General features: G+C 57.5%; 42 protein-coding genes and 1 pseudogene (1 of these 43 running past the window's edge). 22 read left to right on the top strand and 21 right to left on the bottom strand.

Going from position 1 to position 57,671, the window contains the following annotated elements:
- Nucleotides 1-582: the 5' portion of a hypothetical protein gene (locus tag DWW03_RS11895; RefSeq protein ID WP_229096027.1), read on the bottom strand. Its footprint begins 303 nt before the window's first position; the window shows 582 of its 885 coding nt (coding positions 1-582); its start codon is at nt 580-582; its stop codon lies beyond the left edge, outside the window.
- Nucleotides 583-938: 356 nt separating this feature from the next.
- On the opposite strand from DWW03_RS11895, the gene ftsY reads away from it, so the two are divergent.
- The 6 genes from ftsY (at nt 939) to DWW03_RS11865 (ending at nt 6,670) form a co-directional block, all read left to right on the top strand.
- Nucleotides 939-1,937 carry a signal recognition particle-docking protein FtsY gene (gene ftsY / locus DWW03_RS11890; protein ID WP_015547268.1) on the top strand — a complete coding sequence of 333 codons (999 nt, stop codon included), beginning with the start codon at nt 939-941 and terminating at the stop codon, nt 1,935-1,937.
- Nucleotides 1,924-3,222 (top strand): 30S ribosomal protein S12 methylthiotransferase RimO, encoded by a 1,299-nt coding sequence (gene rimO / locus DWW03_RS11885; protein ID WP_015547269.1) that lies wholly within the window; start codon nt 1,924-1,926, stop codon nt 3,220-3,222. The genes ftsY and rimO overlap by 14 nt, the downstream gene beginning before the upstream one ends.
- 64 nt (nt 3,223-3,286) lie before the next feature.
- Complete coding sequence (locus DWW03_RS11880) at nt 3,287-3,607, top strand: hypothetical protein (RefSeq protein WP_015547270.1); 321 nt, start codon at nt 3,287-3,289, stop codon at nt 3,605-3,607.
- A gap of 64 nt (nt 3,608-3,671) precedes the next feature.
- Nucleotides 3,672-3,971 carry a cell division protein ZapA gene (locus tag DWW03_RS11875; protein WP_015547271.1) on the top strand — a complete coding sequence of 100 codons (300 nt, stop codon included), beginning with the start codon at nt 3,672-3,674 and terminating at the stop codon, nt 3,969-3,971.
- A 365-nt stretch (nt 3,972-4,336) separates the two neighbouring features.
- The gene (rny, locus tag DWW03_RS11870) at nt 4,337-5,884 is read left to right on the top strand and encodes a ribonuclease Y (RefSeq protein WP_022062503.1); all 1,548 of its coding nucleotides are present in this window, start codon (nt 4,337-4,339) and stop codon (nt 5,882-5,884) included.
- 162 nt (nt 5,885-6,046) lie between these two features.
- A complete protein-coding gene (locus DWW03_RS11865; RefSeq protein ID WP_015547272.1) occupies nt 6,047-6,670 on the top strand; it encodes an HD domain-containing protein in 624 nt (207 codons plus the stop codon).
- A 173-nt stretch (nt 6,671-6,843) separates the two neighbouring features.
- On the opposite strand, the gene DWW03_RS11860 is transcribed toward DWW03_RS11865, so the two are convergent.
- From DWW03_RS11860 to DWW03_RS11850, 3 genes are all read right to left on the bottom strand, one after another.
- Nucleotides 6,844-7,812 carry a dihydroorotate dehydrogenase-like protein gene (locus DWW03_RS11860; RefSeq protein WP_118406793.1) on the bottom strand — a complete coding sequence of 323 codons (969 nt, stop codon included), beginning with the start codon at nt 7,810-7,812 and terminating at the stop codon, nt 6,844-6,846.
- A gap of 89 nt (nt 7,813-7,901) precedes the next feature.
- The gene (gene gcvT, locus DWW03_RS11855) at nt 7,902-9,002 is read right to left on the bottom strand and encodes a glycine cleavage system aminomethyltransferase GcvT (RefSeq protein WP_118406792.1); all 1,101 of its coding nucleotides are present in this window, start codon (nt 9,000-9,002) and stop codon (nt 7,902-7,904) included.
- An 86-nt stretch (nt 9,003-9,088) separates the two neighbouring features.
- Nucleotides 9,089-10,297 carry a hypothetical protein gene (locus tag DWW03_RS11850; RefSeq protein ID WP_015547274.1) on the bottom strand — a complete coding sequence of 403 codons (1,209 nt, stop codon included), beginning with the start codon at nt 10,295-10,297 and terminating at the stop codon, nt 9,089-9,091.
- Nucleotides 10,298-10,385: 88 nt separating this feature from the next.
- Here DWW03_RS11850 and DWW03_RS11845 point away from each other — a divergent pair, with 88 nt between their 5' ends.
- The 4 genes from DWW03_RS11845 to DWW03_RS11835 all read left to right on the top strand — a co-directional run bounded on the left by DWW03_RS11845 (nt 10,386) and on the right by DWW03_RS11835 (nt 16,382).
- On the top strand, nt 10,386-13,367 hold the full coding sequence (locus DWW03_RS11845; RefSeq protein ID WP_118406791.1) for a PEP/pyruvate-binding domain-containing protein: 2,982 nt from the start codon (nt 10,386-10,388) through the stop codon (nt 13,365-13,367).
- A 112-nt stretch (nt 13,368-13,479) separates the two neighbouring features.
- Nucleotides 13,480-14,817, top strand: coding sequence for an NADP-specific glutamate dehydrogenase (gdhA, locus tag DWW03_RS11840; RefSeq protein ID WP_022061784.1), 1,338 nt, complete (start codon nt 13,480-13,482; stop codon nt 14,815-14,817).
- A gap of 138 nt (nt 14,818-14,955) precedes the next feature.
- On the top strand, nt 14,956-15,528 hold the full coding sequence (locus DWW03_RS16475; RefSeq protein ID WP_022061785.1) for a hypothetical protein: 573 nt from the start codon (nt 14,956-14,958) through the stop codon (nt 15,526-15,528).
- Between the two features lie 20 nt (nt 15,529-15,548).
- A complete protein-coding gene (locus DWW03_RS11835) occupies nt 15,549-16,382 on the top strand; it encodes a WG repeat-containing protein (protein WP_118406790.1) in 834 nt (277 codons plus the stop codon).
- A 134-nt stretch (nt 16,383-16,516) separates the two neighbouring features.
- Here the strand turns inward: DWW03_RS11835 and DWW03_RS11830 are convergent, their stop codons facing one another.
- Nucleotides 16,517-17,848, bottom strand: a complete 1,332-nt coding sequence (locus tag DWW03_RS11830; RefSeq protein ID WP_118406798.1) for a glucose-6-phosphate isomerase — start codon at nt 17,846-17,848, stop codon at nt 16,517-16,519.
- An 11-nt stretch (nt 17,849-17,859) separates the two neighbouring features.
- Entirely contained in the window at nt 17,860-18,867 is a 1,008-nt protein-coding gene (locus tag DWW03_RS11825) for an NAD(P)H-dependent glycerol-3-phosphate dehydrogenase (RefSeq protein ID WP_022061247.1), read from the bottom strand.
- A 185-nt stretch (nt 18,868-19,052) separates the two neighbouring features.
- Between DWW03_RS11825 and DWW03_RS11820 the strand changes: the two genes are divergently transcribed.
- The 7 genes from DWW03_RS11820 to DWW03_RS11790 all read left to right on the top strand — a co-directional run bounded on the left by DWW03_RS11820 (nt 19,053) and on the right by DWW03_RS11790 (nt 28,714).
- Nucleotides 19,053-20,072, top strand: coding sequence for a rod shape-determining protein (locus tag DWW03_RS11820; protein WP_010266755.1), 1,020 nt, complete (start codon nt 19,053-19,055; stop codon nt 20,070-20,072).
- Between the two features lie 182 nt (nt 20,073-20,254).
- A complete protein-coding gene (gene mreC / locus DWW03_RS11815) occupies nt 20,255-21,109 on the top strand; it encodes a rod shape-determining protein MreC (protein WP_022061246.1) in 855 nt (284 codons plus the stop codon).
- Nucleotides 21,110-21,628, top strand: a complete 519-nt coding sequence (locus tag DWW03_RS11810) for a hypothetical protein (RefSeq protein WP_022061245.1) — start codon at nt 21,110-21,112, stop codon at nt 21,626-21,628.
- The gene (locus tag DWW03_RS11805; protein ID WP_015547280.1) at nt 21,625-23,451 is read left to right on the top strand and encodes a peptidoglycan D,D-transpeptidase FtsI family protein; all 1,827 of its coding nucleotides are present in this window, start codon (nt 21,625-21,627) and stop codon (nt 23,449-23,451) included. Before DWW03_RS11810 ends, DWW03_RS11805 begins: the two co-directional genes overlap by 4 nt.
- On the top strand, nt 23,441-24,883 hold the full coding sequence (gene rodA, locus DWW03_RS11800; protein WP_022061244.1) for a rod shape-determining protein RodA: 1,443 nt from the start codon (nt 23,441-23,443) through the stop codon (nt 24,881-24,883). The genes DWW03_RS11805 and rodA overlap by 11 nt, the downstream gene beginning before the upstream one ends.
- Before the next feature lie 6 nt (nt 24,884-24,889).
- On the top strand, nt 24,890-27,475 hold the full coding sequence (locus DWW03_RS11795) for a calcium-translocating P-type ATPase, PMCA-type (protein WP_118406789.1): 2,586 nt from the start codon (nt 24,890-24,892) through the stop codon (nt 27,473-27,475).
- A gap of 6 nt (nt 27,476-27,481) precedes the next feature.
- Entirely contained in the window at nt 27,482-28,714 is a 1,233-nt protein-coding gene (locus tag DWW03_RS11790; protein ID WP_118406788.1) for a phosphatase PAP2 family protein, read from the top strand.
- A gap of 52 nt (nt 28,715-28,766) precedes the next feature.
- Here the strand turns inward: DWW03_RS11790 and DWW03_RS11785 are convergent, their stop codons facing one another.
- Nucleotides 28,767-29,237, bottom strand: coding sequence for a hypothetical protein (locus tag DWW03_RS11785; RefSeq protein ID WP_022061238.1), 471 nt, complete (start codon nt 29,235-29,237; stop codon nt 28,767-28,769).
- 169 nt (nt 29,238-29,406) lie between these two features.
- Here DWW03_RS11785 and DWW03_RS11780 point away from each other — a divergent pair, with 169 nt between their 5' ends.
- Nucleotides 29,407-30,060, top strand: a complete 654-nt coding sequence (locus DWW03_RS11780) for a rubrerythrin family protein (protein ID WP_022061237.1) — start codon at nt 29,407-29,409, stop codon at nt 30,058-30,060.
- A gap of 102 nt (nt 30,061-30,162) precedes the next feature.
- On the opposite strand, the gene DWW03_RS11775 is transcribed toward DWW03_RS11780, so the two are convergent.
- Nucleotides 30,163-30,888, bottom strand: a complete 726-nt coding sequence (locus DWW03_RS11775) for a YebC/PmpR family DNA-binding transcriptional regulator (RefSeq protein ID WP_022061236.1) — start codon at nt 30,886-30,888, stop codon at nt 30,163-30,165.
- A gap of 120 nt (nt 30,889-31,008) precedes the next feature.
- On the opposite strand from DWW03_RS11775, the gene DWW03_RS11770 reads away from it, so the two are divergent.
- The 3 genes from DWW03_RS11770 to DWW03_RS11760 are packed head-to-tail and all read left to right on the top strand — an operon-like array spanning nt 31,009 to nt 32,373.
- Nucleotides 31,009-31,389 (top strand): VOC family protein, encoded by a 381-nt coding sequence (locus DWW03_RS11770; RefSeq protein ID WP_022061235.1) that lies wholly within the window; start codon nt 31,009-31,011, stop codon nt 31,387-31,389.
- 5 nt (nt 31,390-31,394) lie between these two features.
- Nucleotides 31,395-31,976, top strand: coding sequence for an L-threonylcarbamoyladenylate synthase (locus DWW03_RS11765; RefSeq protein ID WP_015547288.1), 582 nt, complete (start codon nt 31,395-31,397; stop codon nt 31,974-31,976).
- A gap of 1 nt (nt 31,977) precedes the next feature.
- Nucleotides 31,978-32,373, top strand: a complete 396-nt coding sequence (locus tag DWW03_RS11760) for an acyl-CoA thioesterase (RefSeq protein WP_022061234.1) — start codon at nt 31,978-31,980, stop codon at nt 32,371-32,373.
- On the opposite strand, the gene DWW03_RS11755 is transcribed toward DWW03_RS11760, so the two are convergent.
- Nucleotides 32,370-33,278, bottom strand: a complete 909-nt coding sequence (locus tag DWW03_RS11755; RefSeq protein WP_118406797.1) for a DMT family transporter — start codon at nt 33,276-33,278, stop codon at nt 32,370-32,372. The genes DWW03_RS11760 and DWW03_RS11755 overlap by 4 nt on opposite strands.
- 181 nt (nt 33,279-33,459) lie before the next feature.
- Between DWW03_RS11755 and DWW03_RS11750 the strand changes: the two genes are divergently transcribed.
- Complete coding sequence (locus tag DWW03_RS11750) at nt 33,460-34,398, top strand: DMT family transporter (protein ID WP_015547290.1); 939 nt, start codon at nt 33,460-33,462, stop codon at nt 34,396-34,398.
- A 1,374-nt stretch (nt 34,399-35,772) separates the two neighbouring features.
- Here DWW03_RS11750 and DWW03_RS11740 read toward each other — a convergent pair.
- The 12 genes and pseudogenes from DWW03_RS11740 to DWW03_RS16780 form a co-directional block, all read right to left on the bottom strand.
- The gene (locus tag DWW03_RS11740) at nt 35,773-37,524 is read right to left on the bottom strand and encodes a right-handed parallel beta-helix repeat-containing protein (RefSeq protein ID WP_009598410.1); all 1,752 of its coding nucleotides are present in this window, start codon (nt 37,522-37,524) and stop codon (nt 35,773-35,775) included.
- A 14-nt stretch (nt 37,525-37,538) separates the two neighbouring features.
- Nucleotides 37,539-39,587 carry a hypothetical protein gene (locus DWW03_RS11735; RefSeq protein WP_022061232.1) on the bottom strand — a complete coding sequence of 683 codons (2,049 nt, stop codon included), beginning with the start codon at nt 39,585-39,587 and terminating at the stop codon, nt 37,539-37,541.
- Between the two features lie 7 nt (nt 39,588-39,594).
- A complete protein-coding gene (locus tag DWW03_RS11730) occupies nt 39,595-40,560 on the bottom strand; it encodes an alpha/beta hydrolase (RefSeq protein WP_009598405.1) in 966 nt (321 codons plus the stop codon).
- Nucleotides 40,544-42,367: a hypothetical protein gene (locus DWW03_RS11725; RefSeq protein WP_014774952.1), complete on the bottom strand. Its 1,824-nt coding sequence runs from the start codon at nt 42,365-42,367 to the stop codon at nt 40,544-40,546. Before DWW03_RS11725 ends, DWW03_RS11730 begins: the two co-directional genes overlap by 17 nt.
- Nucleotides 42,357-44,246: a hypothetical protein gene (locus DWW03_RS11720; protein ID WP_138266175.1), complete on the bottom strand. Its 1,890-nt coding sequence runs from the start codon at nt 44,244-44,246 to the stop codon at nt 42,357-42,359. Before DWW03_RS11720 ends, DWW03_RS11725 begins: the two co-directional genes overlap by 11 nt.
- On the bottom strand, nt 44,222-45,367 hold the full coding sequence (locus tag DWW03_RS11715; protein ID WP_014774950.1) for a hypothetical protein: 1,146 nt from the start codon (nt 45,365-45,367) through the stop codon (nt 44,222-44,224). The genes DWW03_RS11720 and DWW03_RS11715 overlap by 25 nt, the downstream gene beginning before the upstream one ends.
- A 30-nt stretch (nt 45,368-45,397) precedes the next feature.
- Entirely contained in the window at nt 45,398-46,981 is a 1,584-nt protein-coding gene (locus DWW03_RS11710; RefSeq protein ID WP_022061230.1) for a RagB/SusD family nutrient uptake outer membrane protein, read from the bottom strand.
- A 13-nt stretch (nt 46,982-46,994) separates the two neighbouring features.
- Nucleotides 46,995-50,126 carry a SusC/RagA family TonB-linked outer membrane protein gene (locus DWW03_RS11705; protein ID WP_009598391.1) on the bottom strand — a complete coding sequence of 1,044 codons (3,132 nt, stop codon included), beginning with the start codon at nt 50,124-50,126 and terminating at the stop codon, nt 46,995-46,997.
- Between the two features lie 19 nt (nt 50,127-50,145).
- Nucleotides 50,146-51,420, bottom strand: coding sequence for a PKD domain-containing protein (locus tag DWW03_RS11700; protein WP_014774949.1), 1,275 nt, complete (start codon nt 51,418-51,420; stop codon nt 50,146-50,148).
- Between the two features lie 378 nt (nt 51,421-51,798).
- Entirely contained in the window at nt 51,799-56,088 is a 4,290-nt protein-coding gene (locus tag DWW03_RS11695; protein WP_022061229.1) for a two-component regulator propeller domain-containing protein, read from the bottom strand.
- A gap of 159 nt (nt 56,089-56,247) precedes the next feature.
- Nucleotides 56,248-56,946 carry an IS110 family transposase gene (locus DWW03_RS11690; protein WP_259301992.1) on the bottom strand — a complete coding sequence of 233 codons (699 nt, stop codon included), beginning with the start codon at nt 56,944-56,946 and terminating at the stop codon, nt 56,248-56,250.
- Between the two features lie 256 nt (nt 56,947-57,202).
- Nucleotides 57,203-57,397, bottom strand: a pseudogene (locus DWW03_RS16780) (hypothetical protein); the annotation flags it as partial.
- Nucleotides 57,398-57,671 lie beyond the last annotated feature (274 nt).

The following is a 57,671-nucleotide window of genomic DNA, read 5'->3' as shown; positions in this document are numbered from 1 at the left end:
AGCCGGGAAATCGTCCCACGAAAGGTTGTTCGCAGCGATGTACTGCGCCACCTTCTCCATGTTCGCCACCCCGTCGGTGCGGTTGTCGGCGCCCGCAAGGCGCAGGTCCGGCTTGCGGAACTCGCTCCAGTGAAGGTAGATTTCATCGAGCGATACGACCAGTCCGTGCTGGCGGTCGTCCGAAAGCTGGCAGATCACTCCCCGGATGCCGTTCTGGTCGTAGAGTTCGCCGATTTCGTACTGTTTAAGCACGTACCGGCCTCCGGAAACAGGCTGCACGGCCGGCGCTTCCGGGACAGCCGGAGTGGCCGGGGTGGCCGGAGTCAGCGGCGTCGCGGGAATGGTTTTGGTGTAATACTCCTTTTCGCCGTTGGCATACTGGATGTAATGGATCTGCGCAACGGGGAGCACGTAGGTCGGACCGTCGGGATTCGAAAAACGCTTGTAACGCACCGCTTCGGGCGTGATTTCGATCACTTTGGCTTCGATTTTCGCGGCGTCGGTCTTGACGATCAGGTCCTGCGCGGCGGCCGTCAGGGCGCAGCACAACGCTGCGAGCGACAACAGAATGGTTCGTTTCATCATTATCAATACAGGTATATACGACAAATATAACGCTTTTTTTCAAACTTTCTTGTTATCTTCGGCGTCGCGACGACACTTTTAGGAGTCGGAACCTTTTTTCGCGCCGGAGGCGGTTCGGTTTTGGCCCCATCCGACTTGTTCGTATCTTCGGCGCCGCAACGGCGCTTTCAGGAGGTCGGAACGTTTTGCCAGATTGCCCGCGATCCGGTTTTGAAACCATCCTGCATTTTTCGTATCTTTGGTGCCGTAACGGCACTTTCAGGAGGTCGGAACGTTTTGTCAGATTGCCCGCAATCCGGTTTTGGAACCGTCCTGCATTTTTCGTATCTTTGCAAAGGATTAATCCTTACGACATGGCATTTTTCGATATTTTCAAAAAGAAACAGGATACGCCGCCCACCGGGGAGCAGGCGCAGAAACAGCAGGAGGAGCTCTCCGCCGGGCTGGAAAAAACCAAAACAGGGCTTTTCTCGAAACTGGCGCGCGCCGTGGCGGGCCGGTCGACGATCGACGCCGGGGTACTCGACGACCTCGAAGAGGTGCTCATCTCGTCGGACGTGGGCGTGGAGACGACCGTGAAGATCATCCGCCGCATCGAGGAGCGCGTGGCCCGGGACAAGTACATGAACGCCTCGGAGCTGCAATCTATCCTGCGCGGGGAGATCGCGACGCTGATGGAGGATGCGCACGGCTCGTCGGAGAATTTCGGGCTCGACGCCACCGAAGGTCAGCCCTACGTGGTGATGGTCGTGGGCGTCAACGGCGCCGGCAAGACCACGACCATCGGCAAACTGGCTGCGCAGCTCGGCAAGGCGGGCCGGAAGGTCTGGATCGGCGCGGCGGACACGTTCCGCGCGGCGGCCATCGACCAGTTGCAGGTGTGGGCCGACCGCGCCGGGGCGACGATGATCCGTCAGCAGATGGGTTCCGACCCCGCATCGGTGGCTTTCGACACGCTCACCTCGGCCAAGGCCAACGGAGCCGACGTGGTGCTGATCGACACCGCCGGACGCCTGCACAACAAGGTGGGCCTGATGAACGAGCTGACGAAAATCCGCAACGTCATGGGCAAAGTGATTCCCGGCGCGCCGCACGAGGTGATGCTCGTGCTCGACGGATCGACGGGACAGAACGCCTTCGAGCAGGCGAAGCAGTTCACGCAGGCCACGCAGGTCACCTCGCTCACGATCACCAAGCTCGACGGCACGGCCAAGGGCGGCGTGGTGATCGGCATCAGCGACCAGTTCCACATCCCGGTGCGCTATATCGGCATCGGCGAAGGCATCGACCAGCTGCGCATCTTCGACCGGAAGGAGTTCGTCAACGCATTGTTCGGCCATGAAAAAAATTAACGTCATAACGCTCGGCTGTTCGAAGAACACCGTCGACAGCGAGCATCTGATGGCACGGCTCGCCGCCGCCGGATACGAGGTCCTCTTCGACAGCGACCGCACCGACGCCAAGGTCGTGGTGATCAACACCTGCGGATTCATCGGCGACGCCAAGCAGGAGTCGATAGACATGATTCTGCGCGCCGCGGCGGCCAAGCAGGCCGGAAAGATCGAACGGCTGTTCGTCGTGGGATGCCTCTCGGAACGCTACGCCGACGAACTGCGGGCCGAGATTCCCGAGGTGGACGACTATTTCGGCGCACGCACGTGGGACGGCATCGTCCGTGCACTGGGAGCCTCGGAGGACCCGGCGCTGGCCACCGAACGCCGTCTGACGACCCCGAAACACTACGCCTACCTGAAAATTTCGGAAGGCTGCAACTGGAAATGCGGCTACTGCGCCATTCCGCTCATCCGCGGCGCACACGTCTCCGTCCCGATGGAGGAGCTGGAGGAGGAGGCCCGCAAGCTGGCCGGGCAGGGCGTCCGGGAGCTGATGGTCATCGCGCAGGACACGACCTACTACGGCATCGACCTCTACGGCCGGCGGATGCTCGCCGAGCTGCTGCGCCGCCTGTGCCGCATCGACGGCATCGAATGGATCCGGCTCCACTACGCCTACCCCGCCGGGTTCCCCGACGAGGTGATCGAGGCGATGGCCTCGGAGCCGAAAATCTGCAAGTACCTCGACATTCCGTTCCAGCACATTTCCGATGCACAGCTCGCGTCGATGCACCGCCGCCACACTAAGGCCGAGGCCATGGAACTGATCGGCCGCCTGCGCGGGGCGATCCCCGACCTGGCGCTGCGCACGACGCTGCTGGTGGGTTATCCGGGCGAGACGGAGGCCGATTTCGAAGAACTGCTGGCGTTCGTGCGCGAGGTGCGTTTCGAACGGCTGGGCGTCTTCCCCTACTCGGAGGAGGAGGGAACCTGGTCAGCCGAAAACCTCCGCGACGACATTCCCGAAACGATCAAGCAGCAACGCGCGGAGCGCGTAATGGCCTTACAGAACGAGATTTCGCTCGAAAACAACCGCCGCCGCGTGGGGCGCACCGAACGGGTGATCATAGATTCGCGTCAGGGCGACTGGTATGTCGGCCGCACGCAGTACGATTCGCCCGAAGTGGACCAGGAGATCCTGATTCCCGCCTCGGAACGCCGCCTGCTGCGCGGGCACTTCTACGACGTGACGGTCACCTCGGCCGCCGACTACGACCTCTACGGGGAGATTGCCGCAAAATAATTTTTTGCTTTTTTGCGTTTTTTTCGTACCTTTGAAAAGTAAACCGGAACTTTACCCGAAAGTCATGGCCGACAAGAGCGTGATAACGAACATCGAAGCCCGCGTGCGGCAGCTGATCGACGACCACAAAAGGCTGTCGGACCTTTGTGCGGAACTGACCGCACAGCGCGACACGCTCCGCTCCGAGAAACGCACGCTCGAAGAGCGCGTCCGGGAGCTGGATGCCGAACTGGCGCGCATGCAGCTGACCGAAGGGCTTGCGGGCGGAGGCCGTAACCGGGAAAAAGCGCGGGCGCGCGTCAACCGTCTTATGCGGGAGGTGGACAAGTGCATCGCGCTGCTGGGCCAGCCGCTGGCGGCCCCGACGACGCAGGAGGCCGAATAAACGGCCCCGGGAAAAACGGCCGGAAGGCCGGAGAAGAGGACGACGGAATAAACGAAACGAAAAAATGGCAAAACAGGCAATAACCCTCAAAATAGCAGGCAAAAGCTATCCGTTCAACATCGAGAGCGGGAAGGAGGAGATGTACCGGCTTGCCGAACGGGAGGTGAACAGCTACCTCGCGCTGATAAAACAACAGAATATCAAGAACTGGAACGACCAGGACTACCTGTCGATGACCGCGCTGAAATTCGCCATCGCGAACGTCGGAATGCGGCAGAGCCGGGAGGTGGACGACGAAGACCTCCGACAGCTCGAAAAAATCGGCACGGAAATAGATGCGTATCTGAACGACCCGAAAAAGTAACCGGCCGAAGGCCTCCGCAGACGGAAGGCCGCGAGGGGGGGGGAAAGGGCGGAAACCGCCCGGAACGACACGCACCGTTCGAAAAACGTTCTTTTACATACAAGAATCTACCCGCATAGATTCCTTATAGCTTTGCGAAACTGAACATTTACTAAATTGGGGCAACTCAAGGCGTTTCAAAATCAGGCCTTACCACCCTCACGGGGAGTACGTTACGGCGTACCGTTGGAAGATTGCGATTGTCGGAGCCCCCACACATGACTGATCGGCAGATTCGTCAAACAAGATTAAGGAATCCTATGCGGTTTTTTTATGGCTACAATTAAAACCCTAATTAATAACTAAAAACAAACAAGCAAAGACCCATGTATAGTATCATTTTGGCTGCCTCAATCTCTGCCGTGGTCGCCGTCGCAATCTACGCGGTCGTAACGAACCTCGTGATCAAGACGTCGATCCGCAAGCGCCGCGAAGCCGCCGTCAAGGAGGCTGAAGCCGAGGGAGAGATGATCAAGAAGGAGCGCATCCTTCAGGCAAAGGAAAAGTTCATACAGCTCAAGAGCGAATACGACCGTCAGGTCAACGAGCGCAACCAGAAAATCGCCCAGAGCGAGCAGCGCGCCAAGCAGATCGAGCAGAACCTGCAAAACCAGCAGCGCGAACTGGAAAACAAACTCCGCGAGAACGACCGTCTGAAAGAGCAGATGCAGAACCAGCTGCAAATCCTCGAACACAAGAAGGAGGAGGTCGACCAGATGCAGCGCGAACAGAACGCACGCCTGGAGCAGATCTCGGGCATGAGTTCCGAAGACGCCAAGAACATCCTGATCGAGAACATGAAGGCCGAGGCCAAGACCGAAGCCGCCGCCTACATCAACGAAACGGTCGAAGAGGCCAAACTGACCGCCACGAAAGAGGCCAAACGCATCATCGTGGCGTCGATTCAGCGCGTGGCGACCGAGACGGCCATCGAAAACGCCGTGACGGTGTTCAACATCGAGAGCGACGAGGTCAAGGGCCGCATCATCGGCCGCGAGGGCCGCAACATCCGCGCCCTGGAGGCCGCAACGGGCATCGAGATCATCGTCGACGACACCCCCGAGGCCATCATCCTCTCGGGCTTCGATCCCGTACGCCGCGAAATCGCGCGTCTGGCCCTGCACCAGCTCGTCACCGACGGCCGCATCCACCCCGCACGCATCGAGGAGGTGGTCGCCAAGGTTCAGAAGCAGATCGAGGAGGAGATCGTCGAGGTCGGCAAGCGCACGACGATCGACCTGGGAATCCACGGACTGCACCCCGAACTGATCCGCATGATCGGCAAGATGAAATACCGTTCGTCCTACGGACAGAACCTGTTGCAGCATGCCCGTGAAACGGCGAACCTCGCAGGCATCATGGCCTCGGAGCTGGGTCTCAACCCCAAGATCGCCCGCCGGGCAGGCCTGCTGCACGACATCGGCAAGGTGCCCGACGACGAACCGGAACTGCCGCATGCAATCATCGGCATGAAACTCGCCGAGAAGTTCAAGGAGAAGCCCGAGGTCTGCAACGCCATCGGCGCCCACCACGACGAGGTGGAGATGACCTCGCTCATCGCCCCGATCATCCAGGTCTGCGACGCCATTTCGGGCGCACGCCCCGGAGCGCGCCGCGAAGTGGTGGAGAGCTACATCAAGCGTCTGAAGGAGATGGAGGACATCGCCCTGTCATACCCCGGCGTCGTCAAGACCTATGCCATTCAGGCCGGCCGCGAACTGCGCGTGATCGTCGGCGCCGACAAGCTTTCGGATCAGGAATCGGAAGGACTTTCGCACGATATCGCCAAGAAGATTCAGGACGAAATGACCTATCCCGGTCAGGTGAAGATCACCGTCATCCGCGAGACACGGGCCGTTTCCTACGCAAAATAACCGTCACGACCCGGGTACGCCATCCGGCAGCGTCCGGCAATCCCAAGTCCCTCCCCTGATAAGGAGGGACTTTTCATGCGCACACGTCCCGCCGACGCTGCGGATGAAAATGAAACCGCAGGGCAGGAGGGTTATTCAGAGACTTTTCATACCTTTACATCCATGAACAAGGAACTCGAACGATATATCGAACGGGAAATCATTCCCAGATACGAAGATTTCGACGCCGCGCACCGCACGGACCACGTCCGGACGGTCATTGCGCAGAGCCTTGAGCTGGCTGCACATTACGACGCGGACGCCGACATGGTTTACACCGTCGCCGCCTATCACGACACGGGTCTCGCAAACGGCCGCGAACGGCACCACATCGACGCCGGACGCATTCTTGCGGCCGACACCGAACTGCGCCGCTGGTTCTCCGAAGAACAGATCGCGGTGATGCGCGACGCCGTGGAGGACCACCGCGCCTCGTCGGACGGCGAACCCCGCACCATTTACGGCCGGATCGTGGCCGAGGCCGACCGGGTGATCGACCCCGAAACGATCATCCGCCGCACCGTGCAGTACGGGCTGGCGCACTGTCCGGAACTGGACCGCGAGGAGCAGTATGCCCGTTGTCTCGCACATTTGCAGCAGAAATACGCCGAAGGCGGTTACCTGCGGCTCTGGATCGCAGAGTCGGAAAACGCCCGGCGGCTCGAAGAACTGCGCGGCGTGATCCGCGACCCGCAACGGCTGCGGAAGATGTTCGACGCGGCGTTCGACACGGAGACCGCGGAGTAAATCCCGGGCGCCCCGCGCAACACCGGGCAAGAAAACCTTTTGCAGAGACCGCGCCGCACAGCGCCCTGCAAAACGACCCGTTCCCGAACCAGCCCGCCTCCGGACCGGCCCGCAAAAAAATCCCGGACGCCTTTTGCCGGCATCCGGGATTTGCGTTCGAAACGACGCGGAGTCTACTCGGTATCGTGCGGGAAATATTTCATGTACTGCACGCGCTGGTAGAAATCGCCCTCCGAGGAGCCGTAATCCATGCGTCCGCGGAATTCGTCGAGCGACTCGAAACCCTGGCGGGCGGCCCACGCGTCGATGAACCGGTTCATCTCCCCGATCACCTCGTAGCCGTATTTGTGGATCGCCGTGCAGACCTGCACCGCCGCCGCTCCGCAAAGCAGCGACTTGACCGCGGCGGCCCCGTCGTGGACGCCGGTCGAAACGGCGATGTCCAGCTGCGGGAGCGCATGGGCGCACAACGCCGTGCTGCGCAGGACGTTGCGCAGTTCGCCCGGCTCGCTGAACGGATCGCCGTTCACCAGGCACATCTTCTCGATGTCGATGTCCGGCTCGAAAAAGCGGTTATAGAGCACCAGTCCGCCGGCCCCGCGGCCCAGCAGCGCGTCGCCGACCGACAGTACGTTCGTAAGGCGCATCGGCAGCTTCACCGACACGGGAATCGTCACCTCGGCGACAACCTTGCGCACGATGCCGGCATAGTGGCTCTCTATCTCCTGCGCCGAGGCCCGACGATCTGTCGGAAGCAGGAAGATATTCAGCTCCAATGCCGAAGCGCCGGCCTGCTGCATGGCCGCGGCATATTCGATCCACGCGTCGCCCGCGCCGGCGCAGTTGATGCTGCCGATGACGGGAATGCCCGTCTTGGCGGCATCGGAAACCAACTCCAGCAACTCCGCCTTATAGGCTTCACCCAGATAGCGTTCGAGGTATTCCCCGGCGTCGCCGTAACCTTCCATACGGTCGAGCGAGGCGGCCTGACGGTAAATCTGCTCCTCGAAAATTGATTTCAGCACCACGGCGCCCGCACCGTTGCGCACGCACTGTTCGATGTTGGACACCGTGGCCGTATAGGGCGAACTGCTGACCACGACGGGACTCGAAAGGTCGAGTCCGAGGTATTTTGCTTTCATAAAAAGAGCTTTTTATAGTTACTAATCGCTTTCACGGCCGGGACTGGCCCGGCTCAGGCGGCTGTTCGGCACAGCCCCGCCGCAGCGGATTAAACGAACGGAATCTTCACCACTTCGGCGCGGAGGGGTTTCTCGCGCACGACGACGGCGATTTCCGTTCCTGCCTTGGCGTATTCGGGCGTCACGTAGCCCAATCCGAAACCGACCTTCATGCAGGGCGACATCGTACCCGAAGTGACATGGCCGATCCGCGTGCCGTCGGGTGCGGCGATCTCGTAGCCGTGGCGCGGAATGCCGCGGTCGATCATCTTGAATCCCACCAGCCTGCGGGTCACGCCCTCGGCCTTCTGCTTCTCCAGCAGGGGGCGGTCGATGAACTCCTTGCCCTCGGCGAATTTGGTGATCCAGCCCAGTCCGCCTTCGAGCGGCGAGGTGGTGTCGTCGATGTCGTTGCCGTAGAGGCAGAAGCCCTTCTCCAGACGCAGCGTATCGCGCGCGCCCAGACCGATATTCTTGAGTCCGAACTCTTCGCCGGCCTCCCAGAGCGCTTTCCAGAGTTTGTCGCCGTCTTCGTTGGCCGCGTAAATCTCGCAGCCGCCCGATCCGGTATAGCCCGTGATCGAAAGGATGGCGTCGCAGCCTGCGACCTTCATCTTTTTGAAGGTGTAGTACTCCATCTCCTCGACCGGCTCGTCGCACATCTTCTGCACGATCTTCATGGCCAGAGGTCCCTGCACGGCGAGCTGGCAGATTTCGTCCGAAGCGTTGTAAAGCTCCTTGCCGTGGCCCGCCTCCATGCCGAAGGCCTTTCCCTCGGCGCAGATATGCTTCCAGTCCTTGTCGATATTGGCGGCGTTGACGCAGAGCATGTAGGTTTCGGCGTCGACGCGGTAAACCAGGATGTCGTCGACGATGCCCCCGCGGCCGTTGGGCATGCAGGTGTACTGCACCTTGCCGTCGAAGAGCTTCGAAACGTCGTTGGTCGTGATGCGTTGCAGCAAATCGAGCGCCCGGGGACCCTTGACCCAGATTTCGCCCATGTGGCTCACGTCGAAGACCCCGGCGCCGTTGCGCACGGCCATGTGCTCGTCGTTGATGCCCGTGAATTCGATGGGCATGTTGTATCCCGCGAATTCGGCCATCTTGGCGCCCGCGGCGATGTGGTACTTGGTGAATACGGTGGTTTTCATATGTAACGAGTGTTTGATGCAGGCTTCATGTATTCAAAATTCCTCCGAAATCTCCCGTTGGAAAGAGAGACTTGCAGCACAACAAATCATTCCGAACGGCGCTTCACGCCCAGGCGCGGACAGCGGTGGAACTCCTTCGTGCGGTCGAACAGGTAGCGGTAGGTGGTGTGCACCTTGTGGCGCGTAGCACAGACGTAGGTCTCGATCATGCGGTTCATCACGGGGTTGAAATCGCCGATCCACGCCAGCTCCATCGACTTGTAGGGATTCTTCGTCCGCTCGAGGAACTGCCAGTACTTGACCATGATGGCCGACTCGACGCCCTTGCCGTGGAACTCCGGCGTGATGCCGAAGATGATGCCGAAAATGCGGTCGCACGACTTGCGCACCTTCAGGTCCCACATCAGCCGCAGCTTCTGCCGCAAGCCGAATTTGCCGTTGAATTTGCCGATCAGGCGGTTTAGGTCGGGAACGGTGATGAAAAATCCGATCGGTTCTTCGTTGAAATAGGCGAAGAAAATGATGTTGGGGTCGATGATCGGTTTCATCTCCCGGACCATCTCCAGCGCCTCCTCCTGCGTCATCGGCTTGACGCCCGAGAACAAGGCCCACGCCTTGTTGTAAATGACGCGAAAACTCTCGGCGGCCTCCTCCAGATTGTTCATGTCGATGTTCTCGACCCGGTAACCCGGCACGGTGTAGAGACGCTCGGCGCGGGCGAAAATCTGCTTGTTGGCCTCCGAATCGTTCACCCGCCAGATAAAACTGTGCTGATTGAAATAATTCTTAAAACCATAGTTTTCGAACAACTCCTTGTAATAGGGCGGATTGTAGGGATTCTTGTAGAGGGGCTGGAATTCGTAGCCCTCGACCAGCAGCCCCCACCAGTCGCGCCGCTGTCCGAAGTTGATCGGGCCGTCCATGGCCTCCATGCCGCGGCTGGCCAGCCACATGCGCGAGGCTTCGAACAGCATGTCGGCGACCTGCTGGTCGTCGATCGACTCGAAGAACCCGCAGCCGCCCGTGGGCTGCTCCTCGATCGAAGCCTTCTCGCGGTTGTAGAACGCCGCGATGCGGCCGACAAGCTCGCCCCGGGCGTCGCGCGCCACCCAGCGGATGGCCTCGCCGTCGGCGAAAAGTTCGTTTTTCGACGGGTTGAAAACCTCGAGGACATCCACGTCCAGCGGGCAGACCCAGTTGCGGTTTCCCTTATAGATTCGTTTCGGAAAGTCCAGCCACTCGCGCTCCAGGGCGGGAGTGGTGACCTCCTGCAGGGTATATTTCTCCTTGTTCATCTTGTCTTGCGGTTATTTTCAGCGTTTCCGATTTCAAAGGTAACAATTTTTTCCTTATTTTTGTTGGTAGAACAAATTTAGCATCCGAATGAACAAAAGCCTGGAACAATACATGCCCGACGGGAGCAAACTCCCCTACCGCTTCATGAAATACCGCATCCACAAAATCCTGCTCGTATGTTGCAGCTACGACGGGTACATCCTGGAGGAGGACGGGCACATCGAGTCGCAGATCAACCAGGAGTACATCGACCTCAACATGTCGAACCCGCCGTCGCTGACGCGCGTCAGCTCGACCGCCGAGGCGCTGGAGGCGCTGGACCGGGACGATTCGTTCGATTTCATCCTCACGATGTACAACGTCGGCGAACCCGACGTTTTTTCGTTCGCCAAGATCGTCAAGGAGCGGCACCCCAACACCCCCGTGGCGCTGCTGACCTCCTTTTCGAAGGATATTTACCGCCGCATCGAGGAGCAGGACCGCTCGGGACTGGACTACATCTTCTCGTGGCACGGCAACACGGAACTGATCATCGCCATCATCAAACTGATCGAGGACAAGATGAACGCCGACGAGGACATCCGCGAAGGGGGCGTGCAGGCCATCCTTCTGGTCGAGGACTCGATCCGCTTCTATTCCACCTATTTACCGGAGATCTACAAACTGCTGCTGCTGCAAAACACCGAATTCCTGAAGGACGCCTTCAACGAGCAGCAGCAGGTGCTGCGCAAACGCGCGCGCCCGAAAATCCTGCTGGCGCGCTGCTACGAGGAGGCCGTGGAACTGTACGAGCGTTACAAGAAAAACCTGCTGGGCGTGATCTCCGACGTGGGGTTCGTACTCCGCCGCAACGACCCGCCCGAGAGCGAGAAACTCGACGCCGGCATCGACCTCTGCCGCCGCATCCGGGAGGATAACCCGCTGATGCCCGTACTGTTGCAGTCGTCGCAGGTGGCTTTCGGCAAACAGGCCGCGGAGCTGGGTGCGGGATTCATCGCCAAGAACTCCAAGACGCTGCTCTCGCAGCTGCACGACTACATCGCCAAAGAGTTCGCCTTCGGCGACTTCGTTTTCAAGGACCCAGACACGGGCGCCGAGATCGGCCGCGCGAAGGACCTGACGCAGATGCAGCAGATGATCGCCACGATCCCCGACCGGGCGTTCGAATACCACACCTCGCAGAATCACCTCTCGAAATGGCTCTACTCGCGGGGACTGTTCCCGCTGGCGTCGTCGATCCGCCAGTATAACAAGAGCCACTTCTCGTCGGTCGAAGAACACCGCCGCGTGCTGGTAGGACTCATCCGCGACTACCGCACGCTGCTCGGGCAGGGCGTCGTGGCGCGTTTCGACACCGAGACCTACTCCGACGCCGTGGCCTTCGCGCGCATCGGCGAGGGTTCGCTCGGCGGCAAGGCCCGCGGCTTGGCGTTTATGAACTCGATGCTTATGAAACACCGCCAGTACGACAAGCACGAAAACGTGCGCATCATGATCCCGCGGTCGGTGGTCATCGCCACGGAGTTCTTCGACGACTTCATCCGCCACAACGGACTGAAATACATCATCTCGCAGGATTTTTCCGACGAGGAGATCCTCTCGGAATTCGTCAGCTCGGTACTCCCGTTCCGGTTGCGCGAGGCGCTGAAAAGCTACATCCGCACCGTGCGCACGCCGCTGGCCATCCGCTCGTCGTCGAAGCTCGAAGACTCGCACTACCAGCCCTTCGCCGGCATCTACTCGACCTACATGATCCCCTACGTCGACAACGAGGACCAGATGCTGCGCCTGCTGCTCAAGGCGGTCAAAAGCGTCTACGCCTCGGTCTATTTCGCGGCGTCGAGGGCCTACATCCAGTCGTCGCAGAACCTCATCTCGGAGGAGAAGATGGCCGTGATCATCCAGGAAGTGTGCGGCACGGAGCAGGACGGGCTGTACTTCCCCACCTGTTCGGGCGTGGCCCGCTCGATCAACTACTACCCCATCGGCGACGAACGCCCGGAGGACGGCGTCTGCAACATCGCCATGGGCCTGGGCAAACTGGTCGTGGACGGCGGACGCACGCTGCGCTTCTCGCCCCGCTACCCGCAGAAGGTGCTCCAGACCTCGACGCCCGAACTGGCGCTGCGCGACACGCAGAACGAGGTGCTCGCCCTGAGCCTGCGGCCCGAGGAGTTCCGCACGTCGATCGACGACGCGGTGAACCTGCGCCGGCTGGGACTCACCCAGATCGGCGGCTTCCGCAACTCGAAATTCGTCTGCTCGGTCTGGGACCGCGAGAACGAACGCATCTCCGACAGCCCGTTCGACCAGGGACGCAAGGTCATCACGTTCAACAACATCCTCAAGTACAACACCTTCCCGCTGGCCGAAATCATCTCGGACATCCTCACGATGGGCGCCGAGGAGATGCGCTGTCCCGTGGAGGTGGAATTCGCCGTCAACATGGACGTGGCGCCCGGACAGCGGCAGGTTTTCAACCTGTTGCAGATCCGTCCGATCATCGACAACCAGGACAACCGGTCCATCGACTGGAACGAGGTCGACGCCTCCCGCGCGCTGATCTACGGCGAGCAGGCCCTCGGCATCGGGCAGATGACCGACATCGCCGACATCATCTATGTGAAATCCGAGGCCTTCGACTCGCTCTCGACCGAGAAGATCGCCGAAGAGTTGCTGACGCTCAACAACCGCATGCGCGACCAGGGGCGGCCGTACATCCTCGTGGGACCCGGCCGCTGGGGCTCCTCGGACCCGTTCCTCGGGGTTCCGGTCAAGTGGAACCACATCTCCGAGGCCAGGGTGATCGTCGAATGCGGCATCGAAAAGTTCGACGTGGAGCCTTCGCAGGGCACGCACTTCTTCCAGAACGTCACCTCGCTGGGCGTGGGTTACCTGACGATCAACCCCTTCCGCGGCGACGGCCTCTTCCGCGAAAAGGAACTCGACGCCCGACAGGCGCTGTACGACGGAACGTACCTGCGGCAGGTGCGCTTCGACAGCCCGCTGTGGGTCTGCATCGATGGGCGTTCGAACAAAGGCATGGTACGCGAGGGGAAAAACGATTAGGATTTTAAATAAATTTCCCCGAAAAGATTACAATCTGTCGGAAATATTTTTATATTTGTGAAAAGATAGAATCCGAACAGGAGATGCAAACCAACCAAAAACCGATAGAGCTATGAACGTTAACAAAATTATGGCGGAACTCGAGCGCAAGCACCCCGGCGAAAGCGAATACCTGCAAGCCGTGCGCGAAGTTCTGATGACCGTGGAGGATGCTTACAACCAGCACCCGGAATTCGAGGCAAACCGCATCGCCGAACGCATCGTGGAACCCGACCGAACCTTCACGTTCAAGGTCGTATGGGTCGACGACAAGGGCGACGTGCAGGTGAACACGGGCTACCGCGTGCAGTTCAACAACGCCATCGGCCCCTACAAGGGCGGACTGCGCTTCCACCCCTCGGTGAACCCCTCGATCCTGAAGTTCCTCGGTTTCGAGCAGATCTTCAAGAACGCGCTGACGACCCTCCCGATGGGCGGCGCGAAGGGCGGTTCGGATTTCAACCCCAAAGGCAAGTCGGACCGTGAGGTGATGCGCTTCTGCCAGGCCTTTATGACCGAACTGTGGCGTCACATCGGTCCGCAGACCGACGTTCCGGCAGGCGACATCGGCGTCGGCGGACGCGAAATCGGCTATCTCTACGGCATGTACCGCAAGCTGGCCCAGGAGAACACCGGCGTGCTGACGGGCAAGGGCATGACCTACGGCGGTTCGCTGATCCGTCCCGAGGCGACGGGCTTCGGAGCCGTCTATTTCCTGCGTCAGATGCTCGAAAAGGCCGGCATGGACATCAAGGGCCAGACCATCGCCATCTCGGGCTTCGGCAACGTGGCCTGGGGCGCGGCGACGAAGGCCACGGAACTGGGCGCCAAGGTGGTGACGATCTCGGGTCCCGACGGATACATCTACGATCCTGCGGGTCTCGACGCCGAGAAGATCGCCTACATGCTCGAACTGCGCGCGTCGAACAACGACGTGGTGGAACCCTACGCCAAGAAGTTCCCCGGCTCGCAGTTCTTCGCGGGCAAGAAACCGTGGGAGGTCAAGGTGGACATCGCCATGCCGTGCGCCACGCAGAACGAGCTGGACGGCGAGGACGCCAAACGGCTGCTGGCCAACGGCGTGAAGGTCGTGGCCGAGGTTTCGAACATGGGCTGCCGCCCGGAGGCCATCGACGCCTTCATCGCGGCGAAGATTCCCTACGGACCGGGCAAGGCCGTGAACGCCGGCGGCGTGGCCACGTCGGGTCTCGAAATGACGCAGAACTCGCAGAAACTCAACTGGACGGCCGAGGAGGTCGACGCCAAGTTGCACCAGATCATGTCGTCGATCCACCACGCCTGCGTGGAGTACGGCACCGAGAAGGACGGCTACCTCAACTACATGAAGGGCGCGAACATCGCGGGCTTTATGAAAGTCGCCAAGTCGATGGTCGAGCAGGGAGTGCTGTAAAATAAATAGCACGAACGAAAGGCGGAGCTGTCGACAGCTCCGCCTTTTTTGTATTTTTAGAAAATATATGCCTTATTAATTGCATTTCTGAATATTATTATGTACATTTTACTCATCATTCTTTAAATATTAAGCCTTATGAAAATAATTGTTACGCTTTTATCCTTGGCATTAGCCACTGGAGCATTGTTTTCATCATGCTCAAAAACGGAGTTGGGAGAAGTGACGCCTCCAGAAACCAAAGTTCCGGGCGAAGATGAAATTTCGCCACGGTTTACTTCAAATAATCTAACGTACGCTGAAGCTATAGATTTTGTACAACCCTTTTTAGAACGAGAACCAGAGTTTCGCTTTGCAAAAATATTTGATCGTGAACCTGGTTATTACATTCAATATAATGGATCATTCTGCTCATCAAAAGGACCTTCTGGGATTTGTTTCAGAGGTATTTCATGTTCTGCAATAAGACGTGAAGGAAAGCCTTTTATAATTTATTCATCAAGTCCCAGTTGGCGTAGTGATATCAATTCATTGAGTGCAAGGCTGAAAACGGCTGAAGATATATATGAAATAATGGCTGATGGCAGTAGAAATATTGTCGGCAGAACATATAAATATGAAACAAATTGCAGAAGCGAATGTTGGCTTTCGGTAAGTGCAGAAAGCGTCCCCAACTTTGAGGCAATAGTATATCAAGACTGGCCCAATTAATTATTAGTCATCTTTTCGAAATGCGTCCTTACCTCTTAATCGCCTGCCTCGCGCTGTCGTCGTGCGCCGCCTCGCAATGTCCACTGCTCTACATGAACAGAACCCGCGGCGGAGCGCCGTGTTATTTCACCGACGAATACGGCCACGCCGTTTTCGGGAATGCCCGTTACGAAGATGCCCGGCAGTTTATCGGCGACCGGGCCGCCGTACGGCTCAACGGCAAATGGGGGTTCATCGACCCCTCGGGCGCAACGGCCGTCCCCCTGCAATACGACTGGTGCGGCAGTTTCGGGGAATACGGGTTCGACAAGAGCGTCGCGATGGTCAAAAACGAAGTCGACAAATTCAAAGTGCCGATTCTCTCGGATTGCCCAACGGCCCTGATCGACCGGAAAGGCAACCGGGTCACGCCGTTCTACGGGTTCATCTTCCCGGTCCGGGACAAGGTGGCGTTCGTGAACGACGGTCGCACGGATTTCGCGGACACCCGGTTGCAGAACCTGGGCTTCGCCGACGGGAAATGGGGCTGCATCGATCCGAAAGGCCGCCTCGTCGTGCCGTGCGTCTATGAGCTGGCGTACCTGCTCATAGCCACCCCCGGATTCACAATCGTCCGGCGCGACGGCAAGTGGGGCGTGCTGAACGACCGCGGCCGACCGATCGTCCCGTGCGTCTACGACGCTGTTTATTACAAAGAAGGGCATACCGTTATCGACACGCAGGCCGACACGGCAGAAGCCGGAAAGAGCGTCGCGGCTCCGAACGGCGGTTTCCGGGAAAAACTGCTCTATATGCAGAAAGAGGGCGAAACAGAGATTTTCACCGAGAAAGGCCGACGGGTGCGCGGTCAATAAACGCCGCGGCCAATAAATAAAAAAAGCCAATCCCCGGCGGGGATTGGCTTTTTCGGTATCGGCTTTAGAAACCAGCCGGATGGAAGCGCAGGAGCGGCACGGAAACGCCGCCGCCCACGCCCCTGAAACCCGTTTTACAAACGGGCCTTGATGGCTTTCGAAGCCTCCTCGTAGCCGGGTTTGTCCAGCAGGGCGAACATGTTCTTCTTGTAGGCCTCGACGCCCGGCTGGTCGAAGGGATTCACGCCCAGCATATAGCCGCTGATGCCGCAGGCCTTCTCGAAGAAGTACAGCAGGCCGCCGATCACGCTCTCCGAGATTTCGGGAATCTCGATGCGGATGTTCGGCACGCCGCCGTCCACGTGGGCCAGCTGAACGCCCAGCTCGGCCATGCGGTTGACCTCCGAAATGCGCTTCCCGGCCAGGAAGTTCAGCCCGTCGAGGTTCTCCCCGTCAGCCTCGATCAGCACTTCGGCGGCGGGTTTGGCCACCGAAATGATCGTCTCGAACAGGGTGCGCTCGCCGTCCTGGATATACTGGCCCATCGAGTGCAGGTCGGCCGTCAGCGTGACGCTCGCCGGGAAGATGCCCTTGCCCTGCTTGCCCTCGCTCTCGCCGTAGAGCTGTTTCCACCACTCGTTGATATATTGCAGTTTAGGCTCGTAGGAACCCAGAATCTCGATCTTCTTGCCTCCGTCGTAGAGGATGTTGCGCACGGCGGCGTAGACGGCTGCCGGATTCTCCTTGAAAGCGACGCCTTCGGCCGTGGCCTTCTCCATCTCCTGCGCACCGCGGACGAGGGCCGCGATGTCCACACCGGCGACGGCCAGCGGCAGCAGCCCCACGGGGGTCAGCACCGAGAAGCGTCCGCCCACATCGTCGGGAATGACGAACGTCGGGTATCCCTCCTGCGTGGCGAGCGTCTTCAACGCCCCGCGCGCCTTGTCGGTGATGGCCACGATGCGCTCCGCAGCCTCCTTCTTGCCGTAACGCTTCTCGATCTCGGCCTTTATGAGGCGGAACGCGATGGCCGGCTCGGTCGTCGTGCCCGACTTCGAAATCACGATGGCGGCGATCGAATGCTCCTTCAGCGCGGCGAGCAGTTCGGCGGTGTAATCCTCCGAAATGTTCTGTCCGGCGAAAATGACCGTGGGGTCCTTCTGCTCCTTGTGCAGCAGTTTGAAGGGGTCGCTCATGGCTTCGAGCACGGCCTTGGCGCCGAGGTACGAGCCGCCGATGCCGATGCAGACGACCACGTCGGCCTTCGAGCGCAGTTTCGCAGCCTCCTTCCGGATGGCGTCGATCTCGTTCTCCGAAATCGAGGAGGGGAGGTGCACCCAACCCAGAAAATCGTTGCCGGCGCCTTTGCCCGAATGCAGCAGGGCATTGGCTGTCTGCGCTTTGGCCTCGATGTCGGCGGAAATTTCAATGCCCGTCTTGGCAATGTCCAATTTCACATTTTTCATCATATCGCTAACTAAATTAATTTGGTTGTCAGTTCCTGCATGCACCTGCGCGCCGAGGCGCCCTCGTAGAGCACCCGGTAAACCATGTCGGCGATGGGCATGTCGACCCGGTGGCGGAAGTTGATGTGACGGATGCAGTCGGCCGCGAAATAGCCCTCGGCGACCATCGTCATCTCGTTCAGGGCGCTCTTGACGGTACAGCCGTGGCCGATGAGCAGCCCCAGCCGGCGGTTGCGGCTGTAAGTCGAATAGCAGGTCACCAGCAGGTCGCCCAGATAGGCCGAGACCTGCGTGTTGCGCTCATCGGGATAACTCTCCTCCAGGAAACGCGTCATCTCGCCCGCCGCATTGGCGATCAGCACGGCCAGAAAATTGTCGCCGTAGCCCAGCCCCACGGCGATGCCGACCGAAAGGGCGTAGATATTCTTGAGAATTGCGGCGTATTCGACGCCATAGAGATCCGCGGAATAGCTGAGGCGAATGTTCTCCCCGGCAAAGCGTTCGCCGATGCGCCGCGCGTTTTCGGGATCGGCGCAGACGACCGTGAGGTACGAAAGCTTGCCGCGCGAGACCTCCTCGGCGTGCGAAGGCCCGGTCACCAGCCCGATCTGCCTATACGACAGCCCGTAATGGTCGTGGATGTACTCCACGACGGTCTGATAGTCGCCCGGGACGATGCCCTTGATGGCCGAAACGACGAATTTGTCACGGAGCGGAACGGTCAGCGGGGCGAGGAAATCCTTGAGGTAGGCCGAAGGCGTGGCGAGGATCACGATGTCGGCGTCGCGCACCACGGCGTCGAGGTCGGAAGAGGGGGCGATGCTGTTGCGGTCGAACTCCAGATCGTTCAGATAGCGGGGATTGCGGCCGTCCGAGCACAGCGATTCGAGCACCTCGGGATTGCGGACATACCACCCTACGCGCCGGCCGTTGGCTGCAAGCAGTCCGACGATGGCCGTCGCCCAGCTTCCATAGCCGATGACCGCACAGCGGGCATCGGTTCCGATTTTGTATTCCATGCGGAGATTCAGTTTTTCCAGCACAAATGTAATTAAAAAAAATCAGAATAAAATACAAAAAGTTCCGGGGCTTTTTGCTACCTTTGTCGGGATATGTCATCCGCCGAAGCCCGAAGCGACGTTGCGGGTGCATATCGGATTGAGAATAAAGCATTTCACGAAACAGAACAGTTGGGTGTAAGAATATGGGAATTTTTTCATTGACACAGGAGTTGGCCATCGACCTCGGAACGGCCAACACGCTGATAATTTACAACGGAAAGGTCGTCGTCGACGAACCTTCGATCGTGGCGCTGGACGTCCACACGGGCAAGCTCGTGGCCATCGGCCAGCAGGCCCGCCAGATGCACGAGAAGACCAACCCGAACATCAAAACCATCCGTCCGCTCAAAGACGGCGTGATCGCCGACTTCAACGCCACGGAGTTGATGCTGCGCGGCATGATCAAGAAGGTCAAGACCTCGGGCAGCCTCTTCGCACCCTCGCTGCGCATGGTGATCTGCATTCCCTCCGGGTCGACCAACGTCGAAATACGCGCCGTGCGCGACTCGGCCGAACACGCCGGAGGACGCGAAGTCTACATGATCTACGAACCGATGGCCGCGGCGCTCGGCGCGGGTCTCGACGTGGAGGCCCCCGAAGGCAACATGGTCATCGACATCGGCGGCGGCACGTCGGAGATCGCCTGCATCTCGCTGGGGGGCATCGTCTGCTCGGAGTCGATCAACACCGCGGGCGACGTCTTCACCAACGACATCCAGAGCTACGTCCGCCAGCAGCACAACATCCGCATCGGCGAACGCACGGCCGAGGCGATCAAATGTTCGATCGGCGCCGCCGTTTCGGACCTGGAGCAGGAACCCGAGGACTTCGTCGTGACGGGTCCCAACATGCTGACCGCACTGCCCCAGACCGTGTCGCTCTCGTACAGCGAAATCGCCTACGCGCTGGAAAAGTCGCTCACGAAGATCGACGCGGCGCTGATGAAGGTGCTCGAATCCATGCCGCCCGAGCTGTACGCCGACATCGTGAAGAACGGCATCTACCTCGCCGGCGGCGGCGCGCTGATCAAGGGACTCGACCGGCGGCTGAACGAAAAGACCGGCATTCCGTTCCACATCGCCGAAGACCCGCTGCGGGCCATCGCCCGCGGAACAGGAATCGCGCTGAAGAATATCAACCGGTTCTCGTTCCTGATGAAGTGATTCTTGCGATAACGGCCGTCTTCCGCACGTCGTTCGCCGTCCGGTGCAGTCACATACCCGAGTATGCCCCTGCACCGCCGACTTCGCGAAGCCCGAAATACGGTTCGTTCCGACAAGAATCGGATAAATTGACAAATACGGATTGCGGGCCTTGGTCCGCAATCTTAAATTAAGGAACTGCTTTGCGCAAACTGTTCGAGTTCATACGAAGCATCTACGTCGTGGTGCTGTTCGTGGCGTTGGAGGTCGCGGCCATCAGCTACTACGCCCACTCCACCCACTACACCCAGGCCCGGCTGCTCGCACGGTCGAACCAGGTGGCGGGAGGCGTGCACGGATTTTTCGCGGGCATAAGGCGTTACTTCAGCCTCGGGCACGAAAACCGGCTACTGCTGGGCCGCGTCGCACAGCTCGAAGAGCGGCTCGCCCAGTACGAGGAGGCCGAAACCAACGCGCGGCTGGACAGCTATATGCAGGACATCGGCGAATCGAAATACCGCTTCGTCACGGCATCGGTCGTGGCCAACACGGTCAACCGGGCGCAGAACCTCATCACGCTCAACCGCGGACGTCAGGACGGCGTGGTCGAAGAGATGGCCGTCCTCTCGCCCGACGGCGCGATGGCCGGCTACGTCGTCGACTGCACGGAACGCTACGCCGTGGCGATGTCGGTGCTGAACACCTCGTTCCGGGCCAGCGGCAAGCTCGCCGACGCCGAATATTACGGCTCGATCTATTGGGACAGGCTGGACCAGAACGTGGTGATCCTCGGCGAGCTGTCGAAATACGCCGACCCGAAGCCCGGACAGGAGGTCGTGACGACCGGATTCTCGCAGTATTTTCCCGCCGACGTGCTGATCGGTTGGGTCGAGAGCGCCTCGCTCAACGAGACCCGCACGGCCTACACGGTACGGGTGCGGCTCGCAGCCGAAATGTCGCGGCTGAACGAAGTCGTGCTGGTCGGCAACCGCGACTTCTACGAAATCCGCAACCTGCAGCAAAGCGAACAAATCGAACAACACACCCGGAACGACTAAATGTACCGCACACTACCATATCTCGGACTTTTCGCGGCGGCGGCGCTGCTTCAGGTTTTCCTGTTCGACAACCTGACCATCAGCATCTACCTCAACCCGCTCGTATACATCGTCTTCATCGCCCTGCTGCCGCTCGACACGCCGCCCGCGGCAGTTCTGGGCGCCGGACTGGCGCTGGGCGTCACGATGGACTTCGCCATGGGCGCGGCGGGGATCAACACGATCGCCACGCTGCTGATCGCCTTCCTGCGCCCGACCCTCGCCGGCATGATCTGCGGCCGCGACAACGTCCGCGAAGGGGGCATCCCCTCGTCGGCGCGTCTGGGCGAACGAAAGCTCATCACCTACCTCGTGGCGCTGACGCTCGTGCATCACGCCGTATTCTTTTCGCTGGAGGCCCTTTCGTGGACCCACGCGCTCCATACGCTGCTGCGCATCGTCGTCAGCACGGCGGTATCGGCGGGCTTCATCTGGATCATCGCCCGCATCTTCACCGCCAAAATCCCCGTGCGCATATGAGAAACTCCGAGAGTTTCATGCGGATGCGCACCCTGCAAGTCATCGTCCTGCTGATCTTCGCGCTGATCGTCGGACGGCTGGCCTACATCCAGCTCTTCGATTCGCGCTACGACGATCTGGCGCGCGCCAACGTGCTGCGCCACGTCGTGCAGTACCCGCCGCGCGGCGAGGTCTTCGACCGCAACGGCGAATATCTGGTGCAGAGCCGCGAATGCTACGACCTAATGGTCATATCGAGCGAAATCGGCAAACAGGGCTTCGACACGGCCCGCATGTGCGACGTGCTGGGACTTTCGCGCGCCCGGCTCGAACGCGAACTGGCCAACGCGCGGATGCGTCCGCGGGCGCCGCGGCTGATTATGAACTACATCTCCAAGGAGGACAAACTGCGCTTCGACGAGTGCAACTTCCGGGGGTTCTACACCGTCTACCGCACCGTCCGCCGGTATCCCCGCGAAGTGGGCGGCAACCTGCTGGGGTATGTGAGCGAGGTGAACCCCGACTACCTGAAGCGCAACCCCGAATACAAGACGGGCGACTACGTAGGGATGAACGGCGTGGAGTCGGCCTACGAGCCGCAGCTCCGGGGCCGCAAGGGCGTCCGGATTCAGGAGATCGACACCCACGGGGCGATCAAGGGTTCCTACATGAACGGCCGCTACGACTCGGTTCCCGAACCGGGACGCTATCTGGTGAGCACCATCGACGCCCGCCTGCAACTGCTGGGCGAGGAGCTGATGCGCGGCAAGGTGGGAGCCGCGGTGGCCATCGAGCCTTCGACGGGCGAAATCCTGATGATGGTCTCCTCGCCGACGTACGATCCGGACCAGCTGGTGGGGCGCCAGCGGGGCAACAACTACATGAAGATGCTCTACAACAAGCGCAAGCCGCTGTTCAACCGTGCGGTGAAGGCCAAATATCCCCCGGGGTCGACCTTCAAGCTGGTGCAGGGGCTGATCGGCCTTCAGGAAGGGGTGCTCCGGCCTTCGGACCTGCACTCCTGCCACATGGGCTACCAGGCGGGCCGCCTGAAGATGGCCTGCCACGCCCACGCCTCGCCGCTGGACCTGCGCTTCGCGGTGGCGACCTCGTGCAACGCCTACTTCTGCTACGTCTTCCGCGACATCCTCGACAACCCCAAATACGGAAGCGTGAAGGAGGGTTACGACGTCTGGAAACAATATGTCGAGAGCTTCGGATTCGGGCGCAAGCTGGGTTCGGACTTCCTCGACGAGGGCAACGGATACGTGCCCGACCGCGCCTACTACGACCGCCAGTACCGGGGTTCGTGGAACTCGCTCACGGTGCTGTCGCTCTCGATCGGGCAGGATGCGCTGGGCTGCACGCCGTTGCAGCTGGCCAATCTGGCGTGCATCGTGGCCAACCGAGGCTACTACTACATCCCGCACATCGTGAAGAAGATCGAAGGACAGGACTCGCTCGACGCGCGTTTCTACGAACGCCACTACACGATGGTCGAACCGAAACACTTCGAACCCATCGTCGAGGGCATGTGGCGGGGCGTGAACGTCGGGGGAACCTCGACCCGCGCCCGGCTCGAAGGATTGGACGTCTGCGGCAAGACCGGAACGGCCGAAAACCCGCGCGGCCGCGACCACTCGACCTTTCTCTCGTTCGCACCGAAGGACAATCCGAAGATCGCCATTTCGGTCTACGTCGAAAACGGCGGATTCGGCGCCTCGGCGGCCCTGCCGATCGCCAGCCTGCTGGAAGAGTACTACCTGACGGACACGATCCGCAGGCCCGAACTGCTGCAATACATCAAGGACATGAACATCTATTATCCCGCTTATGACAAATAACCGGCATAACGGCATCTTTTACGGCGTGGACGGCTGGACCGTCCTGCTCTACGTGCTGATCGTCGCGGCGGGATGGATCTCGATCACTTCGGCGTCGTACGACGACAGCGCGGCCGACCTGCTCTCGTTCTCGCACTTCTACATGAAGCAGCTGATGTGGATCGGCATGGCGTGGGTCACGGCGATCATCGTCCTGCTGCTCGACGAACGGTTCTACCACATGTTCGCCTACCCGGCCTATCTGGGCGGCATCGCGCTGCTCGTGGCCGCGCTGCTCTTCGGCCGCGAGGTCAACGGCGCGAAGGCGTGGTTCGAGTTCGGGTCGCTGCGCGTGCAGCCCGTGGAGTTCGCCAAGATCGCCACGGCCCTGGCCCTGGCCCGCGTGATGAGCGAATACTCCTTCTCGATCAACCGCGCGGGCGACTTGATGAAGGTCGCCGTGGTGATCTGCATTCCGCTCTTCATCATCATCCTGCAGAACGACACCGGGTCGGGCATCGTGCTGGGGTCGTTCCTTTTCGTGCTCTACCGCGAAGGGCTGAACAAATGGCTCTGCATCCCGGTGCTGCTGATCGCCGCGCTGTTCATCGTCTCGTTCCTCCTCTCGCCGATGACACTGCTCGTGACGCTGATTCTGGTCTGCACGCTCTCCGAGGCGATGATGAACGGCCAGTGGCGTTCGCGCCTCGTGTTCCTGGCCGCGGTGATGCTGTCGGCCATCCTGCTATGCCTCGTGATGGCGCTGATCGCCCCCGGAACGCTCGATCTCTACCACAGCCTGCTCACAACGACCCTCGCGGCCATGGTCTTCGCTGCCGTATACGCCTACCGCTCGAATCTCGCCAACATCTTCATCACGCTGGGACTGTTCGTCGGTTCGCTCGTCTTCCTGCCCACCACCGACTACATCTTCAATTCGATTCTCAAACAGCACCAGCGCGACCGTATATTAAGCTTCCTGGGCATCATCAGCGACCCGCTCGGAACCGACTACAACGTCAACCAGGCGAAAATCGCCATCGGCTCGGGCAACTTCTGGGGCAAGGGCTTCCTCGAAGGGACCCAGATCAAATACGGGTTCGTCCCCGAAAAGCACACCGACTTCATCTTCTGCACCGTGGGCGAGGAGTGGGGATTCCTCGGCTCGGTCGTGGTGCTGACGCTGCTGTGCCTGCTGATCCTGCGGCTGATGCGCATGGGCGAACGGCAGCAGGAGCCGTTCGGACGCATCTACTGCTACTGCGTGGCGGCGATCCTGCTGTTCCACGTGCTGGTCAACGTGGGCATGACCATCGGCCTGATGCCCGTGATGGGCATTCCGCTGCCGTTTATGAGCTACGGAGGCTCGTCGCTCATCGCCTTCACGATCCTGCTGTTCATCGCCGTGCGGCTCGACGCCTCGACACGACAATTTTCCGTACACAAACTATAATACCCGATGATTCGCTACAACCCCAAAGGACTGACTACCCCGCAAATCGACGAAAGCCGCCGGCGCCACGGCGACAACGTCATCACCCCGCCGAAGGACGATTCGGCCTGGCGCCTGCTGCTGGAAAAATTCCGCGACCCGATCATCCGCATCCTCCTGCTGGCCGCCGTGCTGTCGCTCATCATCGGATTCGTCCACAAGGACTTCACCGAATCGGTGGGCATCATCTGCGCCATCATCCTCGCCACCTGCGTCGGATTCTGGTTCGAATGGGATGCCCAGCGGCGTTTCCGGAGGCTCAACCAAGTGAACGACGACATCCCCGTGAAGGTGATGCGCGAAGGGTCGATCCGCGAAATTCCGCGACGCGACGTGGTCACGGGCGACGTGGTCTACATCGAGAGCGGCGAGACGATTCCCGCCGACGGCGAACTGGTCGAGGCCGTATCGCTGAAAATCAACGAATCGACGCTCACGGGCGAACCCGAGGTGGACAAGACGGTCAACGAAGCCGACTTCGACCCCGAGGCGACCTATCCCTCGAACGCGGTGCTGCGCGGCACGACCGTGGCAGACGGTTACGGCGTGATGGTCGTAACGGCCGTGGGCGATGCGACCGAAGCCGGACGCGTCACGGAGCAGTCGACCGTGCAGAGCGAAGAGCAGACGCCCCTCGACCGTCAGCTGACGCGCCTCTCGCGTCTGATCGGCCGGCTGGGCATCCTCCTTTCGGCGCTTATCTTCTGCGTGATGCTCGGAAAGGCGATCTTCGCGGGCGGGCTGCTCGAGAGCGACTGGCTGACCATCTCGCAGCACGTGCTGCAAATCTTCATGGTTTCGGTGGCCATCATCGTCATGGCCGTGCCCGAAGGGCTTCCGATGTCGATCACGCTGTCGCTGGCGATGTCCATGCGACGGATGCTGAAGACCAACAACCTCGTGCGCAAAATGCACGCCTGCGAGACGATGGGCGCCGTGACGGTCATCTGCACCGACAAGACCGGCACGCTGACCCAGAACCGCATGCACGTGCAGGAACTGATCCGCTACGACACGCTTCCCGCACGGGAATTCGCCGAGGTCGTGGCCCTGAACACCACGGCGTTCCTCGACGCCGAAGGCCATATCATCGGCAACCCCACGGAAGGGGCCTTGCTCGAATGGATGCGCGCCGGAGGCGAGGACTACGAACCGCTGCGCGCCGAAGCGAAGATCGTCAACCGGCTGACCTTCTCGACCGAACGCAAATACATGGCCACGATCATCGAAAGCGGCATCTCGGGCCGCCGCATCCTCTGTGTGAAGGGCGCCCCGGAGATCGTGCGCACGATGTGCGCCCCGGACGGCAAGGACGCGCAGGTCGCCGAACAGCTCCTCGGGTTCCAGAGCCGCGCCATGCGCACGCTGGCCGTGGCGTGGGCGGAAACCGCGTCGGACGACTGCCTCGAAGCGGTCAAGGCGGGCGGGCTGCACTTCGCGGCGGTGGCCGCCATCTCGGACCCCGTGCGCGAGGACGTTCCGGCGGCCGTCGCACGCTGCCTGGAGGCGGGAATCGGCATCAAGATCGTCACGGGCGACACCCCGGCCACGGCGCGCGAAATCGCCCGCCAGATCGGGCTGTGGAACGACGCCGCGGATGGCGAACGGAACCACATCACCGGCACGGAGTTCGCCGCCATGAGCGACGAGGAGCTGCAGGGACGCGTGCAGGAGCTGAAGATCATGTCCCGGGCCAGGCCGCTGGACAAGCAGCGTCTCGTCAAGCTGTTGCAGCAGCGCGGCGAGGTGGTGGCCGTGACGGGCGACGGCACGAACGACGCCCCGGCGCTCAATTTCGCCAACGTGGGTCTTTCGATGGGCTCGGGAACCTCCGTGGCGAAGGACGCCTCGGACATCACGCTGCTGGACGACTCGTTCGCCTCGATCGCCACGGCCGTCATGTGGGGACGTTCGCTCTACCGCAATATCCAGCGTTTCGTGCTGTTCCAGCTGACGATAAACTTCGCGGCCATCACCATCTGCTTCATCGGCGCGTTGTTCGGAACCGACATGCCGCTCACGGTGGTGCAGATTCTCTGGGTGAACATCATCATGGACACCTTCGCGGCGATGGCCATGGCCTCGCTGCCGCCCAACCCCGAAGTGATGCGCGACAAACCGCGCCCGAGGGACGAATTCATCATCACCCCCGCCATGGCCCGCACCCTCTTCACGTGCGGCGCGGCGATGGTGGTCGTACTGCTGGGAATGCTCTTCCGGTGGACGATCCTGCAAGGCGGACTCACGGTGGAGCAACTGACCGTGTTCTTCTCGACGTTCGTCTTCCTCCAGTTCTGGAACATGTTCAACGCCAAGGGATTCGAGACGCGCCATTCGGTCTTCACATGTCTCGGCGGCTGCCGCGAATTCTTCCTGATCCTCGCGGCGATCGGCGTGGGACAGGTGCTGATCGTGGAATTCGGAGGCGAGGTGTTCCGCACCGAACCGCTCTCGTGGATGCAATGGGCCGAGGTGATCGGATTCACCTCGCTGCTGGCTGTCGGCGGCGAAATCATCCGTGCAATCCACAGAAAAAGAAAACAGTTGCGATAAAATACGATGCTCAAACGCCTGACCGCCGCCTGCCTGCTCTCATTCGCGGGCCTGGGAGCAGCGGCGCAATTACCGGACAGCGCAGACATGAGCGCCGGAGGGGAGTTCCGACGGCGCATCGACCGCCACACCTCGACAAAAGCCTACCGCATGCTCTTCGTCGGCACGCCGCTGATCGTGGGCGGCGTCGTGATGCAGGCCTACGATTCCGACTTCCAGCGTCTGCGCAACGGGTACAGCCGTTCGTTCCGCCACGACTACGACGACTGGCTCCAGTACGCTCCCGCCGGGGCGATGGTGGCCCTGAAAGCCTGCGGCGTCAGGGGACGCAGTTCATGGGGCCGCATGCTGGTCTCCGACGCCTTTTCGGCGGGACTCATGGCCATCGGGGTCAACTCGCTCAAATACTCCTGCCGTGTGATGCGCCCCGACGGATCGTCGCGCAACTCCTTCCCCTCGGGGCATACGGCGACGGCCTTCATGGCCGCCACGATGCTCCACAAGGAGTACGGCCACCGCAGCCCGTGGTACAGCATCGGGGGCTACACCGTGGCGACGGTCACGGGCGTCACCCGTCAGCTCAACAACCGGCACTGGATGAGCGACATCATGGTCGGAGCCGGTATCGGCATCCTCGCCACGGAGCTGGGATATTTCCTCGCAGACCTGATTTTCAAGGAGAAGGGGCTGAACGTCACGGAAACCTACTCGGTCTACGACCGCTGCCGCCGGCCGTCGTTCCTCGGGTTCAGCCTCGGATTCTCGACCGTCCCCGGAAGCTACACGCCCTACCCCGGGATGCACATGCAGTTCCTCTCGGGGCCGGCCGTCTCGGTGCAGGGCGCCTGGTTCGCAACGCCCTACTGGGGTTTCGGCGGCCGCATGTCGTGCACCAACCTGCGCGTGAAAGTCAACGGCGTGGCGCAGAACGACAATCTGGAGTGTGCGTCGATGTACGCGGGACCCTATTTTTCCCACCCCTTTTCGATGCGGTGGCTCGTGGGCGCCAAACTGCTCGGAGGGTGCGAGATCTACAAACCGTGCCGCACGGATTTCCGCAGGCTGGAAAGACGCGCCGGATTCTCCTTCGGAACCGGGCTTTCGACCACTTACCTCGCCACGCAAAACCTCGGCGTGCGCTTCTCGACCGATTACGACGTCGCACCTCCCGTGGTGCGTTCGTCGCGCGAACGGCTTCACAAGCTCACCTTCAGCATGGAGGTCTGCGCGGTATTCTGAAACGCAAAGGGCGGACCCGTGGGTCCGCCCTTTGCGTTTTCTTTCCGGGCCCTTACAGGAACGACTCCCCCTGCGCGGCGCTGCGCAGCCGCCCGGCCGTGACGCCGTCCTTCACCGCAGCAGGGATCGCCACCCCGGAATAGACCGAGACGACGCCGTCCTTCAGCGCGCGGAGCCGCAGTTCCCGCTTCGTCATTTTTTCAACCGCATAGCTGCTGTCCCACGGCGTACCGTCGGCATAGGTCCCCGAAAGCACCTGCCCGGTCGCCGGATCGCCGACAAGGGCGTAGGTCCCGGTGAACCGGGCGTACCCGAACGTCCCGATACTCTGGTAAAGGGTGAATGTCCCGTCTTCGCCGAGTTGCAGGTAAACCGTTCCGGTCAAGGCCGTACCGTCCTTCCAGCGGGTCAGCATCCAGCCGTCGTAGTTCGCCTCGTCCTCACCGCCGCCCTTGTCTCCGCCGCAGCCGACAGCCAGCAGAGCCGCGGCCGCCACGGCAAAAAGGCTCAATCCGATTTTCATACCCAAGGCCGTCCCGCTCCTGGTTTCCGCAAAGACGGATTACAAATATAGGGATTGGAACCCGAAATCCAAAGCAGAGCTGCAAAAATCCCCGGCGGCAGATGAAACAGGCGCCCGTTGGCACAAAAAATGCACGTTCCGGACTGCGGCTTTCCCCCGGCAACACATTATGAAACTGCGTCTCGGTCTGATACTTCTGTTATTCGCGGCATCGGCAGGCATTCTTGCCTGGATGTACTACGCTGCGACGCGCGAACCCCGGTCGCCGAAGGGTTCGCCGTGGGCCGAAACGCTCGCCGACCTGGACGCCTGCTGCCGCCGCAAACACGTCAAATCGGTGCAATACGACCATTTCGCAGGCATCGCGGCCGACGAAGAGCGCCACACGGCCGAACGGCTGTTCCGGGCCATGGCCTTCTCCGAGCGGTTGCAGGAGAACAACTGCGCGACGGCGATCCTCCATCTCGGAGGTCATTACACGCCCCCGGGGAAGATCATCATTTTCGGCGGCACGACCGACGGCAACCTCGAACGGAGCGTCGCCTACGAACGACAGGCCCACGCCGGACGCTCCGGAGCCGACATCCGCCGGGCGATGGAGCGCGGCAACCGCTATGCGGCGCGCATACTGACCTGGGCCTCGGCGGGAGACATGCGGAACATCGCCCTGCTGGAACGCTGCCGGCAGGAGGGACGCAACGCCCCGGACACGGGCCGGTTCGCAGTCTGCCCGAACTGCGGCAACCTCTATCCGTCGGAATACGCCGACTGGTACTGCCCCGCCTGCCTGACGGAGGGAAAAAGGTTTGTCCTCTTCGAGTGAGCCATGCTACATAGGGGGGGGGATGAACGAAGCGAGGCACGAACCGGTAATCCCGTCCGTGCCTCGCAGGTACAAGGGCAAAACGCCCCGTGAAATCAGCGACTACTCCTCGTCGGCGTCCTTCATGGTGTGGTATACGTTCACCACGTCGTCGTCCTCTTCGAGTTTCTCGACCAGCTTCTCGACCGATTCGCGGCCTTCGGCGTCAAGCTCCTTCACGTCGGAGGGGATACGCACCGACTCGCCCGAGACGATCTCGAAGCCCTTGTCGTCGAGCCACTTCTGGATGGCGCCGAACGATTCGTAGGGGGCGTAAACCGTGATTCCGTCCTCCTCGGAGTAGAACTCGTCGACCCCCAGGTCGATCATCTCCAGCTCCAGCTCCTCGGGATCGACACCCTCGGCGGCGCGGAACTTGAAGACGCACTTGTGGTCGAACAGGAAGCCCACCGAGCCGCTGTTGCCCAGCGTGCCGCCGCATTTGTTGAAATACATGCGCACGTTGGCCACGGTGCGGTTGGTGTTGTCGGTGGCCGTTTCGACGAGGAACGCAATGCCGTGAGGGCCGTATCCCTCGTAGATCACCTCCTTGTAGTCGGCGGCATCCTTCTCGGTGGCGCGCTTGATGGCCCGTTCGATGTTCTCCTTGGGCATGTTCTCGGCCTTGGCGTTCTGAATCAGAATGCGCAGGCGGGTGTTGCCCGACGGGTCGGAACCTCCGGCCTTGACGGCGATCTCGATCTCTTTGCCCAACTTGGTGAAGGTGCGGGCCATGTGACCCCAGCGTTTCATTTTTCGCGCTTTGCGATACTCAAAGGCTCTTCCCATAAGATTATCGTTTTTTTTCGGATTTTTTCGTTCGTGGTGCAAAGGTATAAAATTCGGAGTTAAAAATTAAAGATTAAAAATTAAAAATTACTTTTGTACCGTATAAAAACACCTGAATCTATGGAGATCAAAAGTCGTTTCGACCATTTCAACATCAACGTAACGGACCTCGACCGCAGCATCGCCTTCTACGACAAGGCCCTCGGGCTGCGGGAAACGGGCCGCAAAGAGGCCTCCGACGGAGGATTCACGCTGGTCTATCTGGGCGACGGACAAAGCCCCTTCCGCCTGGAGCTTACCTGGCTGCGCGACCACGCCGCCGCGCCCTACGAGCTGGGCGAGAACGAGAGCCACCTCTGCATGCGCGTGGCGGGCGACTACGACGCCGTGCGCGAGCACCACCGCGCCATGGGCTGCGTCTGTTACGAAAACCACGACATGGGGCTTTACTTCATCAACGACCCCGACGACTACTGGATCGAAATATTACCCCTGAAATAACCGCCATGCAGACGCAAACCGAAATGCAAAGGGAGGTCGACGAGGCCGTGCGCACGATGCGCGCGGGCGGCATCATCCTCTACCCCACCGACACGGTCTGGGGACTGGGCTGCGACGCCACCTCCGCCGCCGCCGTGGAGCGGATATACCGTCTCAAGCGGAGCGGGAACAAGAAATCAATGCTCGTGCTGTGCGCCTCGGCCGACATGATCGTCCGCTACGTCAACAAGGCCCCGGGAATCGCCTTCGAGGTGATGGAGCTGGCCACCTCGCCCCTGACGGCCATCCTGCCGGGCGCCGCGGGGCTTGCCGAAAACCTCATCCCCGACGAAGGGACGCTCGGCGTGCGCATCCCCGACCACGAATTCTGCCGCCGGATGCTCCGCGCCCTGGGACGGCCCATCGTCTCGACCTCGGCCAACATCTCGGGCGAAGCGACGCCCGTGGGATTGCAGGACGTGGCCCGCGAGATCATCGACGGCGTGGATTTCGTCGTCAACCCCCGTTTCGAAGGCAAACCGACCCGCAAGGCGTCGTCGATCATCGCGTTCGGCGAAGGCGGCGAGGTGAAAATCATCCGCGAATAAGATGGCGCGCACGCTCGAAACCCCGATTCAGAAACGGTTCTCCGACGTGGACCCCTTTCAGCACGTGAACAACGTCTCGCAGCAGATGTATTTCGACGTGGGCAAGATGGAGTTCTACGAAAAGGTGCTGGGCGCGGAGGTGCTGCTCGCAGACCTGCGGATTCTCACCGTCTCGACCTCGACCTCCTACCTGGGGCAGGTCAGGATGCACGACCCCGTGCGGGTGACGACCACCTGCGAACGGGTGGGAACGAAGAGCCTGACGCTCTTCCAGCAGCTGCTCGCCGGCGGCGAGGTGCGCAGCGAAAGCCGCTCGGTGATGGTCGTCTTCGACTTCGCACGCCAGCGGAGCGAACCGGTTCCCGACGCCTGGCGCGAACGGCTGCTGGCCGATTAGTGTTCCAGCCGTCCGTCGCTGCGCAGTTTCGGCAGGCCGTGGCGGACATAATACTTATAGCCTACCACCACGAGGATGACGCCCGCGAAGATGAAGACCGAGGCGGTGATGTTCGCGGCGTCGAAATGCGCCTGTCCGCGCGTAATGGCCAGGATGCCCGCGATCACGGGCTGGATGTAGCGGTAAAGCGCCGTGTGCACCGAGGTCAGCTTCTCCGTGCCGCGGTAGAGCAGGTACATGGGCAGGACGGTTCCCAGAATGAGGATATAGCCCAGTTCGGCCTGCGCAAACAGCGGAAGCCGCAGAAACGGTACGTGGTCGATGTATTTCCAGAAGAAGGGCGCCGTTATGGCCAGCCCGATGATGTAGTACCACCCCATCACGACCAGCGTGCCCAGCTTCTCCAGCTGCGGCTTGATAATCACCGTATTGACGGCGATGGCCACCACGGCCGCCAGCACGAACAGGTTGCCCTGGGCGCGGCTGCCGTGGGTAAGCGAGAAGCCGTCGCCGAGAATCAGGATTCCGGCGCCGACGAGTGCGCAGACCACCCCCACGACACGCGTCCCGATATACTTGCGCGGGTGCATCAGGTGATCCATGATCAGCGTGAAGGCCGGGCCGAGCGTGGCGATGACCGAGGCGTCGATGGGCGTGGTGTAAGACGACCCCCAGAGCAGCATGTACATCCAGCCGTAGACGATCAGCAGCGTGACAATCAGAATGTTGCCCACATCGCGCCACGTAATGCGGTAGGAGTAGCGGGAGAAAAGGGCGAAGGGGATGAAGAAAACCGCCGCCGAAAGCACCTGCAACATGAATATCTGCTGGAAATCGAGGTAATTGCGCGTGAGGGAGACGTAGAACGAAAAATTCGCTCCGAAAAACACGTTGGCGAAAACCAGGTCGAGATTATAGCGCGTTTTACTCACAAAAAGAAAACCGGGCAATTATCGCACCGAATTTTACCTTATATTTGCCCCGGCCAAAAGCCGGGATTCAAGGGCGGTGGCCGAAATCGAGATTCGGAAACGGATCGGCGCCCGCCCCGCTTCAGAACCCCGCTTCTCGAACGGGCTACGAAAGATGGACAAAGGAAAACTGAAAGGACATGCGGCCCTGTGGGTCGCCAACATCGTCTGGGGACTCAACGCCCCGATCGGCAAAAGCGTACTCTGGTCCGAGGCCAACCCCGGAGGGGTCAACCCCTTCGCGTTGAGCGTCTACCGCATGGTGGGCGCGGCGCTGCTGTTCTGGACGGTCTCGCTGCTGCTGCCCCGCGAACGGGTCGCCCGGCGCGACATCGCGCTGCTGCTCCTGGCCTCCGTCTTCGGCATCCAGCTCAACCAGATGCTGTTCCTGTGGGGGCTGTCGCTCACCTCGCCCATCGACACGTCGATCATCGCCACGGTGGTCCCCGTGCTGACGATGGTGCTGGCGACGCTGTTCCTGCGCGAGCCGATCACGTGGCTGAAGGCCGGGGGCGTCTTTCTGGGATGCGCCGGGGCGCTGATCCTGATTCTCGTGAGCCAGCACGGCACAGGACACTCGTCGAGCGTCATGGGCGACGTGCTGTGCATCGTCAGCGCCGTCAGCTACGCCACCTACCTCACGGCCTTCCGCAACGTGATCGTCCGCTACTCGCCCGTGACGACGATGAAGTGGATGTTCCTCTTTGCCGCCATAGTCGCCGTGGTGATCTACTACCGTCCGCTGACCGCGGTCGACTACGCCGGGCTGGCGCCCCGGACCTGGGCCGGAATCGGTTACGTCGTGGTCTGCTCCACGTTCCTCTCCTACCTAATGGTTCCCATCGGCCAGCACCACCTGCGGCCCACGGTCGTGTCGATGTACAACTACGTGCAGCCCGTCGTGGCGGTGCTGTTCACCGTGGCGATCGGACTCGACACCTTCGGATTCACCAAGGCCGGAGCCGCGCTGTGCGTCTTCGCGGGGGTATGGCTGGTAACCAAGTCGAAATCCCGGGCGCAGCTCGACGCCGACCGCCTGAAAAGCGGCAATTAGCCCCTCCCCGACGACGGCAGCCGCCCCTTCCGCGCCCCTGAAAAAGAGCGTTTCCGAACAGCCGGGGCGAATGCTCCCCGAACCAAAAGGCGAACCCCGCGGGGAACGGGATTAAAAAACTGTAACGATTCGATTTATCGGGTCGTTACAACTTTTATATAGGAAAATAGGTAACGCGAAGGTAACGATTTATTTTCAGCTTATTGCGTCTAAATGCCGCATTTCAAATAACCTACTGCAAGCTACGAAAAATTTTCCGATCGAGCAAATTTGCTAAAAACAATAGCGTTTTTGCGGTTCAGTACGACATGCTTATACTTATCGGAATCATTTATCTAGATGTTGATCATCCATGTGAACCCTTCTACAAACAGATCCAAAGAAGTCTGCGAACCGTCAAGACATCGTCCGGCACCGAGTTCCTGCATCGGAACTGCTATCTCCCATAAGATCTGTAGGTGTAAATTGCTTTGCCCAATAAATCGGAGATTTCGGAATTGCGATTTTCTTCCGCAGTCCATGACTACAGGATGGTTTACTTTCAACCAGACCATTTTCATCTCGAATTCCCTCAATGCAATGACAGTCCATAGTAGCGATTTCATTCCTGGAATCACTTTACTGATTCATCTCGGATATTCATCAGACGTCGTCTTACTTTTGCCAACGTATGAAGTGTATTTTTTCAGATCGGAGCAGCGGCTAAATATAGTTGATATAACGTTTGAAATAAAAAGTCTGGAATGGAAATACTTTTACATCGGAAGATATTTTCGAGGCTATAAAATTGGAAGATCTGCGTCGTATTATTGGTAACACAAGCAGGAAATTAACTTGGACATCAATTAGCCGATTTACTCAATATATTGAATCATGGCTGTATCATTATCGGAGGCAAATTGCGCCTTATCATTTTCTACAGCCTGAAAAACTTGCTGTCTATAATATTCACTCCGGTTGATGACCCAATATTTTTCTATTGTTTCATTTCAGTCAGGTGCTAAGCCGGAGTTATTGGGATATGTGACAATATGGAATAAAATCCAGATAATGAGGCAATTTAGAGAGTGCGCATTCGACATAAATGCCAGCCCCCCTAAAAAAGTTGAATGAAGATGTAACCACCAGTTTATCTTCAACCTGCTACGCTCAGATTTTATAGTGCTCCATGGAAATATGATGAGTATCCTCCTCTGTTTTTGCTACGGCCTATGTTATATTATTCACGACGGAATGAAATCCTACATGAGAATAATGTATCCAACTTCTTTAGCTGTGTCTTGCGGACTTTTATTCCAAAGTATGGGAAAATAGGAGTTGCAAACTTTTATTGTTGCAACTCCCATCTGATATCGATTTTTTAGAAGGACTCTTTCAACGCTGTTCAGCCATTTCAATCTGTCGTGGAATCTCGATGTGATCGCATTGGTCGAATACGAAATGGAGCTTCGGATCGAATGTCGCAGGATAGTCTGACGTTCGCACGATGCGATTGCTCGCAGAGAATTGGAATCCGTCTACGCAATACAGATTAACAATGCGGGGATCGAATACTCGGAACAGATTTCCATCGACCTGAATATTGCGGTGATAACGACTTGTCTGCCGCTGGGAAATTCCGCTGCCGACAGCAATGCAGGCACTTCCCCATCCCCGGCTTCCATAATTGCCGTTTGCGAAGATGTTGTTGCGAATTGTTACGTCACGGACACCGGATTGTTCGAACCAGAAGTTACCGTCGCCCTCAAAGAGGATCGAGGCTCCGGCGATATGGAAATAGTTGTTTTCGATGATAACCCGTCCGCGGGAACCAATCAGCAAACCGCGGGCGCGGTTTCCCGACATCCGGCAACCGCTGATGTGAACATCGGGACCGGGTTCGTCGGCTGCAATCAGATGGCCGGGACGAATGTTCTCGGGTAAGGGTTCAGTGAAGGTTACCGCAGAATACTCCTTGTTGAACCGTTCGACCTTAGCAACAATCCGCCGGGCATAGGCTTCAAGCGTGTGGTTGTCGACAATTTCCACCGCCATCCCCGGGACGAGGAAATCTGTGCCGTATTGCCCGCTGTGTCCCCAGCGAACCCAAATCCGCTCCCGATCGAAAATCGTATCGACGGGCATATATAGTCCATGAATATTGGAGGCATCATCCTTCTGATTTTCGAACGTACAGTCAATTAGACGGATCTGTCCCCCGCAATTGGAGAAATGCGTGGCGTCGGCCGTGATGCTGATCATGCGTTTTTTGCCGGGAGCCGGAACAACTTCCATCCGTTCAATTCCGATGTCGCGGCTGCGTTGTGCGATGACCCCCATCCCTCCGCAGTGATGGAGCTTCACGTCGAGGATTGCAATACCCTGCGAATCGGAAACGGTGATCCCGGGATTGAGCCGTCGGGCGGCCCCGAAGACCATCGTATTCCCGATCGCGGCCTTCAAATCACTGCGGAAAATCCGAATCCATCCGTTAGGACGCCGTTCAGCAGGAATGGTATGGGCCGGGAGCCAGTAGTCGTCGACGTGGAAAGCCGGTTCGCATCGTTGGGTATCGAACTCCAACAAACTGGAATAGGGGTAGACACGACCTTCGTCATCGAGGAAACGCAAGCATCCGTCCGTCAGATCGCATCGGTATTTGTCCGGGAACTCCAAATCGAGCCATCCGTTTCCGGCCGCCCGTACGGTACCTTCGGAGTGAAACGTGCGGGTAAAGTCGATCGAAAGATTGCGGATCGTGATGTTGCGGCAACGTTCGAGGTTGAACGGTGAAACGAAACCTGTGAAAAGGAGTTTCGTGTCAGCACCTTCAATGGTGAAATCTTGCAGGCCGACCAAATCAAAGGCAATCCGTTTCAAACCTTCGTCGTTGTTGCTGATGAACTGGTACTTTTCGACCGCCAGATCGGGTCGTATCCGGAGTTCTCCACCCGGAAGAATAAGCCGTGCGGCCCGGATCCGGGCACAATGGGACAAGGCGGCCCGAATGGCCGGTCCTGCGTCGGTTTGTGCAGTCAGGTCGTCAAGGAAATCATTCAAGTAGACATCGCCACCGGATGTCGGGGCCTGACAGGCTGCAAAGAGCCCGACAGCAAACAGCAACAGGGTGTGAAGCAGTTTTTTCATCAGGATATTGTAAATTATGGAAGTTTGATACGCAGGGACGCTCCCTGTCGAAGCCGGAAAGCTCGGGGATTGCGTCCCGAAATCGCAAGCGTGACTCGCAGAAACCCGTCCGGCTGTTTCTCGATGACAAGGTCGAAGTTGTTTTCAAAGGCCCGAATGTGCCGCAACGCCATGCGATTCCATCCGGAAGGCATTGAAGGGGTAAGATCGAAGCTCCTGAACCCGGTGGGGCGAATCCCGAACAATCCCTCGGTGATAACGCGGCAGAAAAGCCCGCTTTCGGCGGCCAAGTGGCGTTGAGAGCCCTCGGGCCATGCTTCGATCGGATAGGGAACATGATCGCCCAGGAGTCTGCGCCGGGCATAATGACTGAGGAATTCCGTTGCACGGTCGGCCTGCCCGGCGATGTAGATTCCCCGCAGAGCATAAAGGGTCGAACGGTCCCAGAAGGTCGAACTGCCCTGTTCGGTGAGGAGGCCGTTTTCGGTCATCAGCTCTTTTCCGAGCAGCGCCCGAACAGTCCCTTCGCTGCGGTTTTGCAACCCGGCGATCAACGGCATGCATATCCACGAGCGGAGTTTCGTACAGCCATCGAAATAGCGGTAAGTTTCGTATCCGGCAACCGTGGCGCCGAAATGGCATTCAATCGCCTCAGCGAGCTCCGAAGTCTGCCGTTTGTAAACTCGCAGCGTTTCACGCGGACATCCGAGCTCCTGTCCGAGATAGACGGCCGACCGCAAGGCATCATAATAGAGTGTCGATGTACAGAGATTGGCCTTGCCGGCAGGGAATCGGCCCTCCAATTCATCGGTATCGGAAGCGACGACCCCTTCGGGAGTGAGTTTGCGCCGGCAGTATTCGAGACACCATTCCACCAAAGGCCACAGCTCTTCGGCTTCGTTCCGTTCCCCGCGGGCCAAGGCGTAGCGCGCAGCGCCGTATGCGATCATCGCGGCATCGCCTCGATCGCCGGCCCCGTTCCAGATGTCGTCGCCCTCGGCGATGATCGAACTAGGAATAGGCCGGTATTCAGCATTCATGAAACGGGCGAAGTGGCGGAATGCGTTGAGTGCCGATCGATTCCCGATGTCGTATCCGAGCATTGGGAAAAAAGGGTTGACGTATTCGGCCTGATCGTTGGCCCAAATAGCCGCGTAGTAACATTCGCCGCCCGGAGCATGCATGTAGCCGCCGCGGGTCTTGATAATGCTTTCGGCAGCCCGGATCTTGGCAAAGCGGAATTCCGTGTCGACTACCGGATCCGGGGTCTCCAGGACCAGTTTGTCCGAGATTGCAGACACGAACTCCCTACGAGAGCGGAGTTCGGCTCCGACATCTGCGGGCGGAAGTGTCTCTCCGACTCGACAAGCCCGGAAGAGGGCATCCACCACGGTCGAATCTCCGGGCTGCAGTATGCGGATTCCGGCATCGAGCAATTCGGCCCGAATGACGTAGCCGCCCGTAATGCCTCGTTCCGAAGGGGTCGTCACGATTTGCGAAAACTCTGGGATGGAAATCTCCAGCGTTTGCGAACCGATGTTGCGGATAAGATACCGTTCACAGAGGGCGGGTTGTGTCGGCGAAGGAAAGATCGTGCGCTCCATGGCCAAGACCGGAGCCGGATGCTCCACCTCCTCGTATCCGGCCCCCACGGCATTAAAACTCCATTGACTAAAGACCCGGACCGTACCGTCTATGACGATCTTTTCGACCCGTTCGAACTGCAGGGCCGAAGCATTGAAACCCGAGGCGGAGGTATTCACGGCCAACAGCGAGGGAATATCCGTGGCCACGCGGCACATCAGACTGGCATGCGTATCATTGGGACGGACACGTAACAGCGGGAAGATCAGCGAACGTTCGACGCGAAAGGCTCCTCGGTCATCCACAACCCAGCGGAGAACCGTCGAGATCTGCTCGCCGGTCATTTCGAGATGATCCCTGTGGGGCGTATCGTTTCCGGGTCTCCAGACGATGCCTCCGTCCGGATCAATCTGCCAGCGTTGTCCTGCAACAGGAAGTCCGAGCCCGGTGCAAAAAAGAAGGAACAGCAGTTTTTTCATTGTCATTTCATTGTTCAAGGATGGCGGGGCATTCGAACCAGTGCTCCACGAATGTGCGGACGCGCTGCGCATATATCTGCGGATCGTGGAGATAGGCGGCACCATGATCGACGCCGGAAAGTATCCAGAGTTCCTTGTCTCCGATTTTCGCTTCGTACAGCCGGTGAACCATTTCCACAGGGACGACCGAGTCCTTGTCGCCGTGAATGAACAACATAGGCAACCTGCATCGGTGCACGGCATCGAGCGGAGAAGCCTTTGCGAAACTCCATCCGTAGAGGATCCGGCACCAAAGGTCCGATAGATGGAAGAGCGGAAAGAGCGGCAGTCGGCACTGCTTCTCCCAAGAATCGGCAAAGATATCCCGGGTTGAAGTGTAGCCACAATCCTCCACGGCACAGCGGACACATGCGGGCAGCGACTCTTCGGCAGCGGCGATCATCGTAGTGGCGGCACCCATCGAAACGCCGTACAGGACGATCTGCGTATTGCCGCCGAAAAGCGAATCTGCCGTTCGGATCCAGTCCACCACTTCCGTTCGTTCAGTCCACCCCATGCTGATGGCCGAAGGTTCGCTTTGCCCATGACCGCGCAGATCGGGAATCAGAACATTGAATCCGAAATCATGGTTGAAGAGATAGCCGATCATGAGCATGGTTTCCGCCGAACCCTGATAGCCATGAAAGAGCACGGCGGTCTTTTCGGTAGGCTCCGGAGCCCATAGCCACCGGGCATGGAGTCGCTCTCCGTCGGCATTCAACCGTACGATATCATGCAGCAATCCGTTGCTGCGGATGCTGTCGAGCCATTCTGTGGTATGAGGATATTGCCGGGTGAGCCAGCTGAGATCGGTCAGGCGGGGCGGATGGAGTGTCCTGTAACAGAGTACGAAACTCCAGCACAATGCCCCGATGACAAGCAGCCCGAAGATTGCGCTCAGTGCAGCAATGATTTTCTTATTTCGCTTTTTCATGACAGATATTATTTGGGTTCATATGGATCAGTTCGAAATCGGGTTTGCCGTAGCCGATAAACCGGTTCTCGGCGATGCGCACATTTCGACACCCCTCAAGGCAGAATGATTGGCGTTGTGCGGCTGTGGCGGGGAAATCGTATGTTTGTTCGACACAGTTTGCCACGAACTGCAGTCCCTCAACCGATCGGGCGTGGAGCAGCGGACGGTCATAAGTGAGAATGCGGTTGTTGCGGATCCGGATATTGCGATGATAGACCGGGCTGCTTTCGTCTGCCGGACGGAAAGAGGGAGTGATGCTGATGAGGGCTTCGCCCCAGCCGGATCCGCCGTTGTTCGAAGCCGAAGTGCCGCAGTTCTCGAAAAGGTTGTCATGGATATCCATGTCGCACACGGCGCCCGATTCGAACCAGTAGTCGGTATCTCCTTCGATGAGAATTGCCGTTCCGGCCGTCATGAAGCGGTTGTTATGTACGACAACCTTTCCGGGAGTGGTGAGCAAGATGCCGCGGGCGCGGTTGGCTCGCCCGAAGTAGCAATCGTGAATCGATACGTTGGCATACCACGAGGCGTTTTCGATAAAATCGTCTTCCCTGAATGTTTTATCGAGCGGCTCACGCAAGGCGACAACAAGCCGCTTGCTGCTTTTCCTGACAATGCGTTCAATGCGGTTCCGGGCCCCCCGAGATCCGGTCGTTCGTACAATCGGCCAGATCTCATCATCGGCTTTGAACACCCGTTCTGCCGGGAACCGGACTCCGAACAACTCAATCTGTTTCCGGTCTTTCGAAACAGCGACTATCCGGGCATAGATGCCGTGTATGTTCAAGGCATCGTCACCCTGTCCGTTGCAGTTGCAGCCGTCAAGTTCGATCAATCCGCGGCAGTTGGTAAAGTGGAACGCATCGGCAGCACAGCTGAACCGACGCTTTTCGGAACGATTGACGACCGTACAAACCGCCTTGAGCAGGATGTTCTCGCTGCGGAGTCCGTAAACGCCCATTCCGGGAGAATGGCGCAGGTCGATTTTTTCGAAGCAGACATTCCTGCAGTTCACCACCGTCATAGCGTTGGACAAATACCGCCCATGGTAAAGAGCGAGTTCCGTACCGATCGGCAGGGGACGGTCGACCGTCCCGAAGAAGCGGACCGTGTCCGGAGCGATTTCACGGGCTTCGCCGCGGAAGACTGCATTGCGGTCCGAGAGAGGACAGTCCCGGGTACCGTAAAGCACCGCACCGCTTTGCGGATCGTAAGCCGTAGAATAACTTTCGGGATCGATTTCACGCTCCCAAGTCTCATCCGTAAAGCGGATCCGCCCCTTTTCGATGTGGTAGGGATAACGTTTCCGATCGATAGCCAGGTCAACATGGCCGTCCCCAAGAGCAACGATCGAAGCCTGTGTGATATAGGGGCGTTCCCAGTCGAGCGAGAAATTGCGAATCGTCAGTCTTTCGCACTCCTCAGCCAAGAAAAGCATCAAACGCCCGTGTGCGATGAATTCAGCGCCACCGCCGTCGATTATTAAATCCCGAATGCCGCGGAGTCTTGCCACGATGTTCACCCGGTCGTCCTGCCCCTCAGGGGCATGGAAATCGTACCGCCCCGACTCGAAACACAATACGGTGGGGATTTCCCGCTTTCCGATGGTAGCGACGGCTTTTCGCAAGGCTTCGGAAGCATCCTCTCCCGAATCGGGCAACGCACCGAAATCTCGCATCCGAAGCGTATCTCCGAACGGCCGGGATGAAACGCTTCCGATCCATGCGGTCGCGAGAATCGGGAGGATGTATCGACTAATTTTCATAGAAGTACGGATTAGGATTCTCAACCATTCGAGGCATCTCTTCACCCTCCAAACAATGCTCGGAACAGTCGACCAGACTGATTGTCGAATTTTCCTTCCACCCGGAGAAGTCATTGTTCCGGACTGTGACGCTGCGGCAGTGCTGGGCATCGATGACCGAGAGACCGGCGAACCGGGGCTCAAACCGGCGGGAATCGACGAACCGGTTCCTGCTGATGACGAGCGAATCGACCGAGAGAGCATAAATCAACTGGTTGTCGAACGACTCCACGAGGTTTCCTTCGAAACGGATACATCCGTGATACGGAGTCCCCCCGCTCCGGGCATCATGCGAAATAACGGGGTCGATCTGCAGAACGGCCTGGGGAGACCGGCCGCCGGTAGCCATCGTGCCGAATCGGTTGTTACGGATCACGACGTTGCGCGTACGTCCCGATTCGAACCAGTAGTTGGCGTCACCGCAAATGCGTATTCCGGCCATCATTGAAGAAAGATCACTGTTTTCGACGCATACGTCGCCCGGAGTCGAAAGCAGAAAACTCCGGGCGCGATTATAACGAACCGTGCATTCCGATATTTCGACATCGGCATCGGCCGCGCGGTTCCCGACGGCAATGTGCACCGAGTCCGGAATTGCACTCAGGTCGAATCCGGTTCGAATGATGTAATAGTTTTCATTCACGTGGTTCACCTCCTCGACTCGTCCGCAGCCGAGTACCCCCAGATCGGCACGATCGATGAAGACGAGCGAATCACCTTGTTCGGCAAAATCGAAACCCTCCTGCTGAAAGTGCCCAAAACTGGCCCCAAACCGGTTCCCGGAAAACCGATCCACAACCGTCATGTAAACACCGTGAATGTTCGTGGCATCGTCGAGCATGCTTTCGAACCGGCAGGCCCGGAGCACTATTTTTCCCGAACATCCGACGAAATGAGTGGCATCGGCCGATGCAGAGACCATCCGGCCGCTTTGAGGCGGGACTTCAACCCGGTATTGCGAGCAGACGACGTCGCGACAGTTCTCGGCGATCAGCGCCATGCCGCCCGAATCGTGAAGCGTGACGTTCCGGACTTCAACACCGGCCGACTTGTAAAACGAGAATCCCGGATAGCGGCGGTTAGTCGAATGGGGGCCTTTATCCGTATAGACGCTTCCCACAGGAGGCAGCTCCCGAGACGAGTAGCCGCTCAGACGGACAAGCGAATCGCCGATCCATTCGGCCTGCAGCGTTTTTTTTTGATCGTGTTCGTACTGTTCGGCCTGATAGTAGGGCGAACGGGTTCCGGGATCGAACAAAATATTTTCACCGAACGGACTCGCCCAGTCGTAGCCCGTAAACCAGGGTTCCCCGCTCCGGATCTCGAAACGTTCCGGATCGAGCGGACGGAGCGTGATGCTGTGCGTACGAGGATCGTTACCAACGACGAGGCCTTCGAAGATGAACGATGCGTCGCAATCGATCGTGAAAGCCTCGAAAACGATCTGTTCGCATCGAGCGACGCGGAACGGAACGATTGCGCCGTGAAATCTCAACTGGGTTTTTTCTCCAGCCCCTTCGATCCGTACACGTCGCATCTCCTCGAGCAGAAAAGCGCAGCGTTTATAGCCGTTGTCGTTGTTCGAAACGCAGAGATAGCTGCCGGCCGCCTGTTCGGGATAGAAGTCGAACGTCCCCGCTCCGAATCGGATTGTGACCTCACCGGCTGGATGCTCCGCAAGGATCTTGCGTACAAGAGGCGTATAGTCCTCCGTTCCGGAATCGAAGTCGATGGCAATCGTTTCCGGATGCGAAATGCATCCGGAAACGATCAGCGCGGAAAGAATGATGAATTTTCGGATCGACATTCCAAACATCAATAAAATACGACCTTTCTCCATGCGAGACTGCGTTGTCCGAGATCATTCATGTCTGCAGCATAATACATGCGGACAGCCTGTCCCCCGGTTTGATCTCCCTCTTCACTGATCAGGTTGGGATACATGGCCTCCTCCTCACCCAGATTGAGGGATATAGGGGCCTCCCACGCAATACCGTCGGCACTCGTCGAAAGACAAATGCGTCGGCTCCACGAATGATAGACCATCACCCATTTGCCTATGTAGTGGTTCCACATGACCGACGGATTTCCGCCGGCATAGGTATCGAGATTGGCGATCTTGATGTTTGCGCCGCCGAGTTGTGTCTGCCCGTTGCAGCCTTCGACGGTGAATGCTTTGCCATCCCATTTTTTCCAGGTTCCGGCAGCTCCGGCCGGATCCTCCGAACAGGCCATCGTGATCATGTAGTTTCCGGGGTCATCGCAATAGCCCGAGTAGTAGCATATCCAGACTTTGCGCGCGTCGTTCCAAACTACGCACCCGTCTCCCAAGCCGTAGGACTCACCCTGCCCGGCGGGATTTTCGGGTTTGGGGTCGGTTCCGGAAAGGATCCGTCTGCCCGTTTCCCAGGTCAGTCCGTTGTCCGAGGAATAGGTGACGCCAATGGACTTATAGGCGGCGGAGACTCCGGGCCAATGGCTCTCGGCATGGAAGAATCCGGCCAACCGACCGTCCATGAGTTTATGCACGCCGATGAACCATGCGCCGCCGTCGTAAAATCCGGATACGGGTTCGATGCACTTGCCAAAGACCTCCATATCGGAGGTCAAGGCATTGACGTTCTCATCGAGCCAGGGACTGGCGGATACCTGTCGCAGGGAATTGTCCGCAGACCAGTAGGTCGTAAACAGTCCCGAATCATCGTATTTCCCGACGGAGATCTTTCCGTCAAGCCAGAGCATATACCGGGGAATGTGGGGATCCTGCCAACAGATGTTGCGGTCACCGACGACGAACGTTCCAAAATCGGTGTAATCATCCGGATTGAAATCCGCATCGAATTCGTAGGGTTTCGAACTGGAACCGTTGTTGTAGGCATGCGCGAGGTCAAGATCGCGGTCACAGGACGACAGTGCGATCATCAGAGCGGCACCAGCGACGTATAATGCATGTGTTTTCATGGTTTCGTAATTTGAATGAAGGATCGGGTTTTATTTCCAAAGCGGATTCTGTTCGATCTTCCCATTCGAGGCGTCGATAACATCCTGCGGAATGGGGAAGATTACGTGTTTGGGTTGGAAGTTCTGCGCCTGGGAGGTCGCCACGCTCGAATACTTGGCCAGTTTCTTCACGCCTTCCTCAAGTTTTCCGAAGCGGACCAGATCGTACCAGCGCTGTCCCTCGAAGCAGAGTTCGAAACTACGCTCGGCGAGCAGGGCCTCGGCGAACTTGTCGCCGTCCATCATCTTCAGATCAACCGCTTCATTCGGAGTCTTGATATCGACTCCGAAACCACGGCGTCGCACCTGGTTGACATATTCGAGCGCTTCGGGCGAAGGAACTTCGTGAGCCCGCCAAACGGCTTCGGCATACATCAGCAACACGTCGGCATAACGGATGATCGGAAAGTTGATCGGATTTGCCCAGTTTGCCCATCCCGGCCCCCGTCCCTCCTCAGTCAGGGCATGGCGGAACTTGTAGGCGTAGTAGATCGGTTCGGAACTGAGATCCTCCTTGACGAGATTCTGATTGTCGTCGTAAACATATTTGAAGCGAGCTATGTTGTCGCGGCGCAGATCGGCGGGATCGTACGTTTCATAGAACTCCTGGGTACTCCATACCGCAGACCAATAGAGGTTATTGGGGGTCTGAACACCATCGATAGTTCCGACCTGGCCTCCGTAGGTGGTTGTACCGTTGTTGGCAAACTCGACATCGAATAGGTATTCGGAACTGTATTCGTTCGACGCATCGAACAGACTGAAATAATCCTTCACGAGCTCAAAACGACCGCTCTGGATAACCTCGTTGAGTTCGACTTCGGCTAAAGCCGCAGCTTTGGAGTCTTCCAAAGGTTCGCCGGCCATTTGCAAATAGACCTTGCCGAGCAGGGCTTTGGCTGCGTAGTAGTGAGCCCGGCCGTTCGCATTCGACACCGGAAGGTTCCCGATGGCTAGTTTCAGATCACTGACGATTTGTTCGTAGACTTGGGCCACGGAAGACTTTTCAGTCTGCACCATTGTGAGATCGGTAACTTCGTGGTTGATGATCGGCACCTCACCGAAAAGCCTTACCAGATGGAAGTAGTAGAAGGCCCGCAGGAAATAGGCTTCGCCGAGAATCCGTTTCTTCTCGCTTTCATTGCCGATATCGGTGTCAGTCAGACGGTCTATGATAACGCAGGCGCGTTGTATCCCGCGATACTGGACATACCATGTTCGGGAGATGTAGCGATGCGAAGGGGTGTAGGTGTAGTTGCAGAGTTCTGTCTCGTTTCCGTCGATGTTGGTCGGAATGATCATCTCATCGGTTCCGACGCGCCCAAGGATGAGGAAACCCTGAAAATAGGACCCGTATCGGTCGCCATTGGCCCATTCGGCCGAGAGCAGCATGTTATAAACGCCCGTGAGTCCCATGTCGAACTCTTCGGCAGTCTTGTAAAAGTTGGAGGTCGCCACGGTACTTTCGAGGGGGACATCGAGGAAGTCGCTGCACGCCGAGAAGATACAGCCTGCAACCGCGATAACGACAAAGCGGCCGAGTCGCGAGTATGCGGAGGTGATGAACTTTTTCATGATGGAGATCGTTTTACTGGAACAGAATGTTAATACCTGCGGTGAAGGTGCGCGGGCGGGGGAAGCAGCCGTAGTCGAAGCCCGACGTGAGGATATTGCTCATGCTGCTGGAACCTTGGTTGGAGTACACCTCGGGGTCGTAGCCCGAGTATCGAGTGAGGACGAAGAGGTTTTCTCCGGCGATATAGAACTTGATCGAGCCGATGTGGCTGTTAGGGCCGAACCATTTGCGCGGACAGGTGTAGCTGATCCGTGCAGAGCGGAGCCGCAGAAACGAGGCATCTTCGACGAATGCCGAGCAGACCGCTCCGTTCGTCATCGTGGAGTATTGCGTGCTTGCAAGGTTCCGGGGCGACCAACGCTCCTCGAAGAATGCCATTTGGTTGTTCGTGGTTCCGGTGAACGCTGCGAGCTGATTGTAGTTTGCGTTGTAGACGTTGCCTCCGTATGAATATTGGAACGAGAGGTTGAGGTCGAGGTTCTTCCAGGTGAAGTTCGTGCCGAAGGCTCCGAAGAAATCGGGTGTCGAGTTTCCGATTACGGTCCGGTCGTCGGATGTAATCTTTTCGTCCTTGTACAGGTCGGCGAAGCGCATGGCCCCGGGTTTTTCGGCTCCGGTTTCGACGGCGACATCAGGCTTCGGCGTTATTCCGTCGATTTCGAAATCATTTAGTCCATAGACACCTTTGGTGACGTATCCGTATATGTCTCCGATCTCTCCGCCCTCTTGCAGGATGACGGCATTCTGACCGCTCAGACAAGTGACACCCAGCAGGATCGGGGCTCCGCCCTGGCCGAGTTCAAGAATTTTGGTCTTGTTGCGGGCGAAGTTGGCGAAGAAATTCCATTTGAAATTCTTGTGGTTGATCAACTGGGCGTTCAGGCTCAACTCGATACCGCGGTTGCGCATTTTGCCGATATTCTGCCATGCCTTGTCGAATCCGACGATGTTAACAACGGGAGCCTCAAGCAACAGGTCCCGGGTAACCTTGTCATAGAAGTCTGCCGTGAATTTCAGCCGGTCGTTCCATAACCCGACCTCCAATCCTGCGTTCACTTCGCGAGTGGTCTCCCAGGAGAGGTTTTCATTAGCAATAGACAAAGAAGACTGCCCGATGGTCTCAATGGTTCCGAAGGAGTAGTTCGTTCCGTAGAGCTGCGAGTAGGAGCCCGAGGTGGGGACATTTGAGTTGCCAACCTCGCCCAGACTCAGACGCAGTTTGAGGGCGCTGACGGTATTTTGATTCTGCATGAATCTTTCGCTGTCGATGTTCCAGGCTAATGCACCGGAGAGAAACGTACCCCACTTGTCGTTGATGAAGCGCGAGGTAGCATCGCGGCGGAGGGTGAAAGTGGCAATGTAACGGTTGTCGTATGAGTAGTTAATTCGACCGATGAGCGAGACATACCGGACCTGCTCCTTGCTGGAGTAGACGTTGAAAACTTTAGCCATCTGGGCATTATTCGATCCGAGATCCTCGTATTCGTATTGAGTGGTTTCGCTGCGATCGTAGAAGTTCGTGTATCCTTGTTCAGTCATGCCGACGAGGACATTGAGACGGTGTTTCCCGAATACGGGCTTCCAGGTGAGCGTGTTTTCGTTGATCCAACTTCCGGATTCAGAACTGCCGATGATACCCTGCCCCTTGTAAAAGTAGCCGCGGGGCGTCGAGGTGGGATAGAACTGGCGGTCTTTGAGCGAATAACTGTCATATCCTGCCGTGATGCGCAAGGTCAGATTCTTAAGGATGTCGGCCTCGACATAGGCATTGAGCATCATTCGGTTGATGCGTTTGGTGAGTTCGGTCTCATTGGCGATGTTGACCGGATTCCCGTGATAGTTGTCGATATAAGAGTCGAGCGAGGACTGCGAGACGCCTGCACGGCGGAAATAGGCCTGAGTCGTTTCGTCGAATTCGAAAGGAAGAGCCGTCAGGGCCGAAGTGATGACGCCTGCAACCTGGGACGTGCCTTCGCCGCCGGTCGGCACTCCGTCGTCGACGATTCGGTTATAGCCGATATCGACACCCGTGCGTATAAAATCCGTGAATCGGTGGTCGATCGTAGCTTTAGCCGTGAGTTTCTGCCAATTCGTGGCGATGAGGACCGATTTGTTCTGCATGTAGGAACCGGAGACGAACATACTCGTTTTTTCAGTAGAGTGTGAAATAGATAGCGAATGGTTTTGAATAAATCCGGTACGAAAGATTTCATCCTGCCAGTCCCGCGACTGTACGTCTCCGATTGTGCGGGGTTGCATGGTGATAGGGTCCGTGAACAGGTGGTTGTTCGAGGAGTTTCGATCAACCTGATAGGCGGCGTACTGGCGAAAATCCATCATGTCATACCGCTTATTCATCTGTTGAAATCCGAAGTAGGTGTTGTATTGGATCTTTCCGCTGTCGCCCCGGCCTCGTTTGGTGGTAATGAGAATGACTCCGTTGGCTCCGCGGTTACCATATATTGCCGTTGCCGAGGCGTCTTTTAGCACTTCGATCGAAGCGATATCGTCGGGGTTTATCATCGAGAGCGAGGACATGCCGGTGTCATATCCGTCTATGCCACCCCCGGTGGAGGTGCTGACATCGAAGAGCGGGAATCCGTCAAGGACAATCAGCGGGGCAGTGGAGCCGGTCAGGGAGTTTGCACCGCGGATAAGCATGCTCGACTCCGAGCCGGGTTTTCCGGATGAGGAGTTGACCATCAGACCGGCCACTCCGCCGGCTAAAGCGTCGTCAACGGAGAAAAGTACCCGGTTTTCGAAGGCATCGGCCTTGATCGAGGCAACAGCTCCGGTCATGTCCTTTTTCCGTAGGGCACCGTAACCGACTACAACGACGTCGTCTATCTGAAGGTCGGAGGGTGAGAGTACGACATCGATCAGGGATCGCTGCCCGACGGATTCGCGAACCTCCCGGTACCCGAGGAAGTTGAAGACGAGAATATCTTTGGATGAACGGACTTTGATCCGATAGAAACCCTTGGCATCGGACGTGGCACCGACGGTGCTGCCTTCGATGATTATCGACGCGCCGGCGACAGGCTTTCCGTCCGGGGAGGTAATCGTACCGCTGACGGAGGTCTGGGCCCGGAGACTCGAAGCAATGAGCAGCAAGCCGGCCAGTAAGAAAACGAATCGTTTCATAGCGAATAGTTTATTCGGGTTATTCTTCGATAAGATTGATTTGTATGTCGTCCAAATACCAGTTTACATCAGCGGAGCCGGCTGACAGAAGAGCGAATTGGGGATAGGTGTTCAGCAACGATTCGTATTTGGCGCTTGTGGCCGTGAATTCGAACCGGACCTGTTTCCACTCTGCGGAAGGCATCAGCTCCGGAGATGCCGGGAGTGTGATCGTTTCGGTAAGCGGATATTCGATATTACTCCAAATTCCGAACATCTCTTCCACCTGTTCCTCGAAAGGAATATCGGGGAAGTAGATGCTCCAGTGGTCACTCGCAAGTACCTGGAGGTATTCATTCCAAGACCAGGAGGGCAGATTGTTATAGATGCCCGTCAAGACGATAAGCGAACCCTCCGCGGCATCCGTTTTCTGCCAGAAGGAGACTTCATATTTTTGTCCGGCAACGAGTTGGGCGTTGCAAACCCAGTTGTCTCGCGTGAACAACTGATAGATGACTCCCGGTTTGAGCGTTACCTTGAGGGCCTGCTTCGAGCCATCGGCCCCGCCGCTGACGATGGAGGTGTTAGTCGTCAGATCATCCGCGGAAGTGGTCGTGTTCCAGAGCGTCCATTTTCCAATGGACGAAAGTTCGAACCGCCAGGGATCATAATCCTTCTCGGGAATGGGGTGCAGCATTGGATAGTTTCCGACAATAAAAGTCTGTTCGACGGTAGTTGTCATTCCGTCGTCGGCCCGAGTGAGTCTGCAGGAGATTCGGGCTCCGTTTTTGTTGGCCGAAGTCCAGGTGACCACTGGGGCGGGATCAGTCGACGAGGAAGGCGTACCGCCTTCGAATGTCCATTGGTAGGATGTCGGATTACCCTCGACTTCGGTAAGGCCGAACGAGACGGGGGTATCGAGCCGAATACAGCCTTTCGGTGTAAGTTCCAAGGCTTTGATCCGAGCCGAAAGCGGGTAAAATACCTCAATGTCGAACGATTCGGACTGCACCTGACCGTTGAGAAAATGGATTGTAAGGGTTACCGTCTTTATGCCTTTCGAATTGAATACGACGCTCGGTTCGGGATCCGTGGAGGTCGCAGGTGTTGCGTCTTCGAAACTCCACTCGCGGGTTTCGACCCCGAGCGAAAGGTCCGTAAATGTAGCGGGTTTCCCGACGCTGAATTGTGATTCCGCGCCGTAGCTCCAAGCGAATTCGTAAGGTTGTGTCCACTCGTCCGAATCGTTGTCACAAGCAGCCAGTACCAACCCAAAGGCAAGAACCGGCACGAGATGAAAGAATAGCTGTTTCATGGTTCGCAGTTTTTGGAATGTAGGTATTTTTTCGGTCAGGGAATCCGGAGTGCTTTCTTGCATGAAGAATTCCGGCGTCCCTGTCCGAATCATGGAATCATATTCTCAAGATATGTATTCCTCGGAATATTCGGATTCTGCCCGGTGAGACTTCCGGGCCCAAAGGAGGCGGATCGGATGATCCGACCCCGGCGGATAGAGCATGGAGAGAGAAAATGATTCATTTGCATTGATTTAGTTTAGGTTTTCAAATTGCCGCATTTGGTGCAGCTGATGCAAAGGAAACTATTAAAAAACCTAAAAATCAACGCAAATGTCTCAAAATACACGGATGACGGGAAAAGTATTTTTTAATTTATTTGAGAAAATCGTCCGGGGTCATTTCTGCGTCTCGGGCTCGTTTTTGGAGAAGATTTCCGACGCGGAGTCCACTTTTCCCGTTTTGCTCCGGTTCCGGAGGGCGAACTCCTTGGGGTAGAGTCCGAATTCCTCATGGAAGATTTTGGCGAAGTGGCTGAGATTGGTGTACCCTACGCGATACATTACCTCATTGACAGGAAGTGTTCCGTCTTGGGCAAGGAATGATGCAGCGTGCTTTAGCCGGATGCTGCGAATGAATTGTATGGGCGTCAACCCCGTGAGGGCAAGAATACGCCGGTAGAGCTGCGATCGTGACACGCCGATTTTGCGGCAAAGCTGTAGGACGTCAAATCGCGGATCGGCTATTTCGGTCTCGATGGTTTCGGTACATTTGACAAGGAAGAGATCTTCGGATTTCTCCACAGCGACTTCTGAAATGGGAATCTCCTTTATAGGTTGACTGTTTTTGTGGATTTTATTCTGTCGGGCAACAAGGTTGTCGATACGGGAGAAGAGCACTTCAAGGGAGAACGGTTTTGCTACATAAGCGTCGGCTCCGACACGGTATCCGGATACTTCGTAGTTCTGCAGATTGTGGGCCGTAAGTAGAATGACCCCGATTGCCGAAGTCCGGGAATTCTCCTTGATTTTGCGGCAAAGTTCGATTCCCGACATTCCCGGCATGACGATGTCTGTAAGCACCAGATCGGGCTGTTCATTGATTGCCTGACAATAAGCCTCCTCTCCATTTCGTGCCGTCGAGACGTTGTATCGGTTCTCCAGCGCGCTTCGAAGATAATCCCGCAAGGCGGTATTGTCCTCGGCCACGAGAATCGAAACTCTTTTTCCATCAGATGCAGCTGCTCCGTGGCGCGTATTTTCTTCCAGGAGCCCGCACTGCATTCCACGATCGTTCCCGATTGCGGTTTCCGCCGCCATCTCCGATTCGAATTGATCGTCACCGAAGTCCGACAGCGCGGAATCCATCCCTATCGGGAGATTCTGAAATGGCCGACCCGGGACCTTGTCGGAATCTTTGATCTGTTCGGGAGCGAGGTGCGCACATCCCTTCGGGATCCGGACCCGGAAGAGCGAACCAACGTTCAATTCGGATGCGACTTCAATTTCTCCATGATGCAGAGTAACGATATGCTTGACCAGGGAGAGTCCGATGCCGATGCTTTTTTGCGGCGAGTTGTTGTTTCGAGCCTGGTAAAAACGTTCGAAGATCCGGGACTGTTCATCCCGGGCTATTCCGATTCCATTATCTTCCACCGAAATGGTTACCGACAGCTGTTGCTCTTCACAGACGAGATTCACTTTCCCTGAACTTTTCCGACTGTATTTGAATGCGTTGTAGAGCAAATTAGCGATAACGATCTCCATTTTCCGACGATCGATCCAGAGTATGAGCGGATCGTTCGGAATCTCCTGCGAGAACTGTATCTGAAGTTGGTCGGCCAACGGCTTGAACAGTTCGGCTATACCGCGGAGGAATTCCGACGCATCGGTTTGCACAGCCGCGAGTTCCATTTTGTGGCTTTCGTATTTGCGCAAGTCGAGGATTTGTTCCAGCAGGGTCTTCAATGCCCCCGCATTGCGGTTGACGAGTTCCAGTCTGTTGCGCGTCGTTTTTCCGATATGCGGATTCAAGAGCAGCTCTTCGACTGGGGCTGTAATCAGCGAGAGCGGCGTCTTGAGCTCGTGGGCGATATCGGTATAGAACTGTAGCATGTTGGCGCTGCTCTTCTGCTCTTCATAGTATTTGTTGCGTTCGAGCTCTATCTGGTGGCGCTCCTGTAGTTTTCGCAGTGAACGGCGGTGCCATCTGTAGAGAAAAAGGATGGTTAGCGCAATGTAGCAAAGCCAGGCCAAGCGTGTGGCATAGACGGGCGGACGTATCGTGATTTCGAGCACCGCAGGGGCCTGAGACCAGTATCCGTCTTCGTTCGAGGCATATACGACCAGCCGGTAGCTGCCCGGGCGCAAGTTGGTATAGACGGCTTGAGGCGACAGTCCGCTGGTGTAGTTCCAGTCGGTGTCGAAATTCTCCATTCTATATTTATAGGTATTGTACTTGGGATCGACGTAGGCGAAGGCCGAAAATTCGAAGGTGAGGTTGTTGCAGTTGTAGGAGAGGTCGAGTTTGTTGAGCCGGTTGATGGCGCGCGGCAGGACGACGCGTCCGCAAACGGAATCTCCGGCCGAGACGGTCTGATTCCGAATCTTAAGCCGGGAGATGGCCGTGCGCGGGCGGATGTCGTTGTCGGTGATGCTGTCCGGATGGAAAATGTTGAACCCCTTTACGCCTCCGAAAACCATCTCGCCGTTGCGGAGTCTGTACGATGCCCAGATTTTGAAGGAGTTGCTCTGCAATTGGTCCTTTACCGTAAAATGCCGGATCGAGTGATCCCGGGGATCGAAGCGGGTGATTCCGTAGCCGCCGATCCAGAAGGCTCCGTGGTCGTCCTCCTGCAGGCTCTCCAGTTCGTTATTGAAGAACCGGGAGTTGGATGTGTCGAAACAGCTGAAACGGGGCGTTTTCCCGCCGCAACGACCTTCGGTCATAAGGAAGAGACCTTCGCCGATCGTTGCGATCCAAAGACCCCCCTCCTTCCGGTCACAGTGAATCGTCGAGATGAAGGCATCGGAACTACACACCTTCCGTTCACGGGCGTTCGTAGCGGCGAGTTCGATTCGCTGGCAGTTCGCCTTGCCGTCGGCATCGAATACGATTCGGTTCAGCCCCGAGCGGGTTCCGATCCAGATGGTCTTATTGTCGGTGACGGTATCGGGGTAGATGTCCGTCGTGAAATTGGAGCATAACGAATTGGGATCATCTCCGTTGTGGGTATAGTTGATCCACTGCCCGGTTTTGAAATCCCCGTGGGATGGAATGTATTCGAAACATCCCCGGTTCGAGCTGATCCACAGGTGTCTGTCGCGATCTTCAACGATTCGGAACACGGACAATTCCCCGTCGATGACCGGATGTTTGAGTTGTCGGGCCCGGACCTGACCGGTCTGTATCGCCCGGTCGATATCCCGGCTGTCGATGACCCACAATCCTTTGTCCCACGTTCCGAGCCAGATGTCGCCGTTTTCGGCCATAAAGAAGGCTGATACGGTTGCAAATTGGATGCTCGGCAATCCATTTATGCGCAGCTCCCGGAAAGTTGCGGAACTTCGATTAAACAGATTGATGCCGCCATGTGTGCTGACCCAAAGTATTCCGTCGCGGGCTTCGAGGAACGTGATGATCCGATTTTCACACAAGCCCTGCGCTTCGGTATAGCATTCGATATGTTTTTCGACGACATTGAGCCTACTCAAGCCGCCGCCGATCGTTCCGATCCAAAGCACCCCGGAACGATCCTCGAACAGTGCGCTGATCTCAAAGGAGTTGACGGCATGAGGAATGGGGAGTTTGGGGTGGTAGTGAACAATCTTAATACCATTCCGGTCGTATTTGTACAGTCCCCGGTTGAAACTTCCGACCCAGATGTTTCCGTGATTGTCCTGCGTCGTGACCCGGGATGAGAAGTCACAGATTCTCTGTAGGTCGTCGGTTTTCGGATCATAGATCCGAACGCCCCATCCTCCGGAAAGCGCGATTTTGCCGTCTGCGAAAGACTGCATCGAGAAACAGCGGGTTTTGATTTCATCCCGGAGGATATTTTGTATCTCCTCGGTTTCGGGGTTATAGATGACGGGGCCGGCATCGGTCGACAGTAGCAGTCTGCAAGAATCCAAGGCGGTTCCGCACTGTATGTAGAATCCTCTCCATCGGTTCTTGACATGCAGATAAGTGGTTGCTCCTCGGAGTGTGAGGTACCCCAATCCGTCGTTTCGACAGACCCATACGGTACCTTTTCGATCTTCGAAAATGTTGTTGATCACCTGGTCTGCAGAGGTTGTCGGCTCTTCGGCGACCGGAAATATCGTTTCGGACACCGGATCGTAACGGTTCAGCCCTCCGGATTCGGTTCCGATATAAAGGGACGAATCCCGGGCGACGAATAGGCAGAGTATCCGGTCGCTGGTGAGGTCGGAATTGTCGGTCCGAAAGGTTTGGAGTCTGTATCCGTCGTATTTACTCAGCCCGCTGAATGTCGCGAACCAAAGATAGCCGTCACGATCTTGCGTAATCGCATTTACGTCGCTGTGCGGGAGTCCTTCGTCCATCGAGAGGGTCTGGATTCGGTCATAGGAGGCGGCAGCGGCGGGGAGCGGCGGAGATAAGAATCCGACGAAGTACAACATGACATTGAACGGAAACGACCGGAGGATGGAGGGAATAAATCGCACGTCGCATGAAATTTTTTCGAAAGTTAAGATAAATCTTCAATTCTTCAAAATTCGTATTTTCCAAGTGGAAGCAGGCAAAGCCAACGAATATTTATGAGGAAATGTATTAAAAAGCAAATAATTAAGTAAAAAGATAAAAAAAGAACCGAAGATTATTTTTTAGCCGGGACAAATCCATCGATATATTGAGTTGATTGTAGTAATGGTAAGAACAGGCCTGACGAGTTTGTTAGTCACAGCAATCAGAGCTACTTTGAATGGTTTTTCATTTGCCTTTAATCGGATATAACACTCCCGACTATTGTAACGCAAGGCAGTCCAAAAGGCAATATAGAGTAAAGATCGCAGACGTTCATCGTCATTCCGGTTGATATGTTCTCTGATATTTACGGATGTTCTTGATTGTTGATAGGTTGGACATATTCCGATGAAGCGGGATAGTTGCTTTGCATTGTCAAAGTAGGTAAACCCTTCGGTGGTAAGGATCCGTATTGTAGCCTGCGAGGGCATTTTGTAGATGGGAGGATTCATCTTCTCCCCGTACATGGCGATCATGTAGGCGTCTTTTTCGTCGGTTTTGGTAACGGGCATCATCATTCGGGAAAAATGCTTGATCTGCTTTTTTTTTGGGGGGGGGGGCAAAACTGACGGCAATACCGTTCTGATGTAGCAGGTACAGCAGCAGCCGTAATTGCTGGTAGCTTCCATAACGCAATGATGCTCAGCGACAGCAAGCGTACCGATGAGCTCACGCATTCCCGCGGTTGTGTTAGGGAAAGTCTTAGTAGGGTTGCCGTTCGTTGATGGATAAGCCGCTACGAAACTGCTCTTGCTGATATCGATACCTCTGTAAACCATAATAAAAAACTTTAAGTGAAAATTACATCTTGTAAAACCATCGTCGCGGACATGGACTCTACTCGACTTCACGAACAGTTCAGCTTTAAGATGCAATGCATGGGGACGGAACGTCATAAACGGTTTCTAAAACCAATAAAAGCTCTGTCTTACTTCATGCTTGATACTCCAAAATCAATTCAATTGTTTAACAATGTATGACCAAAGATTGAAGAACTCAAAACAGGGAAATTGAATAATTTGAACTATATCTTCGGTCGCGTTTGATAACGACGAACTCCTCGTTGAAGATTCTTTTGACGATAAATTGGCTCCGATTATGCTCCAGTCCAGCCTTACAAAGCATCTGCTTAAAGCGGATATTCTCTTCCGTCGTGAGTTTGAAATTATACCTGTGGACTCTGGGATCTGTCGTTGTCGGGCGTCCGATCCTCTTTTTCGTGGTTGTCATCAATCTGGTAGTTTAAGTGGCGTGACTCGGGAACGCCACCCAACCTCGCAGAGCGAGCACCTTTTGTATGCCGAAAAGTTTTTCGGCATACAAAGGTACAGCTCGCTCCCATCTGGCGATGGGAAAAATCCGCGGCGGAGAATCTCTGACCGAAGTTCCGAAAATCCTCCATTACGGCTTCCGGGACTGGGGCTGTTCCCGGTGCAATATTACAACCGTCCGGGCTGTCCCGTCCTGAAAAAGGTTTACAGTGATTGATAATTAAAGATAAACA

It is taken from the genome of Alistipes sp. AF14-19, from assembly GCF_003461645.1.
GTDB classification, from domain to species: Bacteria; Bacteroidota; Bacteroidia; order Bacteroidales; family Rikenellaceae; genus Alistipes; species Alistipes shahii.
Note: the sequence above shows the minus strand (reverse complement) of the source record. Positions and strands in the feature narration are given on the sequence as shown.

Bases quoted from the DNA above. Each gene is read 5' to 3' on its own strand.
- ftsY (WP_015547268.1), top strand. From the start codon at position 939: ATGGCATTTTTCGATATTTTCAAAAAGAAACAGGATACGCCGCCCACC.
- rimO (WP_015547269.1), top strand. From the start codon at position 1,924: ATGAAAAAAATTAACGTCATAACGCTCGGCTGTTCGAAGAACACCGTC.
- DWW03_RS11880 (WP_015547270.1), top strand. From the start codon at position 3,287: ATGGCCGACAAGAGCGTGATAACGAACATCGAAGCCCGCGTGCGGCAG.
- DWW03_RS11875 (WP_015547271.1), top strand. From the start codon at position 3,672: ATGGCAAAACAGGCAATAACCCTCAAAATAGCAGGCAAAAGCTATCCG.
- rny (WP_022062503.1), top strand. From the start codon at position 4,337: ATGTATAGTATCATTTTGGCTGCCTCAATCTCTGCCGTGGTCGCCGTC.
- DWW03_RS11865 (WP_015547272.1), top strand. From the start codon at position 6,047: ATGAACAAGGAACTCGAACGATATATCGAACGGGAAATCATTCCCAGA.
- DWW03_RS11860 (WP_118406793.1), bottom strand. From the start codon at position 7,812: ATGAAAGCAAAATACCTCGGACTCGACCTTTCGAGTCCCGTCGTGGTC.
- gcvT (WP_118406792.1), bottom strand. From the start codon at position 9,002: ATGAAAACCACCGTATTCACCAAGTACCACATCGCCGCGGGCGCCAAG.
- DWW03_RS11850 (WP_015547274.1), bottom strand. From the start codon at position 10,297: ATGAACAAGGAGAAATATACCCTGCAGGAGGTCACCACTCCCGCCCTG.
- DWW03_RS11845 (WP_118406791.1), top strand. From the start codon at position 10,386: ATGAACAAAAGCCTGGAACAATACATGCCCGACGGGAGCAAACTCCCC.
- gdhA (WP_022061784.1), top strand. From the start codon at position 13,480: ATGAACGTTAACAAAATTATGGCGGAACTCGAGCGCAAGCACCCCGGC.
- DWW03_RS16475 (WP_022061785.1), top strand. From the start codon at position 14,956: ATGAAAATAATTGTTACGCTTTTATCCTTGGCATTAGCCACTGGAGCA.
- DWW03_RS11835 (WP_118406790.1), top strand. From the start codon at position 15,549: ATGCGTCCTTACCTCTTAATCGCCTGCCTCGCGCTGTCGTCGTGCGCC.
- DWW03_RS11830 (WP_118406798.1), bottom strand. From the start codon at position 17,848: ATGAAAAATGTGAAATTGGACATTGCCAAGACGGGCATTGAAATTTCC.
- DWW03_RS11825 (WP_022061247.1), bottom strand. From the start codon at position 18,867: ATGGAATACAAAATCGGAACCGATGCCCGCTGTGCGGTCATCGGCTAT.
- DWW03_RS11820 (WP_010266755.1), top strand. From the start codon at position 19,053: ATGGGAATTTTTTCATTGACACAGGAGTTGGCCATCGACCTCGGAACG.
- DWW03_RS11810 (WP_022061245.1), top strand. From the start codon at position 21,110: ATGTACCGCACACTACCATATCTCGGACTTTTCGCGGCGGCGGCGCTG.
- DWW03_RS11805 (WP_015547280.1), top strand. From the start codon at position 21,625: ATGAGAAACTCCGAGAGTTTCATGCGGATGCGCACCCTGCAAGTCATC.
- rodA (WP_022061244.1), top strand. From the start codon at position 23,441: ATGACAAATAACCGGCATAACGGCATCTTTTACGGCGTGGACGGCTGG.
- DWW03_RS11795 (WP_118406789.1), top strand. From the start codon at position 24,890: ATGATTCGCTACAACCCCAAAGGACTGACTACCCCGCAAATCGACGAA.
- DWW03_RS11790 (WP_118406788.1), top strand. From the start codon at position 27,482: ATGCTCAAACGCCTGACCGCCGCCTGCCTGCTCTCATTCGCGGGCCTG.
- DWW03_RS11785 (WP_022061238.1), bottom strand. From the start codon at position 29,237: ATGAAAATCGGATTGAGCCTTTTTGCCGTGGCGGCCGCGGCTCTGCTG.
- DWW03_RS11780 (WP_022061237.1), top strand. From the start codon at position 29,407: ATGAAACTGCGTCTCGGTCTGATACTTCTGTTATTCGCGGCATCGGCA.
- DWW03_RS11775 (WP_022061236.1), bottom strand. From the start codon at position 30,888: ATGGGAAGAGCCTTTGAGTATCGCAAAGCGCGAAAAATGAAACGCTGG.
- DWW03_RS11770 (WP_022061235.1), top strand. From the start codon at position 31,009: ATGGAGATCAAAAGTCGTTTCGACCATTTCAACATCAACGTAACGGAC.
- DWW03_RS11765 (WP_015547288.1), top strand. From the start codon at position 31,395: ATGCAGACGCAAACCGAAATGCAAAGGGAGGTCGACGAGGCCGTGCGC.
- DWW03_RS11760 (WP_022061234.1), top strand. From the start codon at position 31,978: ATGGCGCGCACGCTCGAAACCCCGATTCAGAAACGGTTCTCCGACGTG.
- DWW03_RS11750 (WP_015547290.1), top strand. From the start codon at position 33,460: ATGGACAAAGGAAAACTGAAAGGACATGCGGCCCTGTGGGTCGCCAAC.
- DWW03_RS11740 (WP_009598410.1), bottom strand. From the start codon at position 37,524: ATGAAAAAACTGCTTCACACCCTGTTGCTGTTTGCTGTCGGGCTCTTT.
- DWW03_RS11735 (WP_022061232.1), bottom strand. From the start codon at position 39,587: ATGAAAAAACTGCTGTTCCTTCTTTTTTGCACCGGGCTCGGACTTCCT.
- DWW03_RS11730 (WP_009598405.1), bottom strand. From the start codon at position 40,560: ATGAAAAAGCGAAATAAGAAAATCATTGCTGCACTGAGCGCAATCTTC.
- DWW03_RS11725 (WP_014774952.1), bottom strand. From the start codon at position 42,367: ATGAAAATTAGTCGATACATCCTCCCGATTCTCGCGACCGCATGGATC.
- DWW03_RS11720 (WP_138266175.1), bottom strand. From the start codon at position 44,246: ATGGAGAAAGGTCGTATTTTATTGATGTTTGGAATGTCGATCCGAAAA.
- DWW03_RS11715 (WP_014774950.1), bottom strand. From the start codon at position 45,367: ATGAAAACACATGCATTATACGTCGCTGGTGCCGCTCTGATGATCGCA.
- DWW03_RS11710 (WP_022061230.1), bottom strand. From the start codon at position 46,981: ATGAAAAAGTTCATCACCTCCGCATACTCGCGACTCGGCCGCTTTGTC.
- DWW03_RS11705 (WP_009598391.1), bottom strand. From the start codon at position 50,126: ATGAAACGATTCGTTTTCTTACTGGCCGGCTTGCTGCTCATTGCTTCG.
- DWW03_RS11700 (WP_014774949.1), bottom strand. From the start codon at position 51,420: ATGAAACAGCTATTCTTTCATCTCGTGCCGGTTCTTGCCTTTGGGTTG.
- DWW03_RS11690 (WP_259301992.1), bottom strand. From the start codon at position 56,946: ATGGTTTACAGAGGTATCGATATCAGCAAGAGCAGTTTCGTAGCGGCT.